This window comes from Petropleomorpha daqingensis (genome assembly GCF_013408985.1).
Lineage (GTDB): Bacteria > Actinomycetota > Actinomycetes > Mycobacteriales > Geodermatophilaceae > Petropleomorpha > Petropleomorpha daqingensis.
The window spans coordinates 5,298,963-5,354,337 of the sequence record NZ_JACBZT010000001.1 but is presented as its reverse complement, the minus strand read 5'-3'; the positions used below and the strand labels follow the sequence as shown (position 1 = coordinate 5,354,337).

Sequence of the window (55,375 nt, the reverse complement as noted above, 5' to 3'; positions counted from 1 at the left end):
GACGACGTAGTCCTTGAGCTGCACGTGCACGAGGAACGGCAGCACCCGCTCGGCGAACGCGGCCGGATGCTCGCCCACCGCGAGGGCGTTGCCGCAGTCCATGACCACGCCGGCCCGGGAGCTGCCGATCCGCTCCAGCAGCGCCACCAGCTCCGCCGAGCAGAGGTCCTGGTGGTTCTCGATCCCGAAGGGGATCTGCAGGTCCTCGGCCACGTCCGCGGCCCGGCGCAGCGGCTTGATCAGGGCCTCGAGGTGGTCCTGCCAGCCCTCGCGGCCGTAGCGGCTGCGGTCGCCCTCGAGGCAGCGGCTGATCGTCGTCCGGACCGCCCGTGCGCCGACCTCGCGCGCGAGTCGCAGGGCCCGCTCGACGTGGGCGCCGATCTCCGCCGGGTCCTCGCTCCACGGGCAGTCGAGCACGAGCTCGAGGCCGGAGCTGCGCAGCCGTTCGACGAGGTCTTCCCGTGCCCCGGGGTCCAGGCCGTCGAGCACGGTCGTGGAGTGCTCCACCGAGCGCAGCCCGCGCTCCTCGGCGAGCGCGATCAGCCCCGTCAGGGTCATCGGGTCGTGCCCGCTGCCCGCCGCGGAGTGCGCCGGGGTGAAGCTCCACGCGCAGAGGCCGAACTCCATCGCTTCGCCCATCCCACCTGGTCCGATGCCGCGTCGCGCGGCTGGCATGATCCGCAGTGATCCAGCTCACGGCGACCGTATCCCGAGGAGACGTCCCGATGACCAGCGCGCACGCCGAGCCGACGATCGCGGAGCTGTTCTCCCTGCGCGGGCGGGTCGCGCTCGTCACCGGCGGCGCCACGGGCCTGGGGCTGTCGATCGCGCAGGCTCTCGCCGAGGCCGGGGCGACGACGGTGCTGGCCAGCCGGAACGAGGACTCCTGCCGGGAGAGCGCGCAGGCGATCGCCGAGCGCTGGGACACCGTGTCGGTGGGCGCGCGCATCGACGTGACCGACGAGCAGAGCGTGGCGGCGGCGTTCGACCGGGTCGTCGAGCGGTTCGGAGCGGTCGACGTCCTGGTCAACTGCGCGGGCATCAACGTGCGCAACGCGATCGAGGAGGTCTCGCTCGACGACTTCGACACCGTGCTCGACGTCAACCTGCGCGGGTCGTGGCTGTGCTGCCGGGCCGCGGCACGGGTGATGCGCCCCGCCGGTCGCGGATCGGTGATCAACCTGGGCTCGGCGCTGAGCCAGGTCGGCATCCCCGGGCGCACGCCGTACTGCTCGGCGAAGGCGGGCGTGCTCGGCCTCACCCGGGCGGCGGCGCTGGAGTGGGCGGGCACGGGGTTGCGGTGCAACGCGATCTGCCCGGGGCCGTTCCTCACGGAGATGAACCAGCCGCTGCTCGCCGAGCCGGAGCGGGCGCAGGCCGTGGTCGGCCGCACGGCGCTCAACCGGTGGGGCGAGCTGCACGAGATCCGGGGCGCAGCCCTGTTCCTGGCCAGCGACGCCTCCAGCTACGTCACCGGCACGGAGATCTACGTCGACGGCGGCTGGACCGCGCAGTAGGTGCCCCGGTGGGCGGCCGTGGCCGCCCACCGGGGCAGCGGCCTACGTCCGGGCCAGCGACGAGGCCCCGGAGCGGCGGCGGGACAGCGCGTCGATGGTGGCGGCCAGGATGAGGACGCCGCCGGTGACGAGGAAGGTGATGCCGGCCGGCAGGCCGAGCAGCCCCAGCCCGTTGGTGATCATCGAGATCAGCAGAGCGCCGATCACGGCCTGGACCAGCCGGCCCCGGCCGCCGAAGAGGCTCACCCCGCCGACCACGGCGGCCGCGACACCCGACAGCACGATGTCGCGGCCCGCGGACGGCTCGACCGTGCCGGTCTGGCTCGCGGAGAACAGCCCGGAGACGACGGCGAGCGTGGAGCAGAGGATGAACGCCGACATCCGCAGCCGCGCGACGTTGATGCCACCGCGCCGGGCCGCCTCGGGGTTGCCGCCCACCGCGTAGATGTGCAGGCCCCAGCGGGTGCGGTCGAGCGCGGACGTGCCGATCCAGAGGATCGCCAGCGCGATCGGGACGACGATCGGGACGCCCCTGATCTCCACGATGCTGGTGGACCGGTTCTGGCTGAGCAGGAAGACCAGGAAGCCGCCGCCGATCACCCACGCGCCCACCCGAGCGGCCAGCAGGCTCATCGGCCGGACCGGCATGCCCGCGCGGTGGCGCCGCGCGCGGTCGTAGAGCTGGGTCCCGGCCGAGACCGCGACGACCACGGCGAGCATGAGCCAGCCGGCCCAGATCGGCATCGACGAGTTCATGATCGCGACGACCTGGGGCACCTCGATCCGGTAGAGGCCGCCGTCGCCGAGCAGGACCAGGTTCAGCCCCTGGAATCCCAGGAACAGACCGAGGGTGACGACGAAGGACGGGATCCCCACCTTGGCCACGAAGTAGCCGATGAACGTGCCGATCACCATGCCGGCGAGCAGCGCCACGACCAGGGCGAGCACCCAGTTCCAGTCCTGCTTGTTGACCAGCAGCACGAAGATCGCCATGCCGACGCCGGAGGTGACACCGGCCGACAGGTCGATCTCGGCGATGAGGATGACGAAGGTCAGCGCGATCGCCAGCATCATCAGCGCGGCCGTCTGGGTCAGCAGGTTCGCGATGTTGAGCCGGGTCAGGAAGAAGGGGCTCAGCGAGCCGAACAGGATGGCCAGCACGATCACGCCGGCGAGCGCCGGCAGCATCCCCATGTCGCCGCCGCGGACGCGCTGGATGTAGTTGTTCACCTGGTCACGGACGGTGCCCTCGTGACCGGTGGCGATCGTGCTCGGTTCGCCGATGGCGGCGGTCTCGGCCGCGGTGTTGGTCGAGGGGTTCGACGACTGCTCGGTGGACCGTTCCGGCGTGGTGGTCACGACAGGACCTCCTCGAGGGGCGTGTGGTCGGTCCGGACCCCGGTGATGTAGCTGACGACCTCGTTGTAGTTGGTCGCGCCCGCGTTGAGCTGGGCGACCATGTTGCCGAGGTAGAGCACGTTGATGTAGTCCGCGACCTCGAAGACGTCGGCGAGGTTGTGGCTGATGATGATCACTCCCACGCCGGCGGCGGCGAGGCGTCGGACCAGCGCGAGCACCTGCTCGGTCTGCGCGACACCGAGGGCGGCGGTCGGCTCGTCCAGGATCACGAGCTTCGCCTTCTGCAGCACCGCGCGGGCGATCGCGACCGTCTGGCGCTGGCCACCGGACAGCGACGAGACCTTCTGCCGGACGGACTTCATCGTCCGCACCGACAGCGACTGCAGCGTCGCCGCCGCCTTCTTCTCCATCTCGGGGGTGTCCAGCATCCCGAGGTGCACGTCCTCGCGGCCGAGGAACATGTTCTGCACGATGTCGAGGTTCTCGCAGAGGGCGAGGTCCTGGTAGACGACCTCGATGCCGAGCGCCGCGGCCTCGCGCGGCGTGCCCAGGGTCACCGCCTCGCCCTCGAAGAGGATGTCGCCGGAGTCGTACGGCTGGGCGCCGGACAGGCCTTTGATCAGGGTGGACTTGCCGGCGCCGTTGTCGCCGACCAGTGCCGTGACCTTGCCGGCCTCGACCTTCATGTTCACCCCCTTGAGCACCTCGACGGGGCCGAAGCTCTTGCGGATGTCACGGAGTTCGATGATCGGTACGGCCACGGGAAGGTCCTCACCTGTGCAACCGGGGGGCTGCCTGCCGGCAGCGCTGTTGATCGTTGCTGGACGGGACGGGTGGACGCCGACCGCGAGGCGCGGCCGGCGTCCACCCTGGGCGTCCGGTGGTGCTACTTGATGCCCTTCTGCGTGCAGATGGCGGCGACGTCGCCCTTGCAGACGTCGGCGACGTTGGCGTTCCCGTCGTCGAACACCTGCTGCATGTTGTCGGCGTTGACGACGATCGGCGTCTCGGCGATGAACGGCGTGCCGTCGTCGGTCTTCTTGTCGACGCTCGGCTTCTCGCCGTTCAGCAGCTGGATGGCGAGGTCGGAGGCGGCCTTCGCCTCGAGCTGGAACGGCTTGTAGACCGTGCCGGCCTGCTTGCCGAGCAGGATGTTCTGCAGGGCGGCGGGGCTGGCGTCCTGGCCGCTGACCGGGACCGTCTTGCCGTTCTTGTCCAGCACCGAGATGACGCTCGCGGCGTTGGTGTCGTTGGCCGCCCAGACGGCGTCGATGTTGCCGCCGAGGGCGGTGTAGGCCTGCTCGAAGAACGTGCCGGCCTTGGCGCCGTCCCAGGTGCCCTGGGTCTCGAACGCCGGCTTGATCCCCGCGGCGGACATGACGCTGTCGGCGCCGTCGTGGAACTGCTTGGCGTTGCCGTCGGTCGGGTCGCCACCGACGTAGACGACCTGCGCCGTCGCCGGGTCCTTGCCGCCGGCCTTGAGCCCGTCGACGATCATCTGGCCCTCGAGCTCACCGACGTGGAAGTTGTCGAAGGAGACGTAGTAGTCCGCACCCTGGATCGGGCGGTCGTAGGCGATCACCGGGATCCCCTGCGACTTGGCCTTCTCCGTCACCTGGACGCCGGCGTTGTTGTAGTCGACGAGGAGCATGACGCCGCAGCCCTTGGTGAGCTGCTGCTGCGCGATCGTCGAGTACTTGCTGGTGTCGCCCTGCGCGTTCTGGATGTCGGTGGTGAAGCCCGCGTCCTTGAACGCCTTCTCCAGGGCGGGGCGGTCACCGTTCTCCCACCGGTTGGAGGAGGCGGCGTCGGGCAGGATCACACAGGCGCGCTTCTCGGCGCCCCCACTGCTCCCCGAGGCGGAGTTGCCACCCCCACCGCTGTTCGAACACGCCGCCAGGGCGAGAACGCTCACCGCCGCCAGCGTGGCGAGTCCGGAGTTCCTCAGGTTCACGACAAAACCTCAGCCTTCTCAGAGGAGGGTGCGAAGTCCGCTTCGCGAGATCGTGGAACGTGCGCTGCGTCACAGTAGGGCAGCGAGAGGCCTCGTTAGTAACGATGGCATAACGAGATTCCGTGAGTTGGTGTCGCTTTTCGAAATTGCGGGCAGACCTGCAAGTTCGCAACAAGAACCCGGCCCGGTCGTCACCCGATCAGGCGGCGGCGACGGCCTCGGTGAGCAAAGGCCCGGTGAGCTCGACCTGCCACTCGCGTGCCCCGCCGGCGCGCAGCGTCTCGGCGACGGTCTCGGCCGTGCGCGGCTCCGGCGGGCTCCACATGAGCCGGCGGACCAGGTCGGGGGAGAGCAGGTTCTCCACCGGGACGTTCCACTGCTGCGACAGCGTCGCCAGACCCGCGCGCGCCTGCTGCAGCCGGGTCGCGGCGGCCGGGTCGCGGTCGGCCCAGCGGTTGACCGGCGGCGGCCCGTCGCCCGGGCGGCTCTGCGGCGGCAGGTCCGACTCCGGCAGCTCGCGGCCGCGGGCGATCGCGCCGTACCAGGTACCGACCAGCTTGCGGTTGGCGCGGCCGCGGAAGACCGGCAGCTCCAGCAGAGCCGCCTCGGTGCGCGGATCGGCCTGCACGGCCGAGACCATCGCCGAGTCGGGCAGCACCCGGCCCGGGGCGATGTCGCGACGGCGGGCGAGGTCGTCGCGGGCCTGCCACAGCGAGCGCAGCACGCCGAGCTGGCGGCGGGTGCGCAACCCGTGCACGCCGGAGGTCCGCCGCCACGGGTCCTGCTTGGGCGCCGGCGGCCCGGCGGCGAGGATCGCGTCGAACTCCTGCCGCGCCCACTCGCTCTTGCCCTGCTCCTCGAGGATCGCGGCGAGCGCGTCCCGCAGGTCGACCAGCACCTCGACGTCGAGGGCGGCGTAGACCAGCCACTCCTCGGGCAGCGGCCGGGTGCTCCAGTCCGCGGCGGAGTGGCCCTTGACCAGCGAGTAGCCCAGCAGCGACTCGACCACCGCGGCGAGCCCGACGCGGGGGAGACCGGCCAGCCGCGCGGCCAGCTCGGTGTCGAAGATCCGCTTGGGCACCAGCCCGATCTCGGCCAGGCAGGGGAGGTCCTGGTTGGCCGCGTGCAGCACCCACTCCTCGTCGACGATCGAGGCCTGGACGACGGAGAGGTCGGGCAGCGGGACGGGGTCGATGAGCCCGGTGCCCGAGCCGTTGCGGCGCAGCTGCACGAGGTAGGCCCGCTGGCCGTAGCGGTAGCCGGAGGCGCGCTCGGCGTCGACCGCGACCGGGCCGCTGCCCGACCCGAGGGCCTCGGCGTACTCGACCAGCCGGGTCGAGGTGTCGATGACCGGCGGCAGCCCGTCGCGCGGAGCCAGCAGGGGGACGGCGGTGGGCGCCTCGTCGTCCGGCGCCGGCGTGGCCGGATCTCCCAAGGGCGCGGTGCTCAGTTCCCGTCCACCTTCTCGCAGTCTCGTGGCCGTGCAGCAGGCGCGGCCGCCCTGCGATGTTAGGTGGTCTCGCCGTTCGCGCGGCCGGAGGGACCCAGAAGGTGGACACCGGGCGGCGGCAGCCCGGCCGCGGTGCCCAGCACCTCGAGGAAGGCCGTGAGGTGCCGGTCGAGCGCGGCGTTGTCCTCGGCGGTCCACGACGCGCGCAGCTCGACCTCGACCGAGTGCTCGGGTCCGGCCAGGTCGCCGAAGCGGGTGGACGCCGTCCGGGTGACCGTGCCGCCGACCGCGTGGGAGCCGGCGCCGGCGTCGGCGAGGGCGTCGGTGAGCCAGCTCCAGGCGACCTCGGAGAACATGGCGTCGTCGACCAGCGTCTCGTCGGTGACGGCCGAGATGTAGGCGACGCAGCGGGTGGTGCCGTCCCAGGCCTGGTGGCCGTTCGGGTCGAACAGCACGATGAACCGGCCGTTGGCGACCTCGACCTCGTCGTCCCCGTCGGGCTCGAAGACCTGCGCGCCGAGGGCGTGCGCCCATGGCGCGAGACGCTGCGGCGCCGGGATCGTCTCGAGGACGATCTCGGGGCGGGCGCGGACGGTCGCGATCGCGTCGAGGGCGGTCCGGAACGCAGCGGGCGGCTCCTCGCCGGCCGCAGCTCCGCTGCCGGCCAGGCTGTGCGGCTCCACGCCTTCGGAGGGTAGGGCCGAAACGGCCGCTGTGGGGCCGCCACGCCGCGCACGGCCTGCCCGTTCCCGTCCGTAATCCCCTGGTCGCGAAGGGTGGCCGGAACGTTCTGGGAGGATGGGCGGACGTGAGCACCGCCGCCGACTCCCGTCTCGTCCGCGCCGCCCGGGGACTCCCCGTGGACCGCACCCCTGTGTGGTTCATGCGCCAGGCCGGCCGGTCGCTGCCCGAGTACCGCGCGCTGCGGGCCGGGACCGCGATGCTCGAGGCCTGCCAGGACCCGGACCTGGTCACCGAGATCACCCTGCAGCCGGTGCGCCGGCACGGCGTGGACGCGGCGATCCTGTTCTCCGACATCGTGCTGCCGCTGGTGGTGGCGGGCGTCGACATCGAGATCAAGCCGGGTGTGGGCCCGGTCGTGGCCGATCCGGTGCGTTCGGTCGCCGACGTCGACGCGCTGCCGCCGCTGGAGCCGGAGCGGCTGGTGTTCTTGCAGACCGCCGTCCGCCAGCTGGTCGCCGAGCTCGGGCCGACGCCGCTGATCGGCTTCGCCGGTGCGCCGTTCACGCTGGCCACCTACCTGATCGAGGGGGGTCCGTCGAAGGAGCACGCGCGCACCAAGGCGTTCATGTACGCCGAGCCCGAGGCGTGGTCGCGGCTCCTGGACCGGCTGGCCGTCTCCGCGGCGACCTTCCTGCGCGCCCAGGTCGACGCCGGCGCGGTCGCCGTGCAGCTGTTCGACTCGTGGGCCGGCGTGCTGTCGGCCGCGGACTACGCCGAGCGGGTGCTGCCGCACTCGCGCGCGGTCTTCGACGGGCTGGGGGAGCGCGACGTCCCCCGCATCCACTTCGGGGTCGGCACGGGTGAGCTGCTGCCGCTGATCGGCGACGCCGGGGCCGACGTCGTCGGGGTCGATTGGCGGGTGCCGCTGGACGAGGCCGCCCGCCGGGTCGGGCCCGGCTACTCGCTGCAGGGCAACCTCGACCCGGCCGTGCTGCTCGCCGACCGGGAGACCGTGGACCGCGAGGTGCGCCGGGTCGTCGAGCAGGGCCGCGCCGCCCGTGGGCACGTGTTCAACCTGGGCCACGGCGTCCTGCCGGACACCGATCCGGGGATGCTGACCCACGTCGTCGAGCTGGTCCACGAGCTGTCCGCGCGATGAGGATCGCGATCGTCGGGGCCGGGATCACCGGTCTGGCCGCCGCGTACGAGTGGCGGCGGCGCCGTCCGGACGACGAGATCGTCGTCCTCGAGGCCGGCGACCGGATCGGCGGCAAGCTGCGCCGCATCCGGCTCGCCGGGCACTGGTACGACACCGGCCCCGAGGCCATGCTCGCGCGGGTTCCCGAGGCGGTGCGCCTGGTCGAGCAGCTCGGGCTGGCCGATCAGCTCGTCGCGCCGGCGACGACGCAGGCCTCCGTCGTCCTGCCCGACGGGCGGCACCCGCTGCCGGCCGGGACCGTGCTCGGCGTGCCCGCCTCGGCCGACGACCTCGAGGGATTCCTGTCGCCGGACGGCGTCGCGCGGGTGCGTGCCGAGTCCGACCTGCCCCCGGTGACGCTCGAGGGCGACGTCGGCGTCGGGGTGCTGCTGCGCGAGCGGCTCGGCGACGAGGTGGTCGACCGGCTGGTCGAGCCGCTGCTCGGCGGCGTCTACGCCGGGCGCGCCGACGAGCTGTCGCTGGCCGCGACCATGCCGGCGCTGGCCGGTCAGCTGCCGCGCGCCGGGTCGGTGCTGGCCGCCGCGGCCGCCGCCCGTGACGCCGGCGCCCGCAGCCGCGGCGACGCCGACGGGCCGGTGTTCGTGACCGTCTCCGACGGCATCGGTGCGCTGCCCGAGGCGCTGGTCGCCGCCGCTCGCGCCGACGTGCGGCTCGGCAACCCGGTGCACGGGCTGCGGCGGATCGAGGGCGGGTTCGAGCTCTCGATCGGCCCGGCCGCCCGGCCGGAGACCCTGACCGCCGATGCGGTGCTGGTCACCGCACCCGCGCAGAAGTCGGCCCGGCTGCTGTCGGCGGTCGTGCCGGAGGCGGTCGAGCCGCTGAGCGCTATCCCGTACGCGTCGATGGCCGTCGTCGCGATGGCCTTCCCCCCGCAGCAGGTCGCGGCCGGATCGGGGCTGCTCGTCCCTCCGGTCACCGGCCGGCTGGTCAAGGGGGTCACCGTCTCGTCGGCCAAGTGGCCGCATCTCGGCGAGGGTCTGCTGGTGCGCGCGTCGGTCGGCCGGTTCCGCGACGAGGCCCAGCTCCAGCGGGACGACGACGACCTCACCGCCGCCGTCGTCGCCGACGTCGCCGACCTGCTGCAGCTCGACCGGCCCGAACCGGTGCAGACGGCGCTGCAGCGCTGGGGCGGTGGCCTGCCGCAGTACCAGGTCGGGCACCCCGCGCGGGTCGCCGCGATCCGGGCCGCGGTCGCCGAGGTGCCGGGGCTGGCGATCGCCGGCGCCGCGTTCGAGGGGGTCGGCGTCCCCGCCTGCATCAGCGACGCGCACCGCGCCGTCGACGCGCTCCTGTGAACGTGGCGGGAGACACCGTCGCGACCGGGCATCCTGGGAAGGCCGACGCCGTTGAGTCCGGGGTGATCCACCAGCACGACCTCGACAAGAAGAAGCTCATCCCCGACCGACCTGTCCGGTGCCTGCGGCACAGCGTCTGGATGGCCGTCTGCGACGACTGCCGCCGAGCCCGGGCCGACCTGGTCAGCGGCGCACGGAAGGCCCGCTGACCCTCGTCGCCAGCTCTGTCCGGTTGGCCAGCCCGAGCTTGGCCAGGATGTTGCGCACGTGGCTCTCGACCGTGCGCTCCGAGAGGACCAGCCGCTCGGCGATCTGCCGGTTGGACAGCGCCTGGGCGACGAGCGCGGCGATCTCCCGCTCCCGATCGGTGAGCGGGTCCGCCGCGCGGGCCGCCCGGCCCGCCCGCTCCACCAGCACGGCCGCCCGCCGTTCGGGCCCGGGCATGCCCAGCCGGTGCGCCTCGGTCCGGGCGGCCGATGCCAGCTCGCGGACCCGCGGCAGGTCGACGGCCCGCCCGCGCCCGAGGAGCGCCCCCGCCAGCCCGACGCGGTCGTTGACCACGGCGGGGAGGGCTCCCGTGCGGCTGTCGGAGGCCAGCGCCTCCTCGAACCGCGCCACCGCCTCGTCCCACTCCTCCCGGACGACGGCGAGCCGCCCCCGCAGGGCGTCCGGCGACCCGGAGCAGTAGACCCCGGCGCCCCCGGCCGCGATCGTCGGCATGCCGGCGAGGACCGCCGCCAGATCTCGCGCCGCCCCGGCGTCCCCGAACTGCTCGACTAGGGGGACGAGGCTCTCGGCCACGCCGGCCGCCTCGACGAAGTCGCGTTCGGCCATCCGCGGCCGCAGCTGCGCGTAGCGCGCCGCCGCCTCCTCGCGCCGCCCGCTCACGAGGGAGACCGCCGCCCGGCTGGTCAGGACGATCGGAGTGTCACCCGCGGTCTCGAGGAGCCGCGGCGCGAAGCGCTCGACGTCCAGCTCCACACCGGTGACCAGCGCGTGCTGGTACAGGAACGCGGCCGACATGCCCGCTGCCGAGATGTCCTGCGCGAGCTCCTCCTCGCCGATGACCCGCGCCTCGTCGTTGAGCGCCATCGCCTCGTCGAACCGGCCGTACAGCGCCGCGACCGACGCCCGCAGCCGCAGGTCGTGCCACCGGACCAGCGGCAGCCGGGTGCGCCGGGCCAGCGCGGTGACCCGGGCCAGCTCGTCCTCCACGATCGCGCCGTCGCCGACCTCCAACGCCGCGTCGATCCGCCACTTGGCGCCCCACAGCTCGACCAGGGGCTGCCCCGTCGTCGCGGCGTGCTCGATCGCCAGCAGCCCGAGCCGCATCCGCTCCTGCCGGTCGAGGGCGGCGGGGCTGGCCTTCATGCGGGCGCGGACGGCATCGAGCACCGCCTCCGGGTCCCCGCTGCGCTCGGCCAGCGCGAGGGCCTCGGCGGAGTGGGCCGCGGCGGCGCCGATCCGTCCGGCGTCGGCGAGCACCGAGGCCGACTGGGCGAGCAGCCGGGCGCGCAGCGCCGGGGGTAGCGAGGGGACCGCGAGCGCCCGTTCGCACATGCGCATCACCGCCGGGGGGAAGCCGGGGGCGGCGATGTCGTGGACCGTGAGCGCGGCGGGGGCCAGCAGATCGCTCCGGCCGCACGCCGCCGCGGCGTCGGAGGCGGCGGTGGCGTGCACCAGGCTCTCGCCGAACCGCCCGGCCCGGAACTCCGCGGTGGCCAGTTCGAGCAGCAGCTCGGCACGCTCGCCGGGCTCCGTCCCGGCGCGCTCCGCGGCGTCCAGCGCGGTCGCCAGGAACCGGGCGGCCTCGTCGAAGGCCAGGGACCGGGTGGCCGCCGTCGCGGCGCGCCGGGCCCAGGACGCCGCCCGGAGCAGCTCCGGCCCGTCCGAGGCCGCGCGCAGCCAGTGGCCGGCGACCACGCCGGCCCCGGAGTCGTCGTCCCCGGTGAACTGCTCGAGCGCCACGGCCGCGCGGCGGTGCAGCTCCTCGCGCCGGCTGGGGGAGAGGTCGGCGTAGATGGCGTCGCGCACGACCGCGTGGGCGAAACGCCGCCGTCCCGGGAGGTCCGGCACCGCGGTCAGCACGCCGGCCGCCACCGCGGCGTCGAGATCGGCCCCGACCCCGTCCGCCGCGCGGGCGGTGACGGCGGCCAGCCGGCCGGCGTCGACCTCCTCGCCGAGGACGGAGGCGCTGTCGAGCAGGTCCAGGGCGGTGGGCGGCAGCGCGGTGAGCGTCGTCCGGACCAGGTGCCGGAGCTCGGTGCCGCCGTCGTCGGCGCCGTCCGCCGGCGCCCGTGCCACCGCCCGCAGGTAGAGCGGGTTGCCGCCGCTGCGCCGGTGGGCGGCCCGGACCGCGTCGTCCGGGGCCCCGGGCAGGTAGGCGCGGACGTCGTCCTCGGTCAGCGGGGCGAGGGGCAGCGCGCGGGTGGCCGGCCCGCGCAGCAGTTCGGGGAGCACCGCGTCCAGCCGCTCGCCGGCCGGGCCGGACGGGTCGCGGTAGGTGCCGATCACCAGAAGCCGGGAGCGGGGCAGCTCGCCGGCGAGGTGCCGCAGCAGCCGCAGCGACGTCTCGTCGGCCCAGTGCAGGTCCTCCAGGACGACGACCAGCCCGCCGGGTTCGGCGGCGTCGAGCAGCGCCTCGGTGGTGGTGGCGACCAGGGCGAAGCGGGCGGCCTCGAGATCGGCGGCCCCCTCGACGCCCGACAGCGCTCCGTCGACCACCGCCCGGACGGCGGGCAGCGCGCGCATCACCCGGCGCCACGGCCACAGCGGGGGAGCGCCCGGGTCGTCCACGCACCGGCCCCAGGCCACCGCGGGTGTGCCGGCCACCGCCTCTTCCACGGTGCGGGTCTTGCCGATGCCCGCCGGCCCCGAGAGCAGCAGCAGCCCGCCCCGGTCGTCCGCGACCGCGGCGAGGCGCCCCGCGAGCTCCGCGAGCTCGGCCGCGCGTCCGACGAACACGGCGCGCAGTATCCCGGCGGCCGGGTGCCCTGCGTAGCCCGTTTCAGTGGCGCGGTTGCGTGGTTCCACGGATGTCGCGGCCCGTTCGCCGCCGGATCGTTCTCCGCGCCGGGACCGGAACCACCGGTCCCCGAACCGGAGGGAGCACCCCGTGTTCGCCACCGTCCACCCCACCCCGCCGAGCGGCGCGGCACCCGCGGGCGCGATCGAGGTCGCGCACCTCGACGGTTCGGGGAGCACCACGATCGCGTTCTGGCCGGACGAGCAGTCCGCGCCGGCCGGTGAGCGCGTCTACCGCCTGGTCGACCGGACCGACGGCCCCGCCGCCGGCCGCACCCCCCTGTTCGCCCAGGTCGGCTGGGTCAACAGCGCCGGGAACCCGGCCGTGGCCGAGGCCGCCGAGCGCGGCGGCCGGGAGCGGATCGACCCGGCGATCCGCGACGTCGAGGGCCTCGTGGGCGTGCTGGTGTTCCGGTCCGCCGACCATCGCATCGTCGTGGTCGGCACGGCCACCGACCTGGAGACGCACACCGAGGTCAGCGACCGCATCCAGAACACCCCGCTGCTGCCCGGCGAGGACCGCGCCCTGCTGCCGGGCCTCGACCGCGCCGTGCTCGGCCGCGTCGTGCGTGCGGACATCCCGCAGGCGGTGCGGTCGTGACCGCCCCGCTGCTGGCCGCCGGGACGTGGACCGTCTCCGACAGCCGCACGCGGGTCACCTTCTCGGTGGGCAACCTCGGCACGCAGGCGCACGGCTCGGTCGCCTGCAGCTGGGGCGAGCTGCGGCTCGACGCCGAGGGCTGCCCGGCGGCGGTGCGGGCCGAGATGGACCTGAACAGCCTCGACACCGGGATCGCCAGGCGGGACGCCGATCTGCGCAAACCGCGCCTGCTCGACATCGACCGGCACCCCACGATGGTCTGGACGGCGGAGCGGTTCACCCCGCGGGACGACGGCTCGTGGACCGCCGAGGGTGTGCTCTCGGTGCGCGGCACGTCGGCGCCGCTGACCGTGACCGGCGCCGCCGAGACCGACGGCCCCTGGCTGCGGGTCCGCGCCACGGGCGAGCTGGACCGCAGGTCGGTCGGCATCCGGGCGCCGTCGATCCTCATCGGGCGGACCGTCCGGATCGAGGTCGACGCCTGGCTCACCCCTTCCCTGCCGTGACCCGCGTCTCGCCGGTGGCCGCCGGGACGGCCACCGGCGGGAGGGACAATGAGGCCATGAGCGAGCAGCAGAGCGACCAGCGCAGCGTCGGCAAGCGGGCCAACGAGCTCAACGCCTCGATCCGCTACACGATGTGGTCGGTGTTCCGCCTCGCCCGCCCGCTCGCCGACGACGAGCGCCCCGCCGCGGCCGACGAGGTCCAGGCCCTGTTCGACGAGCTCGCCGGCAAGGACGTCGTCGTCCGCGGCACCTACGACGTCTCGGGCCTGCGCGCCGACGCCGACCTGATGGTCTGGTGGCACGCGTCGTCGGCGGAGGCGCTGCAGGAGGCCTACGGCCGGCTGCGCCGCACCGCCCTGGGGCGCCGGCTCGACCCGGTGTGGTCGCAGATGGCGCTGCACCGGCCGGCGGAGTTCAACAAGAGCCACATCCCGGCGTTCCTCGCCGAGGAGGAGCCGCGCCGCTTCGTGTGCGTCTACCCGTTCGTGCGCTCCTACGAGTGGTACCTGCTGCCCGACGAGGAGCGGCGGTTCATGCTCGCCGAGCACGGGAAGATGGCCCGCGACTACCCCGACGTCCGGGCCAACACCGTCGCCGCCTTCGCGCTCGGCGACTACGAGTGGATGCTCGCCTTCGAGGCCGACGAGCTGCACCGCATCGTCGACCTCATGCGCGAGCTGCGCGCCGCGACCGCCCGCCGGCACGTCCGCGAAGAGGTGCCGTTCTACACCGGCGTCCGCAAGCCGGTCGCCGAGCTCGTGGCCGACCTGGCGTAAGTGGAGGCTGAGAGCGCAGAAAACCTGCGCGCTCAGCCTCCGTTGGCGGGCTCGAGGCGGATCGAGAGCGAGTTGATGCAGTAGCGGTCGCCGGTCGGCGTCTGCGGGGCGTCGTCGAAGACGTGGCCGAGGTGGCTGTGGCAGGTGCCGCAGAGCACCTCGGTGCGCACCATCCCGTAGCCGCGGTCCTCGCGCAGGACCACGTTGTCCGACGCCGACGGCTCCCAGAACGACGGCCAGCCGCAGTGCGAGTCGAACTTCGTCTCCGACCGGAACAGCTCGGCCCCGCAGGCCCGGCAGCTGTAGACGCCGACGGTCTTGGTGTCGACGTACTCGCCGGTCCAGGGCCGTTCGGTGCCGGCCTGCCGCAGCACCGCGTACTCCTCCGGCGCGAGCTGGGCCCGCCACTCCTCGTCGGTCTTGGCGACCTTCGGCTGTTGCTCAGCGGATGCGGTCATGACCAAACGGTACGGCGGCCGCGCCACCCGGAGGGTTCCGGGCGACGCGGCCGCCGTGGTGGGTCAGCGGGGGGAGATCAGTGCTTCCCGCCCAGCCAGCCGATCAGCCGCAACCACGTCTCCTGCAGCACCGGGTACAGCGAGAACGACGTGGTCGCCTTCTCCCCGTCGGCCGCCGTCAGGACGACGGGGTAGCTGCCCTGCGGCAGCAGCACCGGGACCGTGAAGGAGATCGTCACCGTGCCGTCCGGGCCGGCGATCGCCGTCCCGACGACGCGGTTGTTCTGCGCCGGCAGGGTGGCCGTGACCGACTTCCCAGGGGTGAACCCGGTGCCGGTCACGGTGACCTTGTCCCCGCGGAACGGCTGCGGGTTCGAGATCGACGCCGACGCCGCCACCTGGGTGCGCAGCCCCACGACCGTCGGGTTGTGGTCGCTGGCCCGGTAGGGGTACGGGGCGTACAGCGACTCGGCGCCGTCGTACTCGTAGGCGAAGGACTCGACCGCGTTGATGTCCCAGATCGTGTGGCCGGTGATCTTGGGGTACATCGACGACGTGGCGAACACGTGGTCCAGCGAGCCCGAGCCGCCGTCGAACACGTAGCTGTACTCACCCGGCGTCCAGACCTCCTGGAAGCCGGCGTCGCGCAGCACGTCGAGCGGCGGCTCGTAGCGGTAGGAGTTGAAGTCACCGGTCAGCAGGACGTCGGGGTCGCCGGACTCCTGGGCGACAGTGGCCGCGAAGTCGCGCAGCACCGTCGCCTGCGCCACCCGGGCGCCGTTGCAGTTGCCCGCGCCGCCGACCGAGGGGTCGTCGTTGCCGGTGCCGCAGGAGCTGCCCTTGGACTTCAGGTGGTTGGCGATCACCGAGAAGACCTCGTCACCGGCGCGGAAGGTCTGCGCGATCGGCGTCCGGGCGTTGCTGAAGGCGGCGAGCTGCGCGTCGGACGGGATGCGCGGGCCGCCCACCGTGGTCACCCGGTCGGTGCGGTAGATGATCGCGTTGGTGATCACGTCGGTGTCCTCGTGGGCGCGCACGTAGTCCCAGTCGTGCCCGTCCGCGTTCTCGAGGGCCGCGATCAGCGTCTCCACCGCCCGGTAGGGCGTGTCCGGGGTGAGGACGGCGGAGTTCTCGATCTCGTGCAGCGTGATCACGTCCGCGTCCAGCTCCACCAGCGCGTTGACGATCTTCGTCTGCTGCTGGGCGAGCTCGGCGGCGTTGGTCGCGCCGCGGGCGTCGTCGCCGAACTCCGACGGGAAGTCGACGAAGTAGTTCAGCACGTTGAAGTCGGCGATGCGCAGGTCGCCGCCGACCGCCTGGGGGGCCTCCGGCCGCGGGTTGGTCGCCGCGAACGTGGTCCCCTCGGCGGTGCCGTCGGCCGGCTCGAGCAGCCAGGAGTCGAAGCCGTAGCTGAGGACGACGGGCTCCAGGTGAGCCGTGTCGCCGACCCGCACCGGGTCGTCGACGGTCAGGAACGGCGGGTTGCTGGACACGTTGGCCGTCGAGCCGTCGTCGAACAGGATCGAGCGCGCGGCGTTCGCGGCGACCTGCGCGGTGGCCTCCGGGCCCGGCGCGACCTCCTCGGTCGGCGTGATCAGCCGGCCGCCCTGGGCGAGCTGGATCTCGCCGTAGCGGTTGAGGTCGTAGACCTCGGTGACGGTGAGGTCCTCGGCGGGCGCGACCAGCATGCCCTCGAGCGCCTCGCGGTCGGCGTCCGACGACGGCAGCGGCAGCGTCGTGGCGGCGGGGAGCCCGGGGTGGCCGCAGGTCACGGCCGTAGGGGAGCCCAGCTCGGTCAGGCCGTTGTACTCGGTGACCTTGCCGCGGACGACGACCGCGTCACCGGGCACCAGCGCCGGCAGGGTGCCGCCGAACACGAAGATGCCGTCGGAGGTGGCGGTGTTCTGGTCGCCGCCGTCCTGGACGAACACGCCGCCGAAGCCGCCCTCCTGCAGGTCGCCGACGACGGTGCCGGCCACGGTCACCGTCGAGCCGGCCACCGGGCTGGTGGCGCCGGGACCCTGCACCGAGCCGATGGAGACCGGCGTCGTGTCGCAGGTCAGCGGGCCGGGATCGGTGCCGCCGTCGGGGGGCGTCGGCGTCCCGGTGTTCTGCGGGCCCGGAGCGCCGGTGGCGAAGTCGGTCGCGTTCTGGTCCAGGTCGCCGCCCGTCCGGGCGATCGACGTGCCGTTGGACGGGGCCGGCGCCGGGCCGGAGCCCTCGTAGGCGTTCGCCGTGGTGCCGAAGCCGACGAAGTCCTTCACGGACGCGGCGCCGAGCCCCCGGTCGGTGAGCTTGGTCGAGTCGGTCGTCAGCGCGACCTTGCCGGCGGTCGCGCTCAGAGCCAGGGTGCCGGTGGCGTCAGGGGCGGGGAGCGCCGGGGCGGCGGTGTTCGCGCCGGCGGCCTCCTGCACGAGGTAGTGGCCGTTGGCCGGGATGCTGCCGCTGAGCGACGTCACGCTCCACGAGGTACCGGTCGCGGAGGCGTACTGCACGGCCCAGCCCGACAGGCTCACCGGCGCGGACGTGGGGTTGTAGAGCTCGATGAAGTCGTTCGCATAGGGGGCGCCGGCGTTGCCGCCGCCGCCGTAGACCTCGCTGATGACGACGTCGGGGGACGGCGCGGCGGAGGCGGCGGGTGCCAGGACCAGCCCGCCCGCGGCGAGGGCGCCGACGGTCAGGCCCAGCACGGCTGGGCGGAGGGGATTGCGATGGGACACGGGTCTCCTCGGCGATGAGCGTGCGAGAGGACCGGAACCAACGGGTTCCGGTCCCGCTCATCCTTGCTCACCTGTGGCCACCCTGTGTGAACGATGAGTGACAAAGTTGCCACTGCTCAGGATCGGTCTGGAGGGTTCCGCATCCGGGCGGCCCGTACGGTGGAGCGGTGGATCCCCTCGCCCGCCCGCTGGACGACGTCTGGTTCACCCGCGACCTGCCGGTGCTCCGGGCGATCGCGCGGCTGGTCGACGCCCCGCAGCACGGCGGCGCGCCCTACCTCGGCCAGGTCGTGCCGGCCAGCGGGCTGCCCAAGCCGGACGTGACGGCCGCGGCCCGGGCGCTGGTCGACTCCGGCTACGTCGAGGCGCTCACCAACTACGCCGGCGAGATCGTCCGGTTCACCGGCATCTCGGCCGAGGCGCGCCGGCTGGCCGGGCTCTGGCCGACGCCGCAGGGGGAGTGGGCGCGCCTGGTCGAGCAGCTCGCCGTCCGGGCGGCGAACGCGCCGACCGACGTGGAGCGGCAGCGCTGGCGGGCGATGGCCGAGGCGGCCGACGCCCTCGGCGAGGACGACGGCGCGCTGCTCATGGCCGCCCTCATCGGCGGCTACGTGCCCCGGCGCCGCTAGCCCCGGGAACGACAACGCCCCGCCCGGCGAACCGGACGGGGGCGTTGCGTTGGTCCAGAAGATCAGAGAGGCGTGACGTTCGCCGCCTGCGGGCCCTTCTGGCCCTGCTCGATGTCGAACGAGATGCGCTGGCCCTCGTCGAGCGAGCGGTACCCGCTGGTCTGGATGGACGAGTAGTGGACGAAGACGTCCGGTCCACCACCGTCAGGGGTGGCGAAGCCGAACCCCTTCTCCGCGTTGAACCACTTCACTGTTCCTTCGGGCATTCCCTGCTCCTTGCTGAGGTGGTGCATCGGGGTCCTGCCATCGCGCAGAGCCTTCCCGACGCCCGGAACCCTAGCCGTTCCTGCCTGCTCGTGACGTCACCGGATTCCCTGGATCTGCTGGGAGCGCGTCACGCGTCGGGTCGGAGCACCTCGTTCCACGGCCGCACCGCCCACTCGGCGACCACCCCGTTGACCACGAACGGGTCGCCGGCGATGAACTCCTCGGCCGCCTCGCGGGTGGTGAAGACGCCGATCGCGTCGCCGTTGCCGGGCTCGCCGAGCGGGCCGGCCAGCAGCAGCACCCCGCGGTCGTGGAACTCCTGCAGCCGCGCGCGGTGACCGGCGATGTTGGCCTGCGCGAGCGGCAGGAAGCCGTCCACGGCGCGGTAGGTCATCAGGTACTTCATGGCCGCCATCCTGGCGGCCCAGGTGCCTGCTAGAGCCGGTGGCCGTCGCGGTCGAAGATCTCCGAGGGCACGTACAGCGGCAGCGCGCCGCCGTCCTGGGGGGTGGCGTAGTCGGGGCCGGCGAACGCGACCGGCGTCGGGCCGGCCGGCAGCGCCAGCGGCGCCGGTCGCCACGACTCGACGGTCACCGTGCCGGGCTCGGCCTCCTCGGCGAGGCGGGCCCGCTCGAGCAGGTACACCAGCCGGGCACGCCGCCAGCGCCGGGCGGCCACGTCCAGGCCCAGCAGGACGGCGACGCACACGCTGATCGCGAACAGGGCGTGGACGACGGCGGTGGCGACGTCCAGCGGCGTCAGCGACGGCCAGCCGATCTGCTCCAGCCGCGCGCCGACCAGCTCGATCATGATGTAGAGCAGCCCGTACACGACGAACGAGATCCGCACGTCCCACCTCCTTCCGGCAGCCGACCTCCCCATAACGACAGGGAGGTGCCCCGGCGAGAGCGGGAAGTGCCCGGAAACGGGGTGCGCTCACCCGACCGGGTGAGGCCGGACGTCTTGCGGTGATCGTGCGGTTTCCTCGCGGCTGCCCTGCGGCCGGCCCCGGAGAGTTCTCGGTGACCGGGACGCACCCGGCGTCCCGACCGAGCAGGAGCACCCACCATGGCCGCCACCGCCACCTTCGCCCCCGTCGCCCGTCCCCGCCTGGAGGCCGCGAACTTCCTCCCCGCCGACGAGAACTGCCACTCCGTGGTCGCCGAGGCCGTGGCCCTGGCCTTCGCCATCCGCTCCGACGCCGCCGCGCAGGGCGTGCACGACCTCGACGTCACCGCGATGCTCCTGGCCCGCTGACGGCTCACTCCGGCACGTTGCCCGCCGGGCCGCCGATCACGAACGGGGTGCTGACCCCGGCGTAGGCCAGGTGCACGATCAGGCCCTGCTCGGCGTGCGGCAGGTTGTGGCAGTGGTCGACCCACACGCCCGGGTTGTCCGCCACGAACGCGATCTCGTAGGTCTCGCCGTCCGCCACGTCCAGCGAGTCCACCCACCACGGGCTGCCCGTGGCCCGGACCCCGTCGCGGGACAGGACGACGGCGTGGTGACCGTGCAGGTGCATCGGGTGCCGTTCGCCGCTGGCGTTGACGATCCGCACGAGGACGACGTCGCCCTCCCTGACCACGAACATCGGGACGTCCGGGTAGGCGTGCCCGTTGACCGTCCACCACAGCCCGGGGCGCCCGTCGAGGAAGCCGGGACGGCGCCCGATGTCGTAGTCGAACCGCCGGTCCGGTGCGTCCGGGTCGAACCCGAGTGCCGCCGGGGCGCCGTAGGACAGCAGGTCGAGCGCCTGCGCCGGCCGGGCCACCACCGCCGGCGCCCGGCCCGAGGAGCTCAGGACGATCCCGGTCCGCCCGCCGAGGTGCACGCGCAGCGGCGACCCGTCGTCCGGCAGGGTCACCAGCACGTCCGCCCGCCCGCCGGCCGGGACGAGCAGCGCGCGGTCGGAGACCTGGCCCGGCTCGTGCACGTCGGTGCCGTCGACCGCCGCCACCTGGTACCGGCCGCCGCCGACCCAGACCCACATCGGGCCGTTGTCGGTGTCGATCACCCGTACCCGGACCGTGCTCCCCGGCACCGCCGGCACGAGCACGTCGCCCTCCCGCCCGTTCACCGTCGCGACCCCGCCGTAGTGGTGCACCAGCGCCAGGACGTCGGCGGCCGGATCGGCGACGGGCGCCGGGTCGACGACCAGGGCGCCGAGCAGCCCGCCGGCGACCTGCTCGGCAGAGCGCTGGTGCGAGTGGTACCAGTACGTGCCCGCGCGGTCGGCCACGAAGCGGTACACGTACTCCGCTCCCGGGGCGACGGCGTCCTGGGTGACGCCGGCGACGCCGTCCTCGGCTCCCGGAACGTCGACGCCGTGCCAGTGGATCGTGACGCCGTCCGGCACCGAGATGTTGACCAGCCGGACCTCCACCAGGTCGCCGACGGTCGCCCGGATCGTCGGCCCGGGAGAGCTCCCGTTCAGGGTGTAGCCGGCGACCGTGCGACCCGAGGCGAGCCGGAACCGCTCCTGCCGGGCGATCAGCGTCACCGAGACGTCCGCCGGCCGGTCGGGGTCGGCGGTGAGGGTGCGCAGGTCGATCCCGCCGTCCCCGTGCGCATGGCTCTCGGCAGCGCCCCCGCCGGTGTCCACGTACCCCATGTCCATCACCGAGTAGGTGCCCGGCAGGAGGCTGTCCTGCCAGAACCACCCGAGCGGGCCGAGGACGGCGAGCGCGGCGCCGGCCGAGAGCAGGACCCGCAGGCGCCGGCGCACGGTCAGACCGGCGTGTCCGCCGTCGCCGGGGCGACGTCCTCGGCCGCCGGCCGGCGCACCCGCGCGCGGCGAGCGGTGATCAGCGCCGCGGTGAACAGCAGCAGCGCGTTGATGCCGTGCACGGCGCCCAGCGCGGGCACGTCCGCGAGCGAGTAGCCGAGCATCACCTGGACGACGACGAACCCCAGCACGGCCAGCGCCCACGGGATCCCGCGGGGGACGCGGGCGAAGAACGACGCGATCAGCAGCAGCAGGGCCAGCACCGGGACGACGATCCCGCCGTTGATCCCGTGCACGATGAGGCCCACGACCTCGGGGAACGGGTCGCTGTCCCCCTCGACCACAGCGCTGTCGAGCACGCCGCCGCCGTCGACCCAGTGCACGAGACCGGCGACCCCCAGCGCCAGGGCGCCCGCCTGGACGACCACCTCCAGCGCGATCAGGTAGGCCAGGACCCGGTAGGTGGTTCTCATGGGTGCTCCTTCCGAAGGACGGACCGTGCGACCAGGAGGGGGAAGACGGGCAGCGTCAGCCAGCCGGCGGCGCCGAGGGCGAACCCGGGAGCCCAGAGGGCCCACCGGGCGGGGCCGGGGACCAGCAGGCCGGCCGCGACGAGGGCCGCCCCGACCGGGAGCGACGTCCCGAGCAGGACGCCGGCCCGCGTGGCCGGGCGGGGCAGCAGGCCCGTGCGGTGGCCGACGAGGCTCGTGCCGAGCAGCCAGAGGTAGAGGACGACGATCGCGCCCACGACGACGCCGACCTGGACCTCGAAGGCGAGCAGACCGAGGACCAGCGCCAGCTGCGCCAGCACGATCACGGCCATGGCCACGGCGCCGGCGGCGCTCAGCGCCCGGGCCCACCGCGTGGCCGGCAACCGCCGGCCGAGGGCGAGCGCCACCGGGATCAGCGCGGCGAACTGCGGCACCATGAGCCAGTCGTCGGCCGGTCCGAGCCAGGACGCCGCGTTCGAGGCGCCGGAGAACGGCTCGGCGAGGGCGAACAACAGCACGAGCAGCACGTTCGCCGCGACGCCGGTTGCGCCGCTGAGCAGAGCGGCCGCTCGCGCCCGGCTGTCAGCGGTGGCCCCCCGGAACGGGGCGGTGGTCGTCGTGCTCATGCGGGCAGCGTCGGGGCGGCGCCGTCCCGCCGTCACGGGACGATGTCCCGCGGGAGCCCGGGATTCTCAGGAGCGGCCGGGGACCCCGCCCAGCCCGGCGTCCCGCGCCCGGATGATGGCCGCCGTCCGGTCGACCACCTGCAGCTTGGAGATGATGTTGGAGACGTGGTTGCGCACGGTCTTGCCCGACAGCGCCAGCCGGCGGGCGACCGCCGGGTTGTCGAGGCCCCGGGCCAGCAGGTCGAGCACCTCGTGCTCCCGCTCGGTCAGCTGCGGGAACGGTCCGGTCGTCGCGGCCCGGGTGAAGTGCCGGAGCATCCGCTCGGCCACGCCCTGGCCGAACAGGACCTCGCCCCTCGCGACGGCCCGGACCGCAGCCACCACCTCGTCGGGGCCGGCGCCCTTGACGGTGTAGCCGGCGGCGCCGGCCCGCAGCGCGGCGAACACGCTCTCCGCGTCGTCGGACATGGTCAGGACCAGCACCCGGGTGGGCAGCCCCGCTTCGCGCAGCCGCGCGGTCGCCCACAACCCGTCGCCGTCGGGCATCGCGATGTCCAGGACGGCGACCTCCGGGACCTCGGCGGTGGCCGCCTCGACCGCCGCCCGGCCGGTGCCGGCCACCGCGACGACCCGCACGTCGGTCTCGGCCTCCAGGACGGTCCTCAACCCCTCGGCGAAGACCGGGTGGTCGTCGGCCAGCACGACCCGGATCACGCCGGGGCTCCGAGGGGCAGGAGGGCGTGCACCGACGTGCCGGCCCCGTCCGGGCTGCTGACCTCGCACGTGCCCCCGATCTCCGCGGCGCGCTCGCTCATCGACCGCAGGCCCACGCCCGGCCGCCGGACGCCGGGCAGGCCGCTGCCGTCGTCGACGACGCCGACCTCGACCCGGTCCTCGTCCACGGTGACGGTGACCGTGCAGCGGGAGCCGCCGCTGTGCCGGGCCGCGTTGGTCATCGCCTCGACCGCGATCCGGTAGGCCGCCGTCTCCACCCCGGCCGGCAGGACCGGCCGGTCCGCCGGCCCGGTCACCGCGATCTCCAGGTCGCCGGACAGCGCGGCCGCCCGGGCGGTCAGCGCGCCGACGAGGCCCAGCTCGTCGAGCGCCGGCGGTCGCAGGGTGTCCACCACCCGCCGCACGTCGGCGATGCTGTTCTGCACCTCGCCGCTGATCTGCCCGAGCAGGGCGCGCGCCGGTCCCTGCGGCACCTGGCGCTCGGCCAGGCCCGTCTTCAGGGCGATGGCGGCCAGCGACGGTCCGATCCCGTCGTGCAGCTCGCGGCGCAGCCGCCGGCGCTCGTCCTCCCGCGACGCCACGATCGCGGTGCGCGACCGGAGCACCTCCTCGTGCAGCCGCACCGCCAGCACCGCCGGTCCCACCTGCGCGGCGAGCGAGCGCAGCAGCGCCAGGTCGACCGGGTCGAGGGGATCCTCGGGTCCGCGACCGGAGACCCGCAGCCGGCCGACGGTCTCACCGAGGTGCACCAGCGGCTCCTCGTGGACGGCGCCGGCGGGACGCCCGGTGGCAGCGAGCGTGCGGAACCCGGAGCCCTCGGCGAGGTCGAGCGCGGCGAACGGAACGCGCAGCGAGCGGGTCACGGTGTCGACGACGGTGCCGGCGACGTCGCCCGGGCGCAGCGCCGCCTCCAGGCGGCCGCCGAGCGCGGCCAGCACGCGCGCCGGGTCGTCGCGCTGGCCGTACATCAGCCGGTTCACCGCCGTCCGGGCGCCGGCCCGCAGCGGGGCGAGGGCGAGCGCGGCCAGCGCGGCGGCCAGCCCGGCGGCCACCCCGTCGGAGAGCCGCAGCCCGGAGGCGAGCAGTGCCACGGCGAGCACGTACACCCCGACGAGGACGGCGAGGACGACGGCGTACACCAGCGACCGGTTGGCCAGCCGTTCCAGGTCGAAGAGCCGGTGCCGGCGCAGCGCGACGGCGAGGCCGACGACGAACGGCAGCCCGGACAGGCCGTACGCGCCGGGTGGGAGGGGATGGCTGCCGGTGAGCAGCTCCGGCAGGCTCCACCCGACGATGCCGGTCAGCGTGGCGACGGCCCCACCGCCGGCGATCCAGCGCAGGCGGGCCCGGGTGAGCGGATCGGCGGCACCGCGGTAGGCCACGACCCCCGCGACGATCCCGACGAGGAGCGACGCGGCGGTCACCGCGGTCTGCCCCGCGCCGAGCAGGCCCAGCCGCCGGATCGGGTCGTCGACCGCGAGCAGCAGCGCGACCGCCCACACCGCCACGGCAGCCGGCGGCCCGGCGTACGCCAGGCCGAGCACCCGCCCTGGCCGGCGGGTCAGCCAGGGATGGCCGGGCGCGACGAGGAACGTCATCGCGAGCACTGCGCCCCAGGCGATCGAGTACGCGCCGATGGTGTTCGCGTAGTACAGCCACAGCGGTGGTCCGCCGGTGGCCAGGGCGAGGGCGGGCAGGCCGGCGACGACGGTCATGGTGCTGCCGAACAGTCCTGCGGCGGCCACCAGCAGGGGGGCGGTGGCCGGCTCGTCGGGGCGCCGCAGCCAGAGCGCGACCGCCAGGCCGCCGAGGGCCAGGACGAAGACGAGGTCGCCCCAGCCGGCCGCGACCAGCGGGCCGATCGCCGGGCGGTCCACCCGCACCGAGCGGGCCGCGTCGCCGGCGAGGTCGTAGCGCAGCACGTCGCCCGGCGCCGGTTCGGGCACCTGCCCCAGGCCATCGGCGAAGCGGGCTCCGGCGATCGCGCGCACCTCGTCCCCGGTGCGCAACCCGCCATCCGTGGGGGAGGGGACGTCGACGACGACGGCCCCGGTCTGCCACGTCGACGCCCCGAACGGCAGCGAACTGCCGTCGGCGGGGGCGTCCAGCCGCACCGCCGTCCCGATGATCCCGAGCACGAGCAGGCCGGCGGCGAGCACCACGGGCCACCGGCGTCCCCACGAGCCCGGCACCGTGCCGCGCAGGCCGCGCATGCGCGCCATGATGGCGGTGCGGGCAGCCTGCCGGTAGCGGTCACGGCACGCCGCCGGGACGCCGATAGCAAGGCCGTGACGACTTCCGGAGACACCCAGGTGCTCACGCGGATCCCGGTGGCGGCCGCCCCGGCCGGTCCGCTCCCGACGGTGGCCCTCACGCTCACCGCGGCCCAGCCCGACGCCACGAGGGAGTTCGCGGCGGTCCGCGCGCAGCAGCCGCCCGCCGAGCCGGCCCCCGCCCCGGCTCCTGCTCCGGCCCCGGTCGCCGAGTCGCACCACGACGTGCACGAGGACATCTACGAAGAGGCCATGGCGACCATCGCCGCCCTGGCCAGCAACTGGTCCTCGGCCGTCCAGCGCACCACCGGCCGGCACCGCGCCGCGGCCTGAGACCGCCGCGCGCGAACCCGCCCGGTGGGACACCGGTCGCGGCTAGCCTGCCGTATGGCCGTGATCCCGGACCTGCTGCCGGTCCTGAGCCGGGGCAAGCACAAGAACCCTGCCAAGGGCGCCTGCTTCCTGGAGTACACGTCACTGCTCGCCGGTGAGCCGTTCAGCGACTCCCCGGCCTGCGTCGACAGGGAGCTCGCAGCAGTGCTGCGGCACGCCAACGACCTGCTCGCCGACGCCGACCGACCACGGCTGGTGCCGCTGCTCGGCCGCGCCGTCGGGCTGGTCGTCCGCCCGCCGACGGCGGCCGACGGATGGGCCCCCGCGCCGGGGATGACCGCCGACCAGGTGGACGACGCCGTCGGTGCCTACGCGCGGACGACGGTCGCCCTGCACCGCCGGGTGGCCACGCTGTTCCTCGCCGCGATCGGCTACGAGCCGAGCCAGACGGAGATGCGCGAGTACGACGAGGGCCGCGACCTCGACCGCTTCTTCTGGTTCCTCATGCAGCGGCCGTTCGCCGTCCCGTCGTCGCTGCGGTACATCGGGCGGCTGGTCGAGCGCCTCGTGCTGCTGCACGAGTGCTTCGAGGACGCGCTCGCCGAGCTCGGCATCCGTCAGCCCGACGTCGCGCTGCGCGAGCCGTCGACGATCGGCTGGGTCCAACCGGCCCCCGCTCGGGTGGCTGCCCCGCAGTTCTGAGCCGGCTCACCCTCCGCCCCCACGCGGGCACCGACGGGCACGCCGCACCCGCGCGCGACGTCGCGCGCCACCCGTTCGGGATCCCGGCGCGCGCCGGCGCCTCCGCCCGGGCATGGACGGCCTCTGGGGTTTCGTGCTCCTCGCCGCGGTCCTGTCGCTGAGCCCCGGGCCGGACGACGTCCTGGTCGTCGGAAGCGCGGTCCGCGGTGGCCCCCGGCTCGGCGCGGCCTCGGCCGCCGGCATCGCGGTCGGCTCCCTGGCGTGGGGCGCGGCCAGCGGCATCGGGCTGGCCGGCGTCCTGGCCCGTTCCCCGGCGGTGTACGACGGCATCCGGTTCGCCGGCGCGGGCTACCTCGTCGTCCTCGGGCTGGTGCCCCTGCTGGCGCCGCTGGTGCGCCGGGCGCGGCCGGTCGCGGCGCCGGCACCGAGCCGCCATCCGGACCGGCTGCGCAGCGCGTTCGCGGCCGGGCTGTGCAGCGACCTGCTCAACCCCAAGATCGGGATGTTCTACCTGGCCGGCGTGCCGCAGTTCGTGCCGGCCGGGCAGCCGGTGCTCGGGTGGAGCCTGCTGCTCTCCTCGATCGACGTGGCCGTGGCGATGGTCTGGTTCGCGGGGCTGATCGGCGTGGCCTCGGCCGCGCTCGCCCGGCTGCGCCGGCCCGGCGTCGTCGTCTGGTCGCAGCGGATCGCCGGGGCCTCGCTGGTCGGCGTCGGGGTCACCGCGGCGCTCACCGGGTGAGGACGTATCTGGGCGGGGGCCACGTCCTCTGAGAGGGCAGCGGCACCCGTGACCCCGGTGTCGTCCGAACTCCTGACGCCGGCCCGGTCGCGGCGGGTCCTGACCCCACCCGCCGCGGCCGGCCCCGGTCCTCAGCCCTGGCCGGAGACGTTGACCAGCCAGGCGATGCCGAACTTGTCGGTGCACATGCCGAACAGGTCGCCCCACGGCGCCTTGTCCAGCGGCATGGTCACCGTGCCGCCGTCGGCGAGCCGGTCGAACCAGCCCCGCAGCACGGTCTCGTCGTCCCCGGACAGCGACATGCTGAAGTTCGTGCCCGGCTTGTACTCCATCCGGCTGGGGGTGTCCGACGCCATGAAGACCACGCCGTGGTCGCCCTCGAGCTGGCTGTGCATGACCAGGTCGTCCTCCGACGGGTCCGACGACGCCTGGTACTCCTTGAACGTGGAGATCGTCAGGGTGCCGCCGAAGACGGAGGAGTAGAACTCCATCGCCTGGCGGGTGTTGTCGCGGAAGCTCAGGTACGGGTTCAGCTGGACGGACATCGCATCTCCTCCGCAGTTGATCGGGTGGGCGGGAGCCCGCGGGGAAGAGACGGCTCGCCGCCGCAGAAATCATCGCGCCGCGGCGGGGGCACCGGGGCGGTCAGCTGCGCGGCGCAGAATGCGGCCGTGACCGACACCACCGAAGCGCCCGCCGGCGAGCTCCGCGGCAGCATCCTCGGCACGCGGGTCCTGCGGGTCGAGGACCCGGGCTTCCTCACCCGCGGCGCCGTCTACACCGACGACCTCGTCGACGAGCGGCTGGCCGGTGCGGTGCACGCCACCTTCGTCCGCTCCCCGGTGGCGCACGCCCGCATCACCGCGATCGACCCCTCGGGCGCGGTCGGCGTCCCGGGCGTGGTCGCCGTCCTGACCGCCGACGACCTGGCCGGCGCACCGCCGCAGCAGCCCGCGATGCGGGCCTACCCGGGCGCGATGGCGCAGCCGCTGCTGGCCCGCGACGTCGTCCGCTACGTCGGTGAGCCGGTGGCCGTCGTCCTCACCGAGGACCGCTGGAGCGGCGAGGACGCCGCCGAGCTGGTCGCGGTCGACTACGAGCCGCTGCCGGTCGTCGTCGACCCCCGCGAGGCGCTGGCCGGCGACGTGCTGCTGTTCCCCGATGCCGGCTCCAACGTCGCGCTGGGGCGGGAGGCGGCGGGGGAGGACCCCTTCGCCGGCTGCGAGGTGGTGGTCACCCGCGAGATCGTCAACCAGCGGGTCGCCGTCGCGCCGCTGGAGGTGCGCGCCGCCGCCGCGGCCCAGGACGACGCCGGCCGGCTCACCGTATGGCTGCCCAACCAGGGCGCGCAGATCAGCAAGACGGTGCTCGGCACCATGCTCGGCGTGGCCGACGCCGATCTGCGGATCGTCACGCCCGACGTCGGCGGCGCGTTCGGGGCGAAGTTCGGCGCCGACCCGGAGCACGCAGTGGTCGCCCTGGCCGCCCGGCAGCTCGGCCGGCCCGTGCGGTGGGTCGAGACCCGCTCGGAGAACATGATCGGGATGGCGCACGGCCGGGCCCAGGTCCAGACGATCACGATCGGCGGCGACCGGGACGGCCGGATCCGGGCCTACCGCATCCACGTGGTGCAGGACGCCGGCGCCTACCCGAAGTTCGGCGCGATGCTGCCCAGCCTCACCGCGCTCATGGCGCCCGGCGTCTACGACATCCCGGTGGTGCAGACCTCGTTCGCCAGCGTCGTCACCAACACCACCCCGGTCGGTGCGTACCGCGGCGCCGGCCGGCCGGAGGCCACCGCCGCGATCGAGCGGGCCGTCGACCTGTTCGCCGCGGAGCTCGGCGCGGACCCGGCCGAGGTGCGCCGGCGCAACCTGCTGCCGCCCTTCGACGAGCCGCACACCACGCCCACCGGCGCGGTCTACGACTGCGGCGACTACGCCGCGGCGCTGGACCGCGTGCTCGAGACCGCGGACTACGCCGGGCTGCGCGCCGAGCAGGCGCGGCGGCGGGAGCGGGGCGAGGTCCGGCAGCTGGGCATCGGGCTGTCGGTGTACGTGGAGATCACCGGCGGGGGAGCCGAGGCCGGTGGCCCGAAGGAGGACGCCACCGTCGAGATCCACCCGGACGGTTCGGCGACCATCCTCACCGGCACCTCGCCGCACGGGCAGGGTCACTCGACGGTCTGGGCGATGCTGGCCAGCGAGGAGCTCGGCATCCCGGTGGAGCGGATCACCGTGCGGTGGGGCGACACCGACCTCGTGCCCCGGGGCGGCGGCACCGGCGGCTCGCGCAGCCTGCAGCTGGGCGGGGCCGCGGTGCGCCAGGCGGCGACCGAGCTGCTGCAGCTGGCCCGCGAGCGAGCGGCCGAGCAGCTGGAGGTCGACGCCGCCGACCTCGTGGTCGACCGGGAGCTGGGCGGTCTGCGGGTGGCCGGCGTCCCGGGGTCCGGCGTCTCGTACGCCGCGCTGGCCGGGGCCGAGCGGCTGTTCGTGCACACCACGTTCGGCCAGCCGGGGGCGACCTACCCGTTCGGCGCGCACGTCGCGGTGGTCGAGGTCGACGTCGAGTCGGGCAAGGCCGACCTGGTCCGGCTGGTCGCGCTGGACGACGCCGGCACGATCCTCAACCCGCTGATCGCCGAGGGGCAGCGGCACGGCGGCCTGGCGCAGGGCGCGGCCCAGGCGCTGCTCGAGGAGGTGCTCTTCGACGCCGACGGCAACCCCACGACGTCGACGTTCGCCGACTACCCGATCGTCTCGGCGACCGAGGTGCCGACCTTCGAGCTGGTCACCACCGAGACGCCGACCGCCTACAACCCGCTCGGCGCGAAGGGGATCGGCGAGGCCGGCACGATCGGCTCGACGCCGGCCGTGCAGAACGCCGTCGTCGACGCGGTGGCGCACCTCGGGGTCCGGCACATCGACATGCCGACCACGCCGATGCGGGTCTGGCGGGCGATCCGCTCGGCCGAGGGCTGAGCTCCCGCGCGCGCTCGGTGTGGCGCAGGCCTCAATCCCGCTGGCTCAAGCGCCGTCGCCGGGGTGCCGAAGGTGCTCCTGGTGCGTTCGCGGCAGCAGTGCCGCCGACCGACGCGCCCCGGACCGGCCCTTCGCCGTCCGCCCCAGACGCACAGGAGCACCTGACCCCCCATGCACGTCCCCGTGAAGTACCCACGCGCCACGATGCTCGCGGCGGCCGCTGCGGCAGCGCTCACGCTGTCCGGCTGCGCAGGCACCGCGCAGACCCCCGCGGACGGCGGCGGCTCCGCCACCTATGGCGTCGCGGACTCGTGGCCGGAGAACCTCTTCCCGTACATCGCCGCCGGCAACACGACGACGGTGCAGGACCTGCTCGGCCGGGTGCTGCCCTCGGCGTTCATCGTGCAGCCCGACTTCACCGTGCGGTACGACCGCGAGCTGCTCGCCGACGAGCCGGAGAACAGCGTCGTCGACGGGCACCAGACCACCGTCTACCACCTGAACCCGGCGGCGGTCTGGAGCGACGGCACCGCCATCTCCGCCGACGACTTCGCTTACACCTGGCACGTCAGCACCACGCCCGACCAGGGCGGCTGCGACGGCACCATGAGCACGGCCGGCCTGGAGAACATCAGCGCCGTCACGGGCTCGGACGACGGCCGGACCGTCACCGTCACCTACGCCACGCCGTTCGCCGACTGGCAGAGCCTCTTCTCCGGCTCGCAGCCGCTGCTGCCGGCCCACCTGCTGGCCGACCCCGACGCGACCAAGCAGTGCGCCACCTTCGACGCCGGCTGGGCGATCGCCGACGGCCTGCCCGAGGACATCTCCGGCGGCCCGTGGCAGCTGAAGAAGACCAACATCGACGTCGCGGACCAGACCGCCGTCCTCACCCCGAACCCGACGTACTGGGGTGCCGCGCCGAAGCTGAGCCGGCTCGTCTTCACCGGCGTGGGCGCCGACCCGACGGCGCAGGTCCAGGGCCTGGAGAACCACGAGCTCGACGTCATCCACCCGCAGCCGCAGCTCGACCTGGTCGACCAGCTGGGGAACCTCCAGGGCGTCACCAGCGAGAGCACCTTCGGGCTGACGTTCGAGCACCTGGACTTCAACACCCAGGACCCGCAGCTCGCCGACGTCGACGTCCGTCGGGCCTTCGCGATGGCGCTGGACCGCCAGGAGATCGTCGACCAGACGGTCGGCCAGATCGCGCCGGACGCGAAGGTGCTGGACAACCACCTGTACGTCAACAACCAGCCGCAGTACCAGGACAACGCCCCCCAGCAGTACGACGCGCAGGACATCGCCGGCGCCAAGGCCCTGCTCGAGAAGGCCGGGTACGAGCTCGGGACCGACGGGGTCTACGCCAAGGGCCGCCAGCGGCTGTCCTTCACGATCGACACCACGCCGGGCAACCCGCTGCGCGAGTCCACGATCACGGTCATGGCGCAGCAGCTCGCGCAGGCCGGCATCGAGGTGACCTTCAACCCGAACCCCGACCTGTTCAGCGGGCCCGACTCGCCCACCTCGGTGGTCGCCGGCGGGTTCCAGATCGCGCTGTTCGCCTCGACCGGCTCGCCGTTCGCGACCAGCCTGATCCCGTCGTACCAGTCGCCCGCCCGCGGCTTCGGCCAGAACGTCTCCCGGGCCGGCACCGCCGCGATCGACGCGCTGCTGGACAAGATCGCCACGGACCAGGACCTCACCCAGCTGGCGGCCGACGCCAACGCGGCCGACCGGCTGCTCTGGGAGCAGATGGCGACCATCCCGCTCTACCAGAAGCCGACCCTGGTGGCGTACGACAGCGCGCTGCAGAACGTGCGGAACAACGCCAGCCAGAGCGGGGTCCTCTGGAACTCCGACGACTGGTCGCTGCGGAAGTAACCCGTGAGCGGGACGGAGCCCGCCTGGTCACCCCGACCGGGCGGGCTCCGTCCCGTTCCGCATCACCCGGGCTGGGACTCGTGCCCGGCAGGGACGGCGCCGCGCAGGCCCCGGTAGGCGTCGGCCGCCCGGATCCGGCCGTTGACGACGTCGTGGATGGTCCGCGCGATCGGCATGTGCAGGCCGTGCCGGTCGGCCAGCTCCACCACCGTGGCGACCGTCTTCACGCCCTCGGCGACCATGCGCATCTCGCCGAGCACCTGCTCCAGGGACCGGCCGAGGCCGAGCTGCTCGCCGACGTGCCGGTTGCGGCTCTGCGGGCTCATGCAGGTGGCCACCATGTCGCCCATGCCGGCCAACCCGGCCAGGGTGGTCGCCTCGCCCCCCATGGCCACGGCCAGCGTGGTCAGCTCGGCCAGGCCGCGGGACATCACCGCGGCGCGCGTGTTGTCCCCGACGCCGAGCCCCTCCGCGATGCCGGTGGCGATGGCGATGACGTTCTTGAACGCACCGCCGATCTCGCACCCGATGACGTCGTGGTGGGTGTACACGCGGAACAGCCCGCGCTCCACCTCGCGCTGCAGCGCCGCGGCGACCGTCAGGTCCTCGGTCGCGATCACGCTGGCTGCCGCCTGGCCGGACATGATCTCCCGCGCCAGGTTCGGCCCCGTCAACGCCGCGGCCGGCCGCCCCGGCAGCACCTGCTTGATCACCTCGGTCATGCGCAGGTGGGTGCCGCGCTCGAGCCCCTTGCTGAGGCTCACCACCGGGAACCACGGCGCCAGGTGCGGCCGGACGTTCACCAGCGTCTCCCGGAAGGCGGCCGTCGGGACGCCGACCACGAGCAGCTCGGCGTGCCGAGCGGCCTGCTCGAGGTCGGCGGTCGCCCGCAGCCGGGCCGGCAGCCGGGAACCCGGCAGGTAGGCCTCGTTGCTGCGCTGCTCGGCCACCTCGGCGGCGACGTCCGGGTTGCGCGCCCACAGCAGCACCTCGTGGTCGCGCCGGCACAGCAGCGCGGCGACCGTCGTCCCCCACGATCCGGCCCCGAGCACGGTCACCCTCATCGACACCCTCCCTCGTGCACGACGATCCTGGCCGACACCACCGAGAGAGGACCCCTGATGCGACGCGTGACCTGCTCGATGGCCGTCTCGCTCGACGGCTACATCGTCGGGCCGGACGGCGGCTTCACCTGGACGGCGCCTGACGAGGAGGTCTTCCGCTTCGCCACCGACGAGGTCCGGCAGCTCGGCGTCCACCTGCTCGGACGGCGGCTCTACGAGTCGATGGTGCTCTGGGAGACCACCGACCAGCCGCCGGGGCTGGACTTCCCGATGCACGAGTTCGCCGAGCTGTGGAAGGCGCTGCCCAAGGTGGTCTTCTCGACCACGCTGACGGCGGTGGAGGGCAACGCCCGCCTGGCCTCCAGCGGCTTGGCGGAGGAGATCGCGCGGCTGCGGGCCGAGCCGGGGGAGGGCGACATCGCGATCGGCGGCGCGACCCTCGCCGGCGAGGCCGCTGCGCTCGGTCTGATCGACGAGTACCGGGTCCGGGTCTACCCGGTCCTCGTCGGCGGGGGGATCCCGTTCTTCCCCCGGCAGGAGCGCCGGGTGGACCTCGAACTCCTCGAGACCCGCACCTTCGGCTCGGGAGTCGCCTTTCTCCACCACCGCGTCCTGCGCTGAGCGGTCGGCCTGTTTGCCGACCGCTCACCGTCGGCGAACCGGCCGGTGGCCGATGCCCGCGCATGGTGGGTCCATGGAGGGACCGCGGTGACCGTCAGCCTGCTCGACGTGCTGGTCTCAGGACGACCGGATCGCCCCGCTCTGAGCCTGCCGCGCGGCTACACGACCGGAGCGCTGTTCGTGGCGGCGGTCGTCGTGTCCGGCCTGGCCGGGCGGCGCATCGGTCAGAGCGAGGTCACGCCGCGCACGCGGTGACCGACGGCGATGGACTCCCCGGAGATCGCTCCGGCGCGCGGGGAGACCAGGAAGGCGATGAGGTCCGCGATCTGATCGGGGCTGGACTCGCCTCCGCGGCCCGGTCCGACCTCGGCTCCCGGTGAGGTGCTCACCGTTCCCGGACTGACCGTGTTGATCGTGACCCCCGACCCGGCGATCCCGTCGGCCAGGTTCTTGGCCGCGATGATCAGGGCCGCGTTGCGCACCGACCCGGCCACGTTGCCGGTCAGGAAGGCGTTCTGGCCGCTCACCCCGACGATCCGGCCGTAGCCGGCGCGCTGCATCACCGGGATCGCCGCGTTCGCCAGGCGGAGGAACGACATCGCCTTGGTGTCGATGGCGCCGAGCACCTGCTCGGGGTCGGCGTGCCGGGAGGCGTCGAGGGTCTGCGCGCTGGGCGCGGCCGCGACGACCAGGACGTCGAGGCGGCCGTGCTGCTCGACCACCGACTCCACGGCGGCGCTCACCGACTCCGGATCCGTGGCGTCCATCGCGATCCCGTCGTCCGCGTGCCGGGACGCCGGGACCACCGTGGCGCCCTCCTCGCGGAGCCGCTCGACCACCGCCCGGCCGATCAGCCCGGTACCGCCCACGACGAGTGCCACGCGACCGCTCAACCCGAGATCCACCCCGGCGACGCTAGTGCGCGGCCGACACACCCGGAGGCTCAGGGCCATTGCTGTCCGTCGCCCCCAGGGCCACTGTGAGAACGCTGCACGGCTGGAGAGCCGCGGGAGCGGCCGACCCGGGAGGCGCCGCATGGTCGCACCAGCTCAACGCAAGCCAGGCATCTTCGGGATCCGGAACGTCCAGGATCTGACGACCGAGACCCACGAGTCCGGCCACGAGCTCAAACGCTCGGTCGGCGCCCTCCAGCTGACCGCGATGGGCGTCGGCGCGATCATCGGCACCGGGATCTTCGTCGTGATCGGCCAGGGCGCCGGGATCGCCGGACCGGCGGTGATCCTCTCCTTCGTCCTCGCCGCGCTCGCCTGCTCCTTCTCCGCGCTCTCGTACGCGGAGCTGGCCTCGTCGATCCCGGTCTCGGGCAGCGCCTACACGTACTCGTACGCCACGATGGGCGAGCTCGTCGCCTGGATCATCGGCTGGGACCTGATCCTCGAGTACGGGGTGTCCGTCGCCGCGGTCGCCGTGGGCTGGGGCGGCAACGTCAACGCCTTCCTCAGCGCCGCGTTCGGGTACACGCTGCCCGACGCGATCTCCACGTCACCCTCGGACGGCGGGGTGTTCAACCTGCCCGCCGTCTTCATCGTGCTGGCGATCACCTTCCTGCTGGTGCGCGGGACCCGCGAGAGCGCCGGCGCCAACCTGGTCATGGTCATCGTCAAGCTGGCCGTGCTGACGTTCTTCATCATCATCGCGCTGGTCAACTTCAGCTCGAACAACCTGACCCCGTTCATGCCGAACGGCTTCCACTCGGTCACCGCGGCAGCCGCGGTCATCTTCTTCGCCTACATCGGGTTCGACGCGGTGTCGACCGGGAGCGAGGAGGCCCGGAACCCGGCCAAGGACCTGCCGTGGGCCGTGATCGGGTCGCTGCTGATCTGCACGGTGTTCTACATCCTGACCGCCGTCGGTGCTCTCGGCATCGCGACGCCGTCGCAGATGGAGGGCAGCGACGCACCGCTGGCCACGGCGCTCGATGAGGGCGCCGGCATCTCGTGGGCGGCCTGGATCCTCGCGCTCGGCGCGCTGATCGCGATCACCAGCGTCGTGCTGGTGATCTTCTACGGGCAGACCCGCATCTTCTTCGCGATGTCCCGCGACGGGCTGCTCCCGGAGCGGCTGGCCGACGTGCACCCGCGCTTCGGCACCCCGGCCAAGCTGACCGTCGGGCTGGGCATCCTGATCGCGCTGCTCGCCGCCTTCGTGCCCCTGGGCGAGATCGTGAAGCTGGTCAACATCGGCACGCTGTTCGCGTTCGTGCTGGTCAACATCGGTGTGATCGTCCTCCGGCGCACCCGGCCCGACATGCCACGGCCGTACCGGGTTCCCTTCTCCCCGGTGTTCCCTCTGCTCGGCGTGGCGGCCGCGATCTACCTGATGACCGACCTCCCGCTCGCCACGTGGATCCGGTTCGTCATCTGGCTGGCGGTCGGGTTGGTCATCTACGCGCTGTACGGCTACCGGCACTCGCGCCTGCGCCACGACCTCGGGCCGGCGCCGGTCGAGCCGGCGGACCCGCCCGAACGGCCATGAGCGCGCCCGAGCCCGTGGGCCCCGTCGTCACCGGGTTCGACGGGAGCCCGTCGGCAGAGGACGCGCTCGTCCTGGCCCGGGCCTGGGCACGGGTGCTCGGCACCGGGCTGGTCGTCGCCACGGTGCACCCGTCGCCGGCGCCGATCAGCTCCGGGCGGGTCGACGCGGAGTGGGTGGCCGACCGGCACCACGAGGCGGAGAAGGTCCTCGAGGGCGCGCACGGCCTGCTCGCCGCCGTCGACGCCGTCGACTACCGCGTCGTCGCCTCGTCGTCGGCCGCCCACGGCCTGCACGACCTCGCCGAGGAGCTGGGCGCGTCGGTGATCGTGGTCGGTTCCAGCAGCGCGGCCGCGGAGCGCCGGCTCTTCGCCGGGAGCACCGCGGACCGGCTGCTGGCGGGCAGCCAGGCGCCGGTGGGGGTCGCGCCCGCGGGGTTCCGCGACCGCAACATCAGCGTGCTGGAGCGCATCGGTGTCGCCTTCGTCGACACCCCGGACGGGCACGCGGCGCTGGACCTCGCGGTGCGGCTTGCCGTGCGCGTGAGCGCGACCCTCACCCTCTACTCGGTGCTGGCCGGTGAGGCCGAGCTGGTCATGCCGGTGATCGGCCGGGACGCCGAGCACGCCTTCGCCGCGACCGCGCAGGACAGGTTCCAGCGTGCGCTCGACCTGGCCCTCGCCGGCATCCCGGCCGGCGTGCCGGCGGGCGCCCGGATCCTCACCGGCAACGTCGTCGACGTCCTCGCCGAGCTCGACGAGGTCGACGTGCTGTTCTGCGGGTCCCGGGGGTACGGCCCGGCTCGGCGGGTGCTGCTCGGGGGCGTCTCGTCGCGCCTGGTCCGTCGGGCTCGCAGCCCGATCGTGGTGGTGCCTCGGGGTTAGGCCGGTCGGGGCGAGGTCAATCCGTGGCGAGACCGTGCCGGAGGATCCCCACCACCTGGGCGGCGAGTACGTCGTCCACGAACGGGCCGGCCGGTGAGGCCTGCTGCATGCCGATGCCGCGCAGCAGCCCCAGCAGCACGACGGCGACCGCCTCGGGATCGGCCTCCGCGCGGATCGAGCCGTCGGCAGCCCCGTCGCGGACCGACTCGGCCAACGCCGCCCGGAACGCGTCGTCGCGCTCGGCGAACAGCGGACCCAGGACGGGCTCGCCGGCCACCGACTCGGCCCACAGCAGCAGGAAGGCGCCGGTCGTGGGCCGGCGGTCGCGCAGGTTGCCCAGGTAGGCCACGACCAGAGCGCCGAGCCGGTCCAGCCCGGTCCCCGGCACGTCGGGCACGTCGAAGCGCTGCGCATCGCGCACCACGGCCTCGAGCAACCGTTCCCGGTTGCCGAAGTGCGCGTGCACGATGCCGCGGCTGTACCCGGCCTCGCGACCGACCTCCCCGAGCGTGACGGCGCGCGAGCCCCGCTCGGCGATGAGCCGCGTCGCCGCGTCCAGGACGCGCCGCTCGGTCTCGGAGCGCCGTTCCTCCTGGGTCCTGCGCGGTTGCTTCGTCGGCACCGGCGCAGTCTCTCAGTCCGGTGCACTTGTTTGCACGCAAACAAGTAAGTATCGTCGAGGTGCACCACTCGACGGAGGGAAGAGCCATGACCGAGTCGCACCGACGACGTCCACCCGTCCGCGTACCTCCCGAGGGTCCGGGGACGCCGCCGTTCCGCTGGCCGCTGCACCGGCCCCGCCGGCGACCCGCTCCCGAGGCCCGACTGCGGCTGCACTCGACGGGCGGCAGGCACCGCGGTCAGTGAGCGACGATCGGCGCCGACCCCCTCCAGGCGTCGTGCAGGAGTGCCGCGATGCCGTTCCGGGTGACCGGCCGGGGGTTGGCATACGGGTCGGCGGCGGCGAGGTCGGCGATCCGGTCGATGTCGGCCTCGGCCATCCCCAGCTCGGCCAGTGACCGGGGAGCGCCGAGCCGGCCGGCGAGCTCCCACAGCGCACGGGCCGGGTCGTCGGTCCCGCCGAGCGCACGGGAGAGGGCGGCGACGGCGTCGGGCGCCGCGGGAGCGTTGTAGGCCAGCGCGTGCGGCAGGACGACGGTGTGCGTCTGGGCGTGCGGCAGGTCGAGCGTGCCGCCGAGGGTGTGGCACAGCTTGTGGTGCAGCGACATCGTCGTGGCACCGAGGACGGCGCCGCACAGCCACGCGCCGTACTGGGCCTCGGCGCGCGCGTCGAGGTCGCTCCCGTCGGCCACGACGGCGGGGAGGGCGGCGGCCAGTGACCGAGCCCCGTCCTCGGCCATCAGCGAGACGATCGGCGAGGCGTCCGGGGCGTACAGGCCCTCGACGGCGTGCGCGATCGCGTTCATGCCGCTGGTGGCCGACAACCCGGCCGGCAGCGTCAGGGTCAGCTCGGGGTCGTAGAGGACGCTGACCGGCAGCACCCGCGGATCGCGGCCGGTGCGCTTCGCCCCGCCCTCGGTCAGCCCCCACACCGGGGTCATCTCCGAGCCGGCGTAGGTGGTCGGGACGGCGATCACCGGCAGCCCGTGCTCGAGGGCGATCGCCTTGCCCAGCCCGACCGCCGAGCCGCCGCCCACGGCCACGCACCCGTCGGCGCCGAGCTCCCGGGCCAGGTCGCGGGCGCGCGTCGCGACCTCGATCGGCACGTGCATGCGCGCCTCCGGGAGCACGCCGGCCGCCCGCTCGCCGAGAGCGTCCGCGACCTGCCTGCCGGTGTCCTCCTGTTCCGGCGAGCAGAGCATGAGCACGCGGGTCAGGCCCAGGCCGACGACCTCGTCGGGCAGCCGCTCCAGCGAGCCTTGGCCGAAGCGCACCCGCATCGGCAGCGCGCTGTAGGAGAACTCGCGGGTCACGGGGCGACGACCGCCGCCTGGCGCCCCTCGCTGACCAGCTCTCCTGAGCGCTTGCTGCGACCCACCGGCCACCCCTTCGGTTCGTGCTGGGCCTTCCTGCTCGATGAGAGGAAGGGTTCACATGATGGTGGCGCAGATGCCGTCGGAGGGCGCCGGTCAGGTCTCGCAGGGCACTGAATCCGTCGGGTCGGCTCAGGACTTCCCGCGCCGGGAATCGGCGGACCGCGGTGCGGGGGGAGCAACGCGGCGCCAGGTGCTGCTGGACGCCTGTCGTGCCCACCAGCGGTGAGCGTGCACGCACGTCCACGTCGCCGTGCGCGAATCTCCACGTCAGAGCCCTAGCCGTCGGCACACCATGCCGTGACGGCGGACGTCGGCACCGGCGCCTTCTTCGCCGACCACGACCGTCGTCGTCCCCAGGCGTCGAGCGCCTCGCGGAGAACGGGAAAGGCCTGATGCAGGATGCCGCTCGCTTCCACTCCCACCGCGCGTCAGGCGGAGTTGCGCACGAAGGCGCGGCGCTTCGCCGAGGACGTGCTGCGCGACGTCACGGCGAGTGCGGAACAGCTGTCCACTCCTGCTGAGCGGTTCGCCGCGACGAAGCCGGCGTACGAGCGGCTGGTCTCCGACGGCTTCCTCCGGGCGTGCATCCGGGAGACCGCCGGCGGCGACAGGTCGTGCCTCACCGACGTGGCCCTCCTCGCCGAGGAACTGTTCTGCGGCAGTCCCGGCGTCGCTCTCACGCTGGTCGGGACCGTGCTCGGCCTGCAGCCGGTGGTCGTCGGGGGAACCCGGGAGCAGCAGTCGCGACTGCTGGCACCGTTCCTCACCGGGCACGGCGCACCGCTCGCGGGGTTCTGCTCCTCCGAGCCCGGCGGCAGCGCGAACGCCGGGTCGCCACCTCCCGGGGAGGGTGTGCGCACCGCCGCCCGCGTCGACGGCGACGACTGGATCATCGACGGGCGCAAGAGATGGGTCTCGTCGGCCACCGGCTGGGACGGCGGCGGTGCGGACCTGTTGTGCGTCGTCGCGCGCACCGGCCCTGCGGTTGCGCCAGGAGAAGGGGTGTCGGTCCTCGCCGTCGAGGGACCGGTCGACGGTCTGGTCCTCGAGGGCGTCATCGATTCACCCGGGTTCCGGGCGCACTTCCTGCCTGACTTCTCCTTGCGGGCCGTGCGGACCTCCCGCCGGAACCTGATCGGCCGGGAGGGGGCAGGCCTCCGCCTGGTGGCCGAGTCCTTCGCCGATGCGTCCGCCCTTGTCGGTGTCATGGGGGTCGCCCTCATGCGGGCGGCGTTCGACCACGCCCTGCAGTTCGCGAAGTCCGAGCGGCGTGGCGGCGCCGTGCCGATCATCGACCATCAGGCGGTCGGGTACGAGCTCGTGCACGCCAAGGTGCGCATGGAGGCGTGCCGCTCCCTCACCTGGCGCGCCTGCCGGGGCATCGACGAGGGAAGCGGTGCGGCCGCCGAGCTCGCGAACTGCGCGAAGATCTTCGTTTCCGAGACCGCCGTCAGCGTCATCACCGACCTCACCCGGGTGGTCGGCGTCGAGAGCTACGACCTGTCCAACCCGCTCAACGGACTTCTGCAGGACGCCCTCGCCCTCCCGGTCTTCGGCGGGGGAAACCTCGGCGTGCGACGACGTGCCCTGCACGCCCTGATCCAGAGCGCGGAGTACGACCCGCTCACCTCGTCCGACGTCAGCTGAGCGGCCCACACCAACTCCACGAGAGAGGAAGCACGATGACCAAGACCGCGATCGTGACGGGCGCCTCGAGCGGCCTGGGCTTCGCCGTCACCGAGGCGTACCTGAAGCTCGGGTACAACGTCGTCGGCAACGCCCGCACCCGGGCCAGGCTGGAGGAGGCCGCGGCCGCCCTCGGCAACCCCGAGAACTTCCTCCCCGTCGAGGGCGACATCAGCCGGCCCGAGACCGCCACGACGTTGTTCGCTCGGGCGGTCGAGCAGTTCGGCAGGGTCGACATCCTGATCGCCAACGCGGGCATCTTCATGGCCAAGCCGGTCGTCGCGTTCACCGTCGACGACGTCGAGGCCATGCTCGGCACCAACGTCAAGGGATTCGTCTACCCGGCCCAGGAAGCCGCCCGGCACATGACGGCGAACGGGTCCGGCCACATCCTCGCCATCACCGCGTGCATCGCACTGCAGCCCAACGTGAAGATGCCGTGCTTCATGACCGCCGTCACCAAGGGTGCGCTGGACCACGCGGTCAGGGCTCTGGCCTTGGAGCTCGCCGGGTCGGGGGTCCACGTGAACGCGGTCGCTCCGGGCGTCATCGACACCCCGCTCCTGCCGCGCGGTGAGGAGAACTGGGCGTTCTTCCGGACGCTCGCCCCGAACGGGAAGACCGGCGTGCCCCAGGACGTCGTCGACGCCGTCCTGTACCTCACCGGCTCGGACTACGTGACCGGTGCCGTGCTGGCCGTCGACGGAGGCTCCACCACCGGCGTCTGGTGACGGACGGCCGCGTGCGCGGGATAGTACGGCGGCATCGAGCGCGGGTGAGGTGAGCGATGGAGCTGACCTGGTCGACCGAGGGGCTGGCGCCCGAGGACCAGTTCGCCTACTGGGCCGACGTCGTCTGCGAGGCGTGCGCTCCGCTGGCGCCGGTGCGCACCCGGCAGCACCTCACCCGGAGCCGTTGGGGTGAGGGCCTGACCGGCTGGGTACGGGCCGAACGGCTGGCGGACTCGACCCCGACCGAGGTCGTCTCGTGCACCCAGCGGCTGACCCACGGGCCGGCCGAGGTCCGGCGCGGCCGCGACGAGCAGATCTTCGTGAACCTGCAGCTGGACGGAACCGGTCGCGGCGAGCAGGACGGACGCAGGTGCGTGGTGCCGCCCGGTTCGTTCGCGGTGTTCGACACGACGCGGCCCTACGTGCTCGAGTTCGACGAATCGCCCGACGGCTCCCCGTGGCGCGTCCTTTCCTTCAAGATCCCGCGGGACCAGATGCTGGCGCTGATCCCGCAGCCGGCCCTGCGCACCGCGCGCACCATCGATGCCCGGACCGGCGCCGGCGCCGTCGCGGCGGACATGATGACGAGCGTGTGGCGCTCGCGCGCGCAGCTGAGTGCCGCCTCACGTCTCGCCCTCGACCACGCCTGCACCGAGGTGATCGCCACCGCGCTCGGGGCCTTCGAGAAGGAGGGTGGGGACCGCAGCTCCGTCGACGACGCGTTGCGGGCGTCCATCGCCCGCTTCGTGCACGAACGGCTGCCGCACGGGCAGGTGCTCGCCGTCGAAGCGGCCCGGCACGTGGGCATCTCCGTCCGCAAGCTCCACCAGCTGTACGACGGACACGAGACCACGTTCGGCGCCACCGTCCGCGACCTGCGCCTCCAGCGGGCGGCCCGTTCGCTGGAGACGGGAGGTCCGCAGGTCACCGTGACGGACGTGGCGAACCGCTGGGGCTTCTGCGACGCCTCGCACTTCACCCGGGCGTTCAAGGCCAGGTACGGGATCAGCCCGACGGCCTACCGTGAGTCCTCCAGCGCCACCGTTCCCCCGGCGCCGGCGCGTTGACCGGACGTCGCGCACCGGCGACCCTGTGCCCAGACGGCGGCCGGACGACCGGACCAGGGCGCGGAGGCGGAGCATGGCGGTGTGGGACGTGGCCAGCCGCCCGCCGCAGGAGCAGTTCGGGTACTGGCGAGAGGTCATCTGCGAGGCGTTCGTGCCCCTCACGCCGTCCCGGATCGGCGATGCCGACGACTTCCGCAGCCGGGTGGAGACGCGCCCGCTGGCGCACCTCGTCCGGGCGCGGATCACCTCGCAGCCACAGCGGACCTCGCACGGCAAGGGTGAGGTCGCGCGGACCGACGGCGCCTACCTCTTCGTGAACCTGCAGACGGCCGGGACCTGCGCAGTGGAGCAGGGCGGGCGCCACGCCGTGGTCCGGCCGGGCCAGTTCACCGTCGTCGACACGGCCGAGCCGTACGGGTTCCAGTTCGACCTGCCGTGGCGGATGGTGTCCTACCGCATCCCGCACTCTCTGCTCGGGGGCCGGCTGGACGGCATCCGCGGGCTGACCGCCCGGGCCATCGACGCCCGCGGAGCCGGTGGAGTCGTCGCCGCAGTGATGTCCTCCCTGTGGGGGCTCGACAACGGCCTCGGTGCGCCGGACGCGGAACTGGCCCTGGTGTCGGCGCTGGGCGCTGTCGCGGGGGAGCGGGCCGGCGCCGGAACCGACCGGCGGGCGATCCTGCGCACGGAGATCGAACGCGTGGTGGACGCCGATCTGTCCGATCCGGCGCTCTGCGTCGCGACCGTCAGCCGGCGAATCGGCATCTCGCCACGCACATTGCACACCGCGGTGAGCTCCGGCGGGGAGACCTTCGCGGCGATGGTGCGGCGCCGGCGCCTGGAGCGTGCCGCGGTCCTCCTCGTCGACGCCGGACCTGGGCTGACGGTCACCGACATCGCGGCGTCGGTCGGGTTCGACGGCCCCTCCTCGTTCAGCCGCGCCTTCCGGCGGCAGTTCGGCCGCTCACCGACCGACCTCCGGCGCGCTGCTGCGCGAGGTGGACGAGAAGTGCGCGCGAACTGAACAGACATCCGCCGCTTCCCCGGCGAGGCTCTGCGTCGATCCAGGACCGATGGCGGAGGTGCCCGATGGCCGTGTCGTTCTCGCTGTCACCGCAGCAGGAGCAGCTCAAGCAGGTGGCCCGGCAGTTCGCCGAGGCCCATCTCCGCGATCTGGCCGAAGCGGTGCGGCACGAAGCCGACCCCGCCCGCCGAGCGGACCTCGCCCGGCCGGCCTTCGAGAAGGCCGTCGAGGCCGGTTTCCTCAAGGGACTGATCCCCGTGCCCTTCGGCGGGGCAGCCGGCAGCGGCGTCGACGCGGCCATCCTGATCGAGGAGTGGGCGTCCTACAGCCCGGATTTCGTGATCTCGATGGCCGGTCCGCTGATCGCGCTCGTGCCCGTCTACCAGGTGGGCACGCCGGAGCAGATCCGGCAGTTCGTCGCCCCGTTCCTGGCCGACGGCGGAGCCCCGGTGGCGGCCATGGCCTACTCCGAGCCCGGCGGCAGCGCGAACTTCGCGGCCCCGCCGCCGGCGGAGGGCGTACGGACCACCGCCGTCCCGGACGGCGACGAGTACGTCATCAACGGTCGCAAGGCCTGGGCCTCGCACCTGCCCGGCTGGGACGGGGACGGTCCCGACGTCATGACGATCGTGTGCCGCGCGCCCGGCGGCGTGTCGCTGGTGGTCGCGGAGCGCGAGCACCTGGCCGGGCACATCGAGATCGAGCACCTCTACGACCTGCCGGCTCTCCGGGGCTGCCTCACGGCGCGGATCGGCCTGGTCGACGTCCGTGTCCCGAAGGCCAATCTGCTCGGTCGGGAAGGCCAAGGCGTCGAGCTGACGCGCAACGCCTTCGTCGGCAGCGGTGCCTCGATCGGGACCTTCTCGGTGGCCGCGATGCGCCAGGCCTTCGACGTCGCCTACCGTTTCGCGCTCACCGAGCACCGTGGCGGTGCGGTCCCGATCATCGAGCACCAGGCGGTCGCGGACGTCCTGGCCGATGCCAAGGCGCGGATCGAGGCGACCCGGCTGCTGTCCTGGCGCGCTCTGGATGCGGCACTGTCCGGGGACCCCCAGGCGCTCGAGTGGGCGCTGCACGCGAAGGTCTTCGGGTCCGAGACCGCGGTCGAGGTGATCAACGACCTGGTCGGCGTGGTCGGGGTCTCGGCCTACGACGACGACTTCCCGCTCAAGCGCTACCTCGACGAGGCGCTGGCCTATCCCATCATCGAGGGTTCCAACATCGGCGTCCGCCGCCGCCAGATGCAGGCCCTGCTGACCAGCAGCGGTTACGACCCGCTCGCGGCGTCCGGGATGAGCTGAGGACGGGCGTCAGGTGGTGACGGGGTTGCCGTCGTCGTCCCAGTTGCCGGCGACCTTCTTCGACGGCTGCACCCGGGGCGGCTCACCCGGCATCTTCGGGTAGTCCGGGGGATAGGGCAGGTCGCCCAGGCCCTCGTCCTTGGCCTGGCGCTCGCGCAGCTCCAGCAGCGGCGTGATGTCGAAGGCGTGGTCGGCCAGGCTGGCGTGCTTGTCGCCGACCTCGGCGAACCGCTTGGGCATGCTCAGCACGTCGAAGTCGAACGGCGAGACGTCGCCCAGCTCGTCCCAGTCGAGCGGGGCGGACACCGGCGCGTGCGGCTTCGGGCGGATCGAGTAGGCCGAGGCGATCGTGCGGTCACGGGCCATCTGGTTGTAGTCGATGAAGATCTTCTCGCCGCGCTCCTCCTTCCACCACGACATGGTCACGCGGTCGGGCAGCCGGCGTTCCAGCTCGCGGCCGAACGCGATCACCGCCCCGCGCACCTCCTGGAAGGTCCACCGCGGCTGGATCGGCACGTAGATGTGCACCCCGCGCCCGCCCGAGGTCTTCGGCCAGCCCTCCATGCCGAACTCGTGCAGGAGTTCGCGCACGTGCGGGGCGACCCAGACGGCGTCGGCGAAGTCGGTGCCCGGCTGCGGGTCGAGGTCGATGCGGATCTGGTTGGGCGACTCGACGTCGGCCTTGGACACCGGCCACGGGTGGAAGGTGAGCGTGCCGAGGTTGGCGCACCAGGCGACGACGGCGACCGAGTCGGGCGCGACCTCGTCCGCCGTCCGCCCGCTCGGGAAAGTGATGTGCGCGGTCTGCACCCACTCGGGGGCGTTCTTCGGCACCCGCTTCTGGTAGAACGCGTCGCCGGTGTTGTCCACCCGCGTCGAGATGCGCGCGCCCTCGAAGACCCCGCCCGGCCAGCGCTCCAGCGTCGTCGGGCGATCCTTCAGCGCGAACAGGATGCCGGGGCCGACCGAGATGAAGTACTCGACGACGTCGATCTTGCGGATCCCGCGCTCGGCGAAGTAGGGCTTCTCCGGGTTGGAGACGCGCACCTCGTGCCCGTCGACCTCCAGGACGACGGCGTCCTTGCTCGCGGCCATGGGGCTCCTCGTCTCGGCGCTACCCCGAGGCCGGGCAGGTCAGCCCGTCCTGCGGCACCGTGAGGTCGATCAGGTACGCGTCGACCGCGGTGGTCACGCACGGCGTCTTCGGGTAGCTCGTGTGCCCCTGACCCTGCCATGTGAGCAGGACGCCGGAGTCCAGATCCTTCGCCATGTCCACCGCACCGGGCAACGGCGTCACCGGATCGCCGGAATTGCCGACGACCAGGATCGGCGCCGCGCCCGCCGCGTCGCGCTCCGGCAGCGGCGTCCGGTCGGCTTTCCACGCCGAGCAGGTGTAGAGGCTCACCGCCGACCCGGCGCCGAACAGCGGGTACTTCTGGCTCCAGTCCTGGGCCAGTGACGTCACCTTGCTCTTGGTCACGTCCTCGCGGGTGCTCTGGTCGGCGCAGTTGATCGCGATGTTGGCGTCGAACAGGTTCGAGTAGGTGCCGTCGTCCAGCCGGCCGGAGTAGCTGTCGGCGAGGGCGAAGACGCCCTGCGAGTCGCCCTTCTGCGCGGCGGCCAGCGCCTGCGCCAGCTGCGCCCAGGAGTCCTGGTCGTAGAGCGCCGCCTGGACCGCGGTCATGACGACGCCGGCCGTCGCCGTGCGGGTCTCGCCCTGCTTGGCGCTGGGGATCGGCGTCGTCCCGGCCTGGGTGAGCAGGTCGTAGACGAACTGCCGCGGGTTGGCGCCCAGCGGGCAGCCGGAGACCAGGCCGACGCAGTTCTGCGCGAACGCGTCGAAGCCGGACTCGAACCCCTGCGCGCTGGCCTCGGCGTCGGCGACCGGGTCCTTGTCGGGATCCACCGCGCCGTCGAGCACCGCCGCCCGCACGTTCTTCGGGAACAGCTCGGCGTAGGTCGAGCCGAGCGTCGTGCCGTAGGAGTAGCCGAGGTAGGTCAGCTGCTGGTCGCCCAGCGCCTCGCGGATGCGGTCCATGTCGCGGGCGGTGTCGACGGTGTCGAAGCTGCCCAGCGCCTCGCCGTACTTGTCGGCGCAGCCCTTGGCCACCTGGTCGGCGAGGGAGAAGGCGTCGTCGAGCTGGGCGTCGGTGGTCGGCCGCGGCTCGGCGGCGATCAGCTTGTCCTTGAGGTCGGCCGGGATGCACTCGATCGGCGTCGACAGCCCGACCCCGCGCGGGTCGAAGCCGACCAGGTCGAAGCGGTTGAGCACGTCCTCGGGCATGGTCAGCGCCAGGCCGATCGCGGCGTCGGCACCCGAGCCGCCGGGACCCCCCGGGTTGATGACCAGCGAGCCGATCCGGTTCGTCTGGTTCGCGGACTTCACCCGCACCAGGAACAGCGGCAGCGTGGCGCCGTCGGGCTCCTTGTAGCTGATCGGCACCTCGGTGCGCCCGCACTCGAAGCTGAGCGGTCGGTCGGCCCCGGCCTGCCCGGCGATCAGCGGCTTGATCTGCTCGTTGCAGTCGCTCCACTTGATCGGCGCGGCCTTCTCGGTCGGCTTGGCCGAGCTGCTGGCGGCCGCCGTCCCCGAGGCGGTCATCGAGTCGGTGAACGACTGGCAGCCGGTGAGGACCAGCAGCAGGCCGACCAGGGCGACGAGCAGGGTGGAGCGAGAACGCATGATCACGAGCGTATGGGCCGCCCGCCACCGCCGCAGAAAGCGGACGGCCCGGGTCACCCGTTCAGCCGTCCAGCACCTCGGCGAGGTCGTACTTCACCGGGATGTCGAGCTGGTCGTAGGTGCAGCTCAGCGGTTCGCGGTCGGTGCGCCAGCGGAGGAACTGCCCGGTGTGACGAAGACGACGTCCCTCGAGCTGGTCGTACTTGATCTCGACGACCAGTTCCGGCCGCAGCGGCACCCACGAGAGGTCCTTCTTGGCGTTCCAGCGGCTGACCGCGCCGGGCATCCGGTCCTCGCCGTTGCCGTTGGTCTGGGCGTTGGCCCAGTCCTTCCACGGGTGGTCGTCCAGCGCGTTCTCCCGGTAGGGCGCCAGCTCCTCGACCAGCTCGGCCCGGCGCGTCATCGGGAACGACGCCGCGACGCCGATGTGCTGCAGCCGGCCGCCGTCGTAGAGCCCGAGCAGCAGCGAGCCGACGATCGGTCCGCTCTTGTGCCAGCGGAACCCGGCGACGACGCAGTCGGCCGTGCGCACGTGCTTGACCTTGGTCATCAGCCGCTGGTCGGGCCCGTACGGCAGGTCGGCGGCCTTGGCGACGACGCCGTCCAGCCCGGCGCCCTCGAACTCCTCGAACCAGCGCTGCGCCGTGGCGGCGTCCTGGGTGATCGAGGTGACGTGCACGGACTGCGTGCTGCCCACAACCCGTCGGAGGAGTGCCTGGCGCTCGCCGAAGGGCGTCTCCAGGAACGACTCGTCGCCCAGCGCGAGCAGGTCGAAGGCGACGAAGGTGCCGGGGGTGTTCTCGGCGAGCAGGTTGACCCGGCTCTCGGCGGGGTGGATGCGCTGCAGCAGCGCCTCGAAGTCCAGCCGGTCGCCGTTCTGGATGACGATCTCGCCGTCCACGACGCAGCGCTCGGGCAGTGCCGCCTTGACCGCCGCGACCACCTCGGGGAAGTACCGGGTCAGCGGCCGCTCGTTGCGGCTGCCGAGCTCGACCTCGTCGCCGTCCCGGAAGACGATGCAGCGGAAGCCGTCCCACTTGGGCTCGTAGAACAGGCCCTCGCCCGTGGGCAGTTTCGTGGCGGCCTTGGCCAGCATCGGCTTCACCGGCGGGAGCAGCGGCAGGTTCATGACCTGCAGTCAAGCAGCAGGGGACGACGTCCGGCGAGGACGGCGGGCTCCGGGCACCACGGCGGGCACCCGATCGGCGTACTCGTCGTAGACCGGGCCCAGCCTGCGCCGCAGGTCCCTCTCCTCGAACCGGACGCCCACGGCGATGTAGCCGGTCGAGGCGATCGCGAAGAACAGGTGCCCGACGGTCATCCGCGGCGTCGCCCAGAAGGCGATCAGCAGGCCGAGCATCAGCGGGTGCCGGACCCAGGCGTACAGCCACCGCTCGGAGAACCCGGGCCCCACGTAGGGCCCCCGGGCGGGATCCCAGCTCGCCTGCCGCAGGCCGAGGAAGTCCCAGTGGTCGACCATGGCGGTCGCCGAGAACGCGAGCACCCAGCCCGTGCCGTAGAGCACCCAGAGCAGCGCGACCCACGGCTGGCCGGACACGGTCCAGATCCCGCCCGGCAGCGGCCGCCACTGCCAGAACAGCAGCGCGAGCAGCAGCGCGGACGCCAGGACGAACGTGCTGCGCTCGGCGGCCTCGGGCAGCACGCGGGCCAGCCGGCGCTTGAACCCGGCCCGCGCCATGACCGAGTGCTGCACCGCGAACAGCAGCAGGAGCGCTGCATCGATCAGCAGCGACTCCCAGCGCGGGCCGCGCAGCGGCCCGTCGACCGTGGTGGGAGCGACGGAGAGGTTCGCCAGGAAGCCCACGCCCCAGGCCGAGGCGAGCAGGAAGGCGGCGTAGGCCAGGACGGCGTACGCCTGCAGAGGAGGACGGGCGGATCGCATGCCTGCAGACCCTCGACGTCCGGGCGGCGCGAGTCAGCCGTGGAAACCCCTCACTCCGCGCCGCTCTCGACCACCCAGGCGGCCACCTGGGCGCGCGAGCGCAGGCCCAGCCGGATCCGGATCCGCTCGACGTGCGACTCGGCGGAGCGCTCGCTGATCACCAGCCGTCGGCCGATCTCGCGGTTGGTGAGACCCTCCGCGACCAGCGCGGCCACCTCCCGCTGGCGGGGCGTGAGCGACGCAGTGGCCGGGCGCCGCGTCGGCGGCAGGCCGAGGAAGCCGCGGACGGTCCGGCAGAGCGCCTCGGCGTCGCCGACGAAGGGCAGGTGGCTGTGCCCGGGCAGCGTCCGGAACCGGGCGCCGGGGATGCCCTCGGCCAGGGCCTGCCCCTGCTGCACGGGGGCGGCGCGGTCGCGGTCGCGGTGCACGACCAGCGTCGGGGCTTGGACCTGCGGCAACAGCGCCGTGACGTCGACCGCGTAGCAGGTCGCCAGCATGTCGCGGGCCCGCTCCGCCGAGGCGGCCTCCCGCTGGTAGCGGGCGAAGCCGCGGCGGGTGGTGCGGTCGGCGTCCGGGGCGAAGATGTCGGTGAGGACGTCGGACCCGAGGCCCCACTGCGAGCCGACCAGCCCCAGCACGTGCTCCCGGACGGCCGGCGAGGCCACCCGCGCGCCGTCCGCCCAGCCGCCGTAGAGCACCAGCCGGCGCACCCGGTCGGGGTGCGCGGCGGCCCAGCGCACCGCCACCGCCGCGCCCAGCGAGACGCCGAGCAGGTCGACCGGCCCGCTCCCGGCCGCCTCGATCACCGCCGTCAGCGTCTCGTCCTCGAGCTCCAGGGCCGGCGCGCGGTCGGCCGGGCCGGACAGCCCGCAGCCGGCCTTGTCGTAGCGGTACAGCGTCCGGCCCTCCGCCAGCGCCGAGTAGAACGCGCGCTCCGCCGGCAGCGCCCAGGAGAGCTCCAGGTGGGTGAGCCAGCCGGGCACGTAGACCAGCGCCGGGCCGGAGCCGGCGCGCGCGTAGGCGATGCGCGTGCCGTCGCCGAGCCGCACCTCGCCGATGCGCTGGTCCATCGCCGGATTCTGCCTCCGGCGGGACCGGTCAGTTGCGCGCGATCGCGTACCGGACGAACAGCATCCCGTCCTCCTCGAGCAGGGAGGTCAGCCCCAGCCGCGACGGCGCCAGCAGCGGGACGTCGGGCAGCAGCCGCACCTCGTGCCCGCCGACCAGCCACGGGGAGATGGACAGGTCCAGCTCGTCGACCACCCCGGCGACCAGCGCGGAGTGCAGCAGCTGCGGTCCGCCCTCGCAGGTGAGCTGCTCGATCCCGCGCTCGGCGAGCCGGTCCTGCGCCAGCGGCAGGTCGACGTTGTCCTCGCCGCAGACCAGCACCTCCAGGCCGGCCGCGGCCAGCGCGGCCCGCCGCTGCGGATCGGCGGCCTCGCAGGTGACCAGGATGCTCGGCGCGCGGCCGCCGATCAGCCGGGTGTCCACCGGCACCGAGGCCCGCCGCGAGACGACGACGATCGGCGCGGTCGCCGGCCGGCCCAGGTCCTCCCGCAGCCGGACGACGACCGGGTCGTCCTCCATCGGCCCGTAGCCCTCCGCGGCGGCGGTCCCGGCGCCGACCAGGATCGCGTCCCCGAGGGCCCGGAGGGTCCGGAACACCAGCAGGTCGCCGGGCATCTGCAGGCCCCGGCTCTTCCCGGCGACGGTGGTCGAGCCGTCGGGGGAGGCGATGAAGTTGACCCGCAGGTTCCGGCCGGGCGGCAGCCGGTAGGCCTCGACGACGTCCTCGGTCGTCAGGCCGTCACCCGGCTCGGGCAGCAGCCGTCTCATGTCGTGAGCACCACCGCGGTCTCGGCGGGCAGCGCGATCGTCTCCCGGTCGAGCCGTGGCGCCTCGCCGGTGCTGAACAGCACGCCGGTCGCGGGGCGGTCGAGGTCGATCTCGCGGGGCGCGTCGGCCAGGTTGGCGACCACGCGCAGCGAGCCTCGGGAGACGACGATCCAGCGGTCGTCGTCGTCCCAGCTGACCGCCATCCCGGCGAGGTCGGGGTCGACCAGCTCGGGGTGGTGCTTGCGCAGGGCCAGGAGCTTCCGGTGCGTGGCCAGGAGCTCGGCGTGGGGCTCCTTCTGCAGCTCGGTCCAGTCCAGCTTCGAGCGGGTGAAGGTCTCCGGGTCCTGCGGATCGGGGACCACGTCGGCGTCCCAGCCGTGCTCGGCGAACTCGCCGATCCGGCCCTCGGCGGTTGCCCTGCCCAGCTCCGGCTCGGGGTGGCTGGTGAAGAACTGCCACGGCGTCGAGGCGCCCCACTCCTCGCCCATGAACAGCATCGGGGTGAACGGGCTGGTCAGCACGAGGGTGGCGCCCACTGCGAGCAGGTCGGGGGAGAGGGACGCCGAGATCCGGTCGCCGACCGCCCGGTTGCCGATCTGGTCGTGGTCCTGCAGGTAGCCGAGGAACTTCCAGCCCGGCAGCAGCGCGGTGTCGACCGGGCGGCCGTGGTGCCGGCGGCGGAAGCTCGACCAGGCACCGTCGTGGAAGAACGCGCCGGTCAGCGTCTTGGCCAGGCCGGCCAGCCCGGCCTCGGCGAAGTCGGAGTAGTAGCCCTGCCCTTCGCCGGTCAGCGTCGAGTGCAGCGCGTGGTGGAAGTCGTCGCTCCACTGCGCGGTCAGCCCCAGGCCGCCGGCCACCCGGGGGGTGACCATCCGCGGGTCGTTGAGGTCGCTCTCGGCGATCAGGCTGAGCGGCCGGCCGACGGCGACCGAGAGCTTGTCGACCTCCTGCGCCATCTCCTCCAGCACGTGCGTGGCCCGCTCGTCGACCAGCGCGTGGACGGCGTCGAGCCGCAGCCCGTCGACGTGCATGTCCCGGAACCACATGAGGGCGTTGTCGAGGACGTAGCGGCGGACCTCGTCGGAGTCGGGCCCGGAGAGGTTGATCGAGCTGCCCCAGGTGTTCGCGCCGCCTTCGGCGAAGATCGGGAAGAACTCCGGCAGGTAGTTCCCGGACGGGCCGAGGTGGTTGTAGACGACGTCCTGGATCACGCCGAGGCCGCGCTCGTGGCAGGCGTCGACGAACCGCTGGTAGGCCGCCGGCCCGCCGTAGGTCTCCTGGACGGCGTACCAGAGGACGCCGTCGTAGCCCCAGTTGTGGGTGCCGTTGAACGCGTTGACCGGCAGCAGCTCGACGAAGTCGACGCCGAGCTCGACCAGGTGGTCGAGCTTCTCGATCGCGCTGTCCAGCGTGCCCTCGGGGGTGAACGTGCCGACGTGCAGCTCGTAGACGACGCCTCCGGCGAGCGGGCGGCCGGTCCAGGCGGTGTCCCGCCAGGCGTGGGCGTCGGGGTCGAACCGCCGGGACAGCCCGTGCACGCCGTCGGGCTGCCGCCGCGAGCGCGGGTCCGGCCGCGCCGTCTCGGCGTCGTCGAGCAGGAAGCCGTAGTCCGCCTCGGGCCCGGCGTCGACCTCGACCCGCCACCAGCCGTCGTCGTCCCGCGTCATGTCGTGGACGGCGCCGTCGACCTGCAGGCGGACCCGCGAGGGGATCGGCGCCCAGACGGCGAACTCGACGGGGTCGGACATGCGGGCGCCTCCAGGAGCGGCGGTCGGGGTCGTGCGGGATTCTGCCCGGACGGGGGGAGGTCAACCGTCAGACTCGGGTGGTGTCGAGCGCACCGTCGTGGACCCCCGAACGCACCACGGAGCCGGAACGCGCAGCCGGCCTGATCGCCGCCGTGGCGCCGGAGCTCCGCGGGGTGCCGGTCGTGCCGCTGTCGGAGGGCTGGGACAACACGGTGTTCCGGGTGGGGGACTGGACCGCCCGGTTTCCGCGGCGGGCGATGGCGCTGCCGGGGTTCCGCCGCGAGCTCGCCGTCCTGCCCGTGGTCGCCGCCCGGCTGCCGCTCCCGGTGCCCGAGCCGCGGTGGACCGGCACGGACGACGACCCGGCGGACCCCTGGCCGTTCGCGGTGGTGCGGTTCGTGGCCGGCTCCGAGCTGGCCGAGGTCGCGCCGCCCGACGCCGCGCGGGAACCCGCGGCCGCGGCGCTGGGCTCGTTCCTCGCCGTCCTGCACGCGCCGGCGACCCGCGCGCTCGTGGACGGCGTGGATCTGCCCGTCGACCCGATGCGCCGGTCCGAGCCCGTGGCGCGGATGGCGCAGACGCGCGCGCAGCTCGCCGCGCTGGCCGGAGGTGGGCTGTGGTCGCCGGACCCGGCGGTCGACGAGCTGCTCCGGGACGGCGCGCGGCTGCCGGCGCCGTCCGGCGAGCCGGTCCTGGTGCACGGCGACCTGCACGTCCGCCACCTGCTCCTGGACGACGACCTCGGGGCCGCCGGGGTCATCGACTGGGGCGACGTCTGCCTCGCCGACCCGGCCGTCGACCTCGCGCTCGGCTACGCGGCCTTCGCCGGTCCGGCCCGGGCGGCCCTGCTCGACGCGTACGGCGGCGTCGGCGCCGAGCGGGAGCTGCGGGCCCGCTGCCTGGCGGTGCGGCTCAGCGCGCTGCTGGCCGGCTACGCCGCCGCCGACGACCGGCCCGCCCTGCTGGCCGAGGCGTTGGCCGGGATCGGCCGCGCGGTCGTGTAGGTGCGGGCGCCCGGCCGGTTGGCCGACCGGCCGGGCACCCGTCCGGTCAGACGGACAGCCGCTGACCCGGGTAGATCAGGTTGGGGTTGTGGCAGACGGCCCGGTTCTGGGCCCAGAGAGTGCGCCACGAGACGCCGTGCGCCGCCGCGATGCGGGCCAGCGTGTCACCACGCTTGACCACGTAGCTCCCACCCGACGAGTGGTGCCCGGTGCGCGCCGGGGCAGCAGGAGCGGCAGGGGCTGCCGCCGCCGGAGCCGGAGCCGGAGCAGGGGCCGCGGCTACCGCCGTGCTCCCCCCGGTCAGGTACTTGCCGCACACCGGCCAGGCGCCGATGCCCTGGCCGGCGAGCACCTTCTCCGCGATCGCGATCTGCTGCCCGGGTGTCGCGAGGTCTGCCCGCGACGCGTAGGCCAGCCCCCCGTAGGCCGCCCAGGTGGCCTGGCTGAACTGCAGTCCCCCGTAGTAGCCGTTGCCGGTGTTGATGTGCCAGTTCCCCCCGGACTCGCACTGGGCGACCCCCGACCAGTCGTGCGTGGCGGCGGACGCCGGGGCGGCCAGGGCGACGGCCCCGACTGCGGTGCCCAGGGCCAGCGTGCCGCCGAAGAGCAGGCGGCGGACACGGCGGTACCGGGGCAGGACGTGCTGGGACATGGTTCCTCCGATCGCCGCCGGCGAGGTGAGCTGTCGGGTTCGGGCGATCGGTGCCCGGCCGCCATCGGCGGCTTCACCCCGAGACGCGCGTGCTGCGCGTCGATGTGGGTCCCCCGCCCCCGTCCCTGGGTGGTGTCGATGGCAGGGCGCGGCGGACGGGGTTGGGCGGACCGGCACCTGGTGCCCGGCCATCGGTGGCCCGAGCACGCGGGAACCGTAGGAAGAGCGCGGGATCGTGTCGCGGCGAGCGGCGCGGATTCCGGCGTTTCGTCGGCGTGTCGCCGACAGGCCGGGTGCGGATCAGGCGACCCGCACCCGGCCGGTCACTGTCCGTGCCTGCTCGCGGCTCCGCGCTCGGGTCGCGCCCGGGTCCCCAGTCGAGTGAGCAGTTGCGGTCGACGACACGCGGCGGCACGCCGCGCGGAGCGACCGCAACTGCTCACTCGCCGTCCAAGCTCAGTCGCGGACGAGCAGGGCGACGGGGAGGCGGCTGAGCACCTCGGCGAGCCTCGCCCCGTTCGCGTCCGAGACGACCCGCGCGCCGGTGAACAGGTCCCGCCACGCACCCGTCGGCAGGGCCAGCCCGGTGTCGCCCCAGCCGCCCGCGGCGGCGAGGGCAGCCGGCAGCCGGGTCGCCACGGTCACCGCGCCGCCCCGGTCGAAGGCGACCACGTGCTCCGCGGCCGTCCCGGTGGCGGCCACCGGCTCGTAGCCCTCGAACCACTCCGGGTGG

The 55,375-nt window shown here is 73.8% G+C and carries 55 protein-coding genes and 1 riboswitch (2 of these 56 only partly in view); of the genes, 24 read left to right on the top strand and 31 right to left on the bottom strand.

Annotation, left to right across the window (positions count from 1 at the left end; genetic code table 11):
* On the bottom strand, window positions 1–639 hold the 5' portion of the coding sequence (locus GGQ55_RS26305) for a sugar phosphate isomerase/epimerase family protein (protein ID WP_179721992.1). It extends 360 nt beyond the left edge of the window; the window shows 639 of its 999 coding nt (coding positions 1–639); it begins with the start codon at window positions 637–639; its stop codon lies beyond the left edge, outside the window.
* An 86-nt stretch (window positions 640–725) separates the two neighbouring features.
* Between GGQ55_RS26305 and GGQ55_RS26300 the strand changes: the two genes are divergently transcribed.
* Window positions 726–1,517 (top strand): SDR family NAD(P)-dependent oxidoreductase, encoded by a 792-nt coding sequence (locus tag GGQ55_RS26300; protein ID WP_179721989.1) that lies wholly within the window; start codon window positions 726–728, stop codon window positions 1,515–1,517.
* A gap of 42 nt (window positions 1,518–1,559) precedes the next feature.
* Here the strand turns inward: GGQ55_RS26300 and GGQ55_RS26295 are convergent, their stop codons facing one another.
* The 5 genes from GGQ55_RS26295 to GGQ55_RS26275 form a co-directional block, all read right to left on the bottom strand.
* Entirely contained in the window at window positions 1,560–2,876 is a 1,317-nt protein-coding gene (locus GGQ55_RS26295; protein WP_218859456.1) for a sugar ABC transporter permease, read from the bottom strand.
* Window positions 2,873–3,637 (bottom strand): ATP-binding cassette domain-containing protein, encoded by a 765-nt coding sequence (locus GGQ55_RS26290; RefSeq protein WP_366490303.1) that lies wholly within the window; start codon window positions 3,635–3,637, stop codon window positions 2,873–2,875. The genes GGQ55_RS26295 and GGQ55_RS26290 overlap by 4 nt, the downstream gene beginning before the upstream one ends.
* Window positions 3,638–3,762: 125 nt before the next feature.
* Window positions 3,763–4,698 (bottom strand): sugar ABC transporter substrate-binding protein, encoded by a 936-nt coding sequence (locus GGQ55_RS26285; RefSeq protein WP_218859455.1) that lies wholly within the window; start codon window positions 4,696–4,698, stop codon window positions 3,763–3,765.
* Window positions 4,699–5,029: 331 nt separating this feature from the next.
* Window positions 5,030–6,265: an HRDC domain-containing protein gene (locus GGQ55_RS26280; protein ID WP_246323875.1), complete on the bottom strand. Its 1,236-nt coding sequence runs from the start codon at window positions 6,263–6,265 to the stop codon at window positions 5,030–5,032.
* Window positions 6,266–6,339: 74 nt separating this feature from the next.
* A complete protein-coding gene (locus tag GGQ55_RS26275) occupies window positions 6,340–6,963 on the bottom strand; it encodes a DUF3000 domain-containing protein (protein ID WP_179721985.1) in 624 nt (207 codons plus the stop codon).
* A 125-nt stretch (window positions 6,964–7,088) separates the two neighbouring features.
* Here GGQ55_RS26275 and hemE point away from each other — a divergent pair, with 125 nt between their 5' ends.
* Genes hemE through GGQ55_RS26260 form a run of 3 tightly spaced genes read left to right on the top strand, consistent with a single transcriptional unit; the run spans window position 7,089 to window position 9,687 of the window.
* Entirely contained in the window at window positions 7,089–8,123 is a 1,035-nt protein-coding gene (hemE, locus tag GGQ55_RS26270; protein WP_179721982.1) for a uroporphyrinogen decarboxylase, read from the top strand.
* Complete coding sequence (hemG, locus tag GGQ55_RS26265) at window positions 8,120–9,478, top strand: protoporphyrinogen oxidase (protein WP_179721979.1); 1,359 nt, start codon at window positions 8,120–8,122, stop codon at window positions 9,476–9,478. The genes hemE and hemG overlap by 4 nt, the downstream gene beginning before the upstream one ends.
* A 2-nt stretch (window positions 9,479–9,480) precedes the next feature.
* Window positions 9,481–9,687, top strand: a complete 207-nt coding sequence (locus GGQ55_RS26260) for a hypothetical protein (RefSeq protein ID WP_179721977.1) — start codon at window positions 9,481–9,483, stop codon at window positions 9,685–9,687.
* Here the strand turns inward: GGQ55_RS26260 and GGQ55_RS26255 are convergent.
* Window positions 9,662–12,442, bottom strand: coding sequence for an ATP-binding protein (locus GGQ55_RS26255; protein ID WP_218859454.1), 2,781 nt, complete (start codon window positions 12,440–12,442; stop codon window positions 9,662–9,664). The two genes, GGQ55_RS26260 and GGQ55_RS26255, sit on opposite strands and share 26 nt — an antisense overlap.
* Window positions 12,443–12,593: 151 nt before the next feature.
* Here GGQ55_RS26255 and GGQ55_RS26250 point away from each other — a divergent pair, with 151 nt between their 5' ends.
* The 3 genes from GGQ55_RS26250 to hemQ are packed head-to-tail and all read left to right on the top strand — an operon-like array spanning window position 12,594 to window position 14,385.
* Window positions 12,594–13,103, top strand: coding sequence for a hypothetical protein (locus GGQ55_RS26250; RefSeq protein WP_179721975.1), 510 nt, complete (start codon window positions 12,594–12,596; stop codon window positions 13,101–13,103).
* Entirely contained in the window at window positions 13,100–13,609 is a 510-nt protein-coding gene (locus GGQ55_RS26245) for a YceI family protein (RefSeq protein ID WP_179721973.1), read from the top strand. The genes GGQ55_RS26250 and GGQ55_RS26245 overlap by 4 nt, the downstream gene beginning before the upstream one ends.
* A gap of 56 nt (window positions 13,610–13,665) precedes the next feature.
* Window positions 13,666–14,385 carry a hydrogen peroxide-dependent heme synthase gene (gene hemQ / locus GGQ55_RS26240; RefSeq protein WP_179721971.1) on the top strand — a complete coding sequence of 240 codons (720 nt, stop codon included), beginning with the start codon at window positions 13,666–13,668 and terminating at the stop codon, window positions 14,383–14,385.
* A gap of 32 nt (window positions 14,386–14,417) precedes the next feature.
* Here the strand turns inward: hemQ and msrB are convergent, their stop codons facing one another.
* The gene (msrB, locus tag GGQ55_RS26235) at window positions 14,418–14,843 is read right to left on the bottom strand and encodes a peptide-methionine (R)-S-oxide reductase MsrB (protein WP_179721969.1); all 426 of its coding nucleotides are present in this window, start codon (window positions 14,841–14,843) and stop codon (window positions 14,418–14,420) included.
* A gap of 77 nt (window positions 14,844–14,920) precedes the next feature.
* Window positions 14,921–17,533 carry an ExeM/NucH family extracellular endonuclease gene (locus tag GGQ55_RS26230; RefSeq protein WP_179721966.1) on the bottom strand — a complete coding sequence of 871 codons (2,613 nt, stop codon included), beginning with the start codon at window positions 17,531–17,533 and terminating at the stop codon, window positions 14,921–14,923.
* A 197-nt stretch (window positions 17,534–17,730) separates the two neighbouring features.
* On the opposite strand from GGQ55_RS26230, the gene GGQ55_RS26225 reads away from it, so the two are divergent.
* Window positions 17,731–18,192 carry a hypothetical protein gene (locus tag GGQ55_RS26225; RefSeq protein ID WP_179721963.1) on the top strand — a complete coding sequence of 154 codons (462 nt, stop codon included), beginning with the start codon at window positions 17,731–17,733 and terminating at the stop codon, window positions 18,190–18,192.
* Between the two features lie 62 nt (window positions 18,193–18,254).
* On the opposite strand, the gene GGQ55_RS26220 is transcribed toward GGQ55_RS26225, so the two are convergent.
* From GGQ55_RS26220 to GGQ55_RS26210, 3 genes are all read right to left on the bottom strand, one after another.
* Entirely contained in the window at window positions 18,255–18,458 is a 204-nt protein-coding gene (locus GGQ55_RS26220) for a cold-shock protein (protein WP_179721960.1), read from the bottom strand.
* A 128-nt stretch (window positions 18,459–18,586) separates the two neighbouring features.
* The gene (locus tag GGQ55_RS26215; protein ID WP_179721957.1) at window positions 18,587–18,865 is read right to left on the bottom strand and encodes a YciI family protein; all 279 of its coding nucleotides are present in this window, start codon (window positions 18,863–18,865) and stop codon (window positions 18,587–18,589) included.
* A 29-nt stretch (window positions 18,866–18,894) separates the two neighbouring features.
* A complete protein-coding gene (locus GGQ55_RS26210) occupies window positions 18,895–19,308 on the bottom strand; it encodes a hypothetical protein (RefSeq protein WP_179721954.1) in 414 nt (137 codons plus the stop codon).
* A 219-nt stretch (window positions 19,309–19,527) separates the two neighbouring features.
* Here GGQ55_RS26210 and GGQ55_RS26205 point away from each other — a divergent pair, with 219 nt between their 5' ends.
* Window positions 19,528–19,716, top strand: a complete 189-nt coding sequence (locus tag GGQ55_RS26205; RefSeq protein WP_179721951.1) for a hypothetical protein — start codon at window positions 19,528–19,530, stop codon at window positions 19,714–19,716.
* 4 nt (window positions 19,717–19,720) lie between these two features.
* Here the strand turns inward: GGQ55_RS26205 and GGQ55_RS26200 are convergent, their stop codons facing one another.
* From GGQ55_RS26200 to GGQ55_RS26180, 5 genes are all read right to left on the bottom strand, one after another.
* Window positions 19,721–21,184 carry a multicopper oxidase family protein gene (locus tag GGQ55_RS26200; protein WP_218859453.1) on the bottom strand — a complete coding sequence of 488 codons (1,464 nt, stop codon included), beginning with the start codon at window positions 21,182–21,184 and terminating at the stop codon, window positions 19,721–19,723.
* Between the two features lie 2 nt (window positions 21,185–21,186).
* The gene (locus GGQ55_RS26195; protein WP_179721948.1) at window positions 21,187–21,657 is read right to left on the bottom strand and encodes a hypothetical protein; all 471 of its coding nucleotides are present in this window, start codon (window positions 21,655–21,657) and stop codon (window positions 21,187–21,189) included.
* Window positions 21,654–22,301, bottom strand: coding sequence for a hypothetical protein (locus GGQ55_RS26190; RefSeq protein WP_179721945.1), 648 nt, complete (start codon window positions 22,299–22,301; stop codon window positions 21,654–21,656). The genes GGQ55_RS26195 and GGQ55_RS26190 overlap by 4 nt, the downstream gene beginning before the upstream one ends.
* Window positions 22,302–22,367: 66 nt before the next feature.
* Window positions 22,368–23,015, bottom strand: a complete 648-nt coding sequence (locus GGQ55_RS26185) for a response regulator (protein WP_179721943.1) — start codon at window positions 23,013–23,015, stop codon at window positions 22,368–22,370.
* Window positions 23,012–25,249: a sensor histidine kinase gene (locus tag GGQ55_RS26180; RefSeq protein WP_179721940.1), complete on the bottom strand. Its 2,238-nt coding sequence runs from the start codon at window positions 25,247–25,249 to the stop codon at window positions 23,012–23,014. The genes GGQ55_RS26185 and GGQ55_RS26180 overlap by 4 nt, the downstream gene beginning before the upstream one ends.
* Before the next feature lie 75 nt (window positions 25,250–25,324).
* Between GGQ55_RS26180 and GGQ55_RS26175 the strand changes: the two genes are divergently transcribed.
* The 3 genes from GGQ55_RS26175 to GGQ55_RS26165 all read left to right on the top strand — a co-directional run bounded on the left by GGQ55_RS26175 (window position 25,325) and on the right by GGQ55_RS26165 (window position 27,083).
* A complete protein-coding gene (locus tag GGQ55_RS26175) occupies window positions 25,325–25,642 on the top strand; it encodes a hypothetical protein (RefSeq protein ID WP_179721938.1) in 318 nt (105 codons plus the stop codon).
* Window positions 25,643–25,696: 54 nt separating this feature from the next.
* Window positions 25,697–26,344: a hypothetical protein gene (locus GGQ55_RS26170; RefSeq protein WP_179721936.1), complete on the top strand. Its 648-nt coding sequence runs from the start codon at window positions 25,697–25,699 to the stop codon at window positions 26,342–26,344.
* A 112-nt stretch (window positions 26,345–26,456) separates the two neighbouring features.
* A complete protein-coding gene (locus GGQ55_RS26165) occupies window positions 26,457–27,083 on the top strand; it encodes a LysE family translocator (protein ID WP_179721934.1) in 627 nt (208 codons plus the stop codon).
* Window positions 27,084–27,214: 131 nt separating this feature from the next.
* Here GGQ55_RS26165 and GGQ55_RS26160 read toward each other — a convergent pair whose 3' ends face one another.
* Window positions 27,215–27,628, bottom strand: a complete 414-nt coding sequence (locus tag GGQ55_RS26160) for a VOC family protein (protein ID WP_179721931.1) — start codon at window positions 27,626–27,628, stop codon at window positions 27,215–27,217.
* Window positions 27,629–27,754: 126 nt separating this feature from the next.
* On the opposite strand from GGQ55_RS26160, the gene GGQ55_RS26155 reads away from it, so the two are divergent.
* Together GGQ55_RS26155 and GGQ55_RS26150 are read left to right on the top strand one after the other, a co-directional pair.
* Entirely contained in the window at window positions 27,755–30,064 is a 2,310-nt protein-coding gene (locus tag GGQ55_RS26155) for a xanthine dehydrogenase family protein molybdopterin-binding subunit (RefSeq protein WP_179721928.1), read from the top strand.
* 183 nt (window positions 30,065–30,247) lie between these two features.
* Window positions 30,248–31,948, top strand: coding sequence for an ABC transporter family substrate-binding protein (locus GGQ55_RS26150; RefSeq protein WP_179721926.1), 1,701 nt, complete (start codon window positions 30,248–30,250; stop codon window positions 31,946–31,948).
* Between the two features lie 62 nt (window positions 31,949–32,010).
* Here the strand turns inward: GGQ55_RS26150 and GGQ55_RS26145 are convergent, their stop codons facing one another.
* Window positions 32,011–33,012: an NAD(P)H-dependent glycerol-3-phosphate dehydrogenase gene (locus tag GGQ55_RS26145; protein ID WP_179721924.1), complete on the bottom strand. Its 1,002-nt coding sequence runs from the start codon at window positions 33,010–33,012 to the stop codon at window positions 32,011–32,013.
* 57 nt (window positions 33,013–33,069) lie between these two features.
* On the opposite strand from GGQ55_RS26145, the gene GGQ55_RS26140 reads away from it, so the two are divergent.
* Both GGQ55_RS26140 and GGQ55_RS26135 read left to right on the top strand, forming a co-directional pair.
* Entirely contained in the window at window positions 33,070–33,633 is a 564-nt protein-coding gene (locus tag GGQ55_RS26140; protein ID WP_179721922.1) for a dihydrofolate reductase family protein, read from the top strand.
* Between the two features lie 87 nt (window positions 33,634–33,720).
* Window positions 33,721–33,888, top strand: coding sequence for a hypothetical protein (locus GGQ55_RS26135; RefSeq protein WP_179721920.1), 168 nt, complete (start codon window positions 33,721–33,723; stop codon window positions 33,886–33,888).
* Here the strand turns inward: GGQ55_RS26135 and GGQ55_RS26130 are convergent.
* Window positions 33,858–34,514, bottom strand: coding sequence for an SDR family NAD(P)-dependent oxidoreductase (locus tag GGQ55_RS26130; protein WP_218859452.1), 657 nt, complete (start codon window positions 34,512–34,514; stop codon window positions 33,858–33,860). The genes GGQ55_RS26135 and GGQ55_RS26130 overlap by 31 nt on opposite strands.
* A gap of 154 nt (window positions 34,515–34,668) precedes the next feature.
* Here GGQ55_RS26130 and GGQ55_RS26125 point away from each other — a divergent pair, with 154 nt between their 5' ends.
* Window positions 34,669–36,129: an amino acid permease gene (locus GGQ55_RS26125; RefSeq protein WP_179721916.1), complete on the top strand. Its 1,461-nt coding sequence runs from the start codon at window positions 34,669–34,671 to the stop codon at window positions 36,127–36,129.
* Window positions 36,126–37,010: a universal stress protein gene (locus GGQ55_RS26120; protein ID WP_179721914.1), complete on the top strand. Its 885-nt coding sequence runs from the start codon at window positions 36,126–36,128 to the stop codon at window positions 37,008–37,010. Before GGQ55_RS26125 ends, GGQ55_RS26120 begins: the two co-directional genes overlap by 4 nt.
* A 16-nt stretch (window positions 37,011–37,026) precedes the next feature.
* Here the strand turns inward: GGQ55_RS26120 and GGQ55_RS26115 are convergent, their stop codons facing one another.
* Both GGQ55_RS26115 and GGQ55_RS26110 read right to left on the bottom strand, forming a co-directional pair.
* A complete protein-coding gene (locus tag GGQ55_RS26115; protein WP_179721911.1) occupies window positions 37,027–37,632 on the bottom strand; it encodes a TetR/AcrR family transcriptional regulator in 606 nt (201 codons plus the stop codon).
* A 238-nt stretch (window positions 37,633–37,870) separates the two neighbouring features.
* Window positions 37,871–38,944, bottom strand: coding sequence for a maleylacetate reductase (locus GGQ55_RS26110; RefSeq protein WP_179721908.1), 1,074 nt, complete (start codon window positions 38,942–38,944; stop codon window positions 37,871–37,873).
* A gap of 462 nt (window positions 38,945–39,406) precedes the next feature.
* Here GGQ55_RS26110 and GGQ55_RS26105 point away from each other — a divergent pair, with 462 nt between their 5' ends.
* From GGQ55_RS26105 to GGQ55_RS26085, 5 genes are all read left to right on the top strand, one after another.
* Window positions 39,407–40,654 carry an acyl-CoA dehydrogenase family protein gene (locus GGQ55_RS26105; RefSeq protein WP_179721906.1) on the top strand — a complete coding sequence of 416 codons (1,248 nt, stop codon included), beginning with the start codon at window positions 39,407–39,409 and terminating at the stop codon, window positions 40,652–40,654.
* Window positions 40,655–40,689: 35 nt separating this feature from the next.
* A complete protein-coding gene (locus tag GGQ55_RS26100; RefSeq protein ID WP_179721903.1) occupies window positions 40,690–41,424 on the top strand; it encodes an SDR family NAD(P)-dependent oxidoreductase in 735 nt (244 codons plus the stop codon).
* Between the two features lie 56 nt (window positions 41,425–41,480).
* Window positions 41,481–42,491, top strand: a complete 1,011-nt coding sequence (locus tag GGQ55_RS26095) for an AraC-like ligand-binding domain-containing protein (RefSeq protein WP_179721900.1) — start codon at window positions 41,481–41,483, stop codon at window positions 42,489–42,491.
* A gap of 73 nt (window positions 42,492–42,564) precedes the next feature.
* The gene (locus GGQ55_RS26090) at window positions 42,565–43,515 is read left to right on the top strand and encodes a helix-turn-helix domain-containing protein (RefSeq protein ID WP_179721898.1); all 951 of its coding nucleotides are present in this window, start codon (window positions 42,565–42,567) and stop codon (window positions 43,513–43,515) included.
* A gap of 65 nt (window positions 43,516–43,580) precedes the next feature.
* The gene (locus GGQ55_RS26085; protein WP_179721895.1) at window positions 43,581–44,816 is read left to right on the top strand and encodes an acyl-CoA dehydrogenase family protein; all 1,236 of its coding nucleotides are present in this window, start codon (window positions 43,581–43,583) and stop codon (window positions 44,814–44,816) included.
* A gap of 9 nt (window positions 44,817–44,825) precedes the next feature.
* On the opposite strand, the gene GGQ55_RS26080 is transcribed toward GGQ55_RS26085, so the two are convergent.
* The 7 genes from GGQ55_RS26080 to treZ form a co-directional block, all read right to left on the bottom strand.
* A complete protein-coding gene (locus GGQ55_RS26080; protein WP_179721892.1) occupies window positions 44,826–45,911 on the bottom strand; it encodes a DNA polymerase domain-containing protein in 1,086 nt (361 codons plus the stop codon).
* Window positions 45,912–45,930: 19 nt separating this feature from the next.
* Window positions 45,931–47,499, bottom strand: a complete 1,569-nt coding sequence (locus tag GGQ55_RS26075) for an alpha/beta hydrolase (RefSeq protein ID WP_179721889.1) — start codon at window positions 47,497–47,499, stop codon at window positions 45,931–45,933.
* A gap of 61 nt (window positions 47,500–47,560) precedes the next feature.
* Window positions 47,561–48,628, bottom strand: a complete 1,068-nt coding sequence (locus tag GGQ55_RS26070; RefSeq protein ID WP_179721887.1) for an ATP-dependent DNA ligase — start codon at window positions 48,626–48,628, stop codon at window positions 47,561–47,563.
* 9 nt (window positions 48,629–48,637) lie between these two features.
* Window positions 48,638–49,402 carry a methyltransferase family protein gene (locus GGQ55_RS26065; protein ID WP_179721884.1) on the bottom strand — a complete coding sequence of 255 codons (765 nt, stop codon included), beginning with the start codon at window positions 49,400–49,402 and terminating at the stop codon, window positions 48,638–48,640.
* Between the two features lie 50 nt (window positions 49,403–49,452).
* Window positions 49,453–50,472 carry an alpha/beta fold hydrolase gene (locus GGQ55_RS26060; RefSeq protein WP_179721881.1) on the bottom strand — a complete coding sequence of 340 codons (1,020 nt, stop codon included), beginning with the start codon at window positions 50,470–50,472 and terminating at the stop codon, window positions 49,453–49,455.
* A gap of 28 nt (window positions 50,473–50,500) precedes the next feature.
* Window positions 50,501–51,238, bottom strand: coding sequence for a dihydrofolate reductase family protein (locus GGQ55_RS26055; protein ID WP_179721878.1), 738 nt, complete (start codon window positions 51,236–51,238; stop codon window positions 50,501–50,503).
* Window positions 51,235–52,986: a malto-oligosyltrehalose trehalohydrolase gene (gene treZ, locus GGQ55_RS26050; RefSeq protein WP_179721875.1), complete on the bottom strand. Its 1,752-nt coding sequence runs from the start codon at window positions 52,984–52,986 to the stop codon at window positions 51,235–51,237. Before treZ ends, GGQ55_RS26055 begins: the two co-directional genes overlap by 4 nt.
* Window positions 52,987–53,066: 80 nt before the next feature.
* Between treZ and GGQ55_RS26045 the strand changes: the two genes are divergently transcribed.
* Window positions 53,067–53,990 carry a phosphotransferase gene (locus GGQ55_RS26045; protein ID WP_179721872.1) on the top strand — a complete coding sequence of 308 codons (924 nt, stop codon included), beginning with the start codon at window positions 53,067–53,069 and terminating at the stop codon, window positions 53,988–53,990.
* A gap of 46 nt (window positions 53,991–54,036) precedes the next feature.
* Here GGQ55_RS26045 and GGQ55_RS28095 read toward each other — a convergent pair whose 3' ends face one another.
* Both GGQ55_RS28095 and treY read right to left on the bottom strand, forming a co-directional pair.
* Complete coding sequence (locus GGQ55_RS28095; RefSeq protein WP_179721869.1) at window positions 54,037–54,642, bottom strand: LysM peptidoglycan-binding domain-containing protein; 606 nt, start codon at window positions 54,640–54,642, stop codon at window positions 54,037–54,039.
* Window positions 54,643–54,787, bottom strand: a riboswitch (cyclic di-AMP (ydaO/yuaA leader).
* A 311-nt stretch (window positions 54,788–55,098) separates the two neighbouring features.
* A protein-coding gene (treY, locus tag GGQ55_RS26035; RefSeq protein WP_179721866.1) for a malto-oligosyltrehalose synthase crosses the window boundary here: on the bottom strand, window positions 55,099–55,375 show its 3' end. It continues 2,027 nt past the right edge of the window; 277 of the gene's 2,304 nt are visible here — the last part of the coding sequence; its start codon lies beyond the right edge, outside the window; its stop codon occupies window positions 55,099–55,101.

Coding starts and splice junctions, on each gene's coding strand:
- GGQ55_RS26085 (WP_179721895.1), top strand. CDS start 43,581: ATGGCCGTGTCGTTCTCGCTGTCACCGCAGCAGGAGCAGCTCAAGCAG.
- GGQ55_RS26165 (WP_179721934.1), top strand. CDS start 26,457: ATGGACGGCCTCTGGGGTTTCGTGCTCCTCGCCGCGGTCCTGTCGCTG.
- GGQ55_RS26090 (WP_179721898.1), top strand. CDS start 42,565: ATGGCGGTGTGGGACGTGGCCAGCCGCCCGCCGCAGGAGCAGTTCGGG.
- GGQ55_RS26105 (WP_179721906.1), top strand. CDS start 39,407: ATGCCGCTCGCTTCCACTCCCACCGCGCGTCAGGCGGAGTTGCGCACG.
- GGQ55_RS26120 (WP_179721914.1), top strand. CDS start 36,126: ATGAGCGCGCCCGAGCCCGTGGGCCCCGTCGTCACCGGGTTCGACGGG.
- GGQ55_RS26060 (WP_179721881.1), bottom strand. CDS start 50,472: ATGGACCAGCGCATCGGCGAGGTGCGGCTCGGCGACGGCACGCGCATC.
- GGQ55_RS26065 (WP_179721884.1), bottom strand. CDS start 49,402: ATGCGATCCGCCCGTCCTCCTCTGCAGGCGTACGCCGTCCTGGCCTAC.
- GGQ55_RS26300 (WP_179721989.1), top strand. CDS start 726: ATGACCAGCGCGCACGCCGAGCCGACGATCGCGGAGCTGTTCTCCCTG.
- GGQ55_RS26100 (WP_179721903.1), top strand. CDS start 40,690: ATGACCAAGACCGCGATCGTGACGGGCGCCTCGAGCGGCCTGGGCTTC.
- GGQ55_RS26220 (WP_179721960.1), bottom strand. CDS start 18,458: ATGCCCGAAGGAACAGTGAAGTGGTTCAACGCGGAGAAGGGGTTCGGC.
- GGQ55_RS26180 (WP_179721940.1), bottom strand. CDS start 25,249: ATGCGCGGCCTGCGCGGCACGGTGCCGGGCTCGTGGGGACGCCGGTGG.
- GGQ55_RS26075 (WP_179721889.1), bottom strand. CDS start 47,499: ATGCGTTCTCGCTCCACCCTGCTCGTCGCCCTGGTCGGCCTGCTGCTG.
- GGQ55_RS26145 (WP_179721924.1), bottom strand. CDS start 33,012: ATGAGGGTGACCGTGCTCGGGGCCGGATCGTGGGGGACGACGGTCGCC.
- treZ (WP_179721875.1), bottom strand. CDS start 52,986: ATGTCCGACCCCGTCGAGTTCGCCGTCTGGGCGCCGATCCCCTCGCGG.
- GGQ55_RS26170 (WP_179721936.1), top strand. CDS start 25,697: ATGGCCGTGATCCCGGACCTGCTGCCGGTCCTGAGCCGGGGCAAGCAC.
- GGQ55_RS26080 (WP_179721892.1), bottom strand. CDS start 45,911: ATGGCCGCGAGCAAGGACGCCGTCGTCCTGGAGGTCGACGGGCACGAG.
- hemQ (WP_179721971.1), top strand. CDS start 13,666: ATGAGCGAGCAGCAGAGCGACCAGCGCAGCGTCGGCAAGCGGGCCAAC.
- GGQ55_RS26160 (WP_179721931.1), bottom strand. CDS start 27,628: ATGTCCGTCCAGCTGAACCCGTACCTGAGCTTCCGCGACAACACCCGC.
- GGQ55_RS26195 (WP_179721948.1), bottom strand. CDS start 21,657: ATGAGAACCACCTACCGGGTCCTGGCCTACCTGATCGCGCTGGAGGTG.
- GGQ55_RS28095 (WP_179721869.1), bottom strand. CDS start 54,642: ATGTCCCAGCACGTCCTGCCCCGGTACCGCCGTGTCCGCCGCCTGCTC.
- hemG (WP_179721979.1), top strand. CDS start 8,120: ATGAGGATCGCGATCGTCGGGGCCGGGATCACCGGTCTGGCCGCCGCG.
- GGQ55_RS26215 (WP_179721957.1), bottom strand. CDS start 18,865: ATGAAGTACCTGATGACCTACCGCGCCGTGGACGGCTTCCTGCCGCTC.
- GGQ55_RS26070 (WP_179721887.1), bottom strand. CDS start 48,628: ATGAACCTGCCGCTGCTCCCGCCGGTGAAGCCGATGCTGGCCAAGGCC.
- GGQ55_RS26055 (WP_179721878.1), bottom strand. CDS start 51,238: ATGAGACGGCTGCTGCCCGAGCCGGGTGACGGCCTGACGACCGAGGAC.
- GGQ55_RS26095 (WP_179721900.1), top strand. CDS start 41,481: ATGGAGCTGACCTGGTCGACCGAGGGGCTGGCGCCCGAGGACCAGTTC.
- GGQ55_RS26125 (WP_179721916.1), top strand. CDS start 34,669: ATGGTCGCACCAGCTCAACGCAAGCCAGGCATCTTCGGGATCCGGAAC.
- GGQ55_RS26190 (WP_179721945.1), bottom strand. CDS start 22,301: ATGAGCACGACGACCACCGCCCCGTTCCGGGGGGCCACCGCTGACAGC.
- GGQ55_RS26205 (WP_179721951.1), top strand. CDS start 19,528: ATGGCCGCCACCGCCACCTTCGCCCCCGTCGCCCGTCCCCGCCTGGAG.
- msrB (WP_179721969.1), bottom strand. CDS start 14,843: ATGACCGCATCCGCTGAGCAACAGCCGAAGGTCGCCAAGACCGACGAG.
- GGQ55_RS26140 (WP_179721922.1), top strand. CDS start 33,070: ATGCGACGCGTGACCTGCTCGATGGCCGTCTCGCTCGACGGCTACATC.